Source organism: Ruminococcus gauvreauii (assembly GCF_025151995.1).
GTDB lineage: Bacteria > Bacillota > Clostridia > Lachnospirales > Lachnospiraceae > Ruminococcus_G > Ruminococcus_G gauvreauii.
This window is the reverse complement of record NZ_CP102290.1, coordinates 3690373-3748043: the sequence shown is the minus strand read 5'-3', so window position 1 is coordinate 3748043 and position 57671 is coordinate 3690373. Positions and strand designations below refer to the sequence as shown.

Here is a 57671-nt window from a genome sequence, read left to right as displayed (position 1 = left end):
CGGTATCATTTCATCATATTTATCGTCTGACAGATATGAAAATCAAACGATAAATTCAAATTTTCATCAGGATGGTACGCTCATGTCACTGAATTTCCGAAATACATTTGACTTATCTCCAAAAACAAAATACAATAATCTTAAAATGATTGAAAGTGGGGTTCAGTCATGAATCATGCATGTAAGCGGAGCTTAATAATCATCACGATACAGTTTATGATATGCCTCTGCCTGACACCTGCGGTAGTTGCGGCAGAGCAGAAAACAAAGACCGTCAAAGTCGGATATTATGAGGACGGAGATTATATGTCCCGGAATCAGCAGGGGGAATATGCCGGGTATAATATTGAATATATTCAGGAACTTGCCAAGAATTCAGATCTGCAGTTTGAAATAGTGGATACCGGAAGCTGGAGCGAAGCTTATGATAAACTTGTGAAGGGAGAGATTGATCTTCTCCCTTCCGTTTACTATACGGAGGAACGGGCGGAAGAGATACTGTTTGTCACTCAGCCGATGTGTTCCATCTATACCACACTCAATGTCAGGATGGATGATGAACGCTATGCCTATGAGGATTTTACTGCCTTTGAGGGCATGAAGGTCGGTATCATCCGGGGCGGTGTGGATGGCGAAAGATTTAAGGAATTCTGTAAAAATAACGGAGTCTCTCTGGATATCACAGAGTACGATGAGACTGACAGATTACTGGGTGCGCTGGAAAATGGATATCTGGACGGTGTGGCTATCACGCATCTGGGCAAAAACAGCTCTTTCCGCAGTGTTGCACAGTTTTCTCCCAGTCCGCTTTATCTGACTGTGACTGCAAAAAAGCCCGGGCTGCTTGATGACTTAAACCGTGCCATGGATCATATACTTTTGAGTAATCCAAGCTATGGTTCTGATCTCTATGACAAATATCTGGCGCCCAGTTCCAATCAGAAGCCTGTATTTACAAAGGATGAGCGCCAGTTTATTACACAGTCAGATCCTGTGGTTGTTTCTTATGATCCATCCTTTGCCCCATTGACGTATCAGGATGAAAAGACCGGAGAATTCCGCGGTGTAACGGCCGATATCTTCCAGTATATTGCAGACAGCAGCGGATTAAAGTTTCGTTTCGAAGCACATACCCAGTCAGACTCACTAAATCTTTTGCAGCAGGGCAAAATTGACGCACTCTGTTTATCGGACGGCGATTACCTCTGGGACGGAAGAAATAATATTAATTCAACGCTTTACTACCTGAGCACCCCGACCTCCATGATCACCCGCTACGACACACGTGAGCAACGGGTTGTGGCACTGGTAAAGGGCTATCAGCTTTCAGAAGTCATCAGCAGCGACAATCCTCACAGTACGGTACAATACTGTTCCACTGCCGTGGAGTGCCTGGAGGCAGTGCGGACGGGTGATGCCGATGCTGCTTACATTAATACACAGGTTGCCGGATTTTATCTGAACAGCACGCGTTACAGCGGGTTGCAGGAAGCAGCCCTGGGTCAGTATATCAATAAGATGTGTGTCGCGGTATCTTCCGATGAAGATTCCAGGCTGTATTCCGTTATCAATAAATGTATTCAGTACCTCCCCGTGGAAGAAGTGGATACCTTTCTGGTTAACAACTCCATAAACGCAAGAGAAATCAGTCTGGCAGAATTTGTACAGGAACATATGTGGGCCGTAGTCTGCGGCGTCAGCCTGATCCTTGTCATCATTATCCTTCTTGTCAGCTATAATCTCAGAAATGCCCTGCGCAGCAACCGCCGGATCCAGGAACTGCTCTACCAGGATGAACTGACTGGTCTTGACAGCATCAATGGGTTTTATCATAAATGGACGCAGTCTATGACTGATGAGAGAAATCGGGACCTGGCACTTCTCTACAGTGACATCTGCCAGTTTAAACTAATAAACGACAACTTTGGCTTCGCAACCGGTGATGCCGTGCTGCGCGCCTGCAGCCGTATGTTCCAGGATGAACTTGAAAGCAGCGAATACTGTGTACGTGTTTCGGCTGACAACTTCGTTCTTCTGGTGCAGTATACGGACTGGGATCTGTTAGTCGGACGTCTTGAGTCATGTGTAGAAAGATTAAACAGGTGGAGAACCCAAAACACGGAAATTCCCTATCGGATAGAGCTTATCTTCGGTGTTTATCCTGTAACCCCTTCCGATAAAACCGATATAAAACAAATGCTTGATTTTGCGAATTATGCACGGCGCCATGCAAAAACCACACCCGGCAGTTTCGCTGTACTGTACGATGAACAGATGCGCCGACAGGCACTTCTGGCCCGTCGGCTGGAGGGAGATCTGGATGCCGCATTATCTGCGGACGAGTTCGAAGTTTATTATCAGCCCAAAGTATCCATGGCAGACGGACGGATCATCGGAAGCGAAGCGCTGATCAGGTGGAACCATCCTAAAATGGGATTTTTGATGCCTGGAACGTTTATTCCACTGTTTGAAAAGAACGGGATGGTTAAAAAGGTGGATTTCTGGCTGTTCGAAAGCGTCTGCCGCACGATGCATGGCTGGAAGGAACAGGGACGAACACTTCTGCCGGTTTCATGTAACTTCTCCAGACTGCATTTCGAACATCAGGATTTCCCGGAACGTATCTGTGAAATAGCCGACAAATGGAAGATCCCCCATCAACTGCTGGAGATTGAAATCACAGAAAGTGCTCTGATCGATGACTCCGGTACAATCGAGCAAATGCTGCCCCGTCTGAAAGCACTCTGGTTTAAAATCGCGATTGACGATTTTGGATCAGGATACTCTTCACTCGGACAGCTCAGGCAATTACCTGCTGATGTGTTAAAACTGGACCGCAGCTTCGTATGCCACGGAGTTGCCGGGAAGAGGGAACAGATTGTTGTAGAAAATGTCATCCGCATGGCAGGTGAACTGGGCATCACCGTGATCTGTGAGGGTGTGGAAGATCAGATACAGTCCGAGATACTTCAGGAAATAGGATGCCGCCTGGCTCAGGGATTTTATTTCTACCGCCCAATGGATCTGGTAAGCTATGAAAAACTGATACCGTGAACAGAATATATTGAAAAGGCTCGGAAATCAAGTATGTTTTTCCGAGCCTTCCTTTCAACAGAATAATCCCTTGATTTTATCCCAGATGCTCTTTTTTTCCACATTATTTTCAGCTGTTTCTTTTTCTAAAACACGTATGTTTTCCGTCTTCATAATAAACTGAACCGAATCAACATTTACATTTTTTCCGGAAGCAAATGAAACCGGTCTGTAATTTCCACCCGTCATGTTTTCCAGTTCTTTTTCAATGCCTTCCATAATCTGCGTATCGATATCCGATGTCTCGTCTTTAAACTCCTGCGTACCCCCTTTCATCTCTAAAGCCCCGTCCTTTAGCTGATTCATCCCATCAGTGATTCCAGTCATCTTGGACTGCAGTTCGCTGATTCCGCTTTCCACATCGTTCATATTAACGCTTATCTGCGCCATACCATTCGTATAAGAAGCTATACCGGTAAATAAATCCTCTGCCCCGTCTGAAATTGATACTGCTCCCCCATTCAGGCTGTTTGCTCCGTTTCGAAGAGTGCTGTTTTGTGCTGTCAGTTTACTCAGTCCAGACTGCAGATTCCCAATGCCGGAAGTCAGCTGCGCTCCGATACCCGGCAGACCCGCCGTCTCGTCCTGCAGCTCTGTGAGTCCTTCGCTTATACCCTTAAGCGCAGAATTAATGCTTATATGCTCCGGAGTATCTTCATTGAGCGAAGTTCTGAGTAAATCCACACCGGTCTGCAGTTCTTTTACGCCGGACAGCATGCCGCCTTCACCGGATATTCCGATTTGAAGCTGTTGTAATCCCGGTTTTAAACCAGGTATCCTGTCATTTCCTGTATACAGCGCCCCGTATATCTGCTCTGTTCCGTTTCTTAATTCGGCAACAGACGCGTTGAGTCCCGGACTTTCTACGGTGCCATCTCCATACAGTATCCGGCACAGGGCATCCCTCGTACCGCTCATATTCTGGTGCAGACTGTTAAGCGCTGCCGACAGCTCATTAAGACCTGATACATCCCCTGATACCGTCTGTGTTGTCTTCGTATCATTTGTTATGGTGGTGGTATCCGTCTTAGTCATGTATACAGTATTGTTTATGACCGTTACTTTATTTCCCTCCTCATCCACGGTTTCTTCTGTTGTGCTTTCCGTATGATCCTCTGTGTATTCGCCCTCCATTGTCTCAGTATTGGTTGTCATTTCCGGTTCACCCTCATATACGGCTGTTTCTGAATCCATTACAGGTAACAGATCCATAATATTTTCCAGTGCAGCCACCTGTTGTCCATACCCTGCATAAATCTGCTCCAGTCCTGCCAGATATCCTGCATCCATACCATCCAGTCCATTTATCAGCCGTAACAGCTTCGGTTCCAGCTCCTCCAAACCGCCTGCCATGGCTGAAAGACTTGAATCCATTGCTGTAAGCCCGGATTCCATCCCCGTAAGGCCTGCACTGATCTGGTCCAGCGCGGCATTGATCTGTGCCACTGCACCGCTGTCCGCATCTGCAAGCTGTTCTCCTGCCTGCTGCAGTTTGCCAAGAGCATCGCTGAGAGTACTCATAAGACCCGGCAGATCCTTCGTCTTTTCTGCCAGTATGTCCGCCCCCTCTGATGCTTCGGATGTTCCGCTCGTATAGGCAGAAATTCCGTTATCCAGGTCTTCTGTGGCGTCCAGGAGACTGTACGTTCCTTCCGTCAGCATCATGACACCGGTATTCAGGGGTGCTGAATGTTGGTCCAGCTCACGGACACCTGCCGTCAGTGCTGCCGTCCCGCCTTGCAGCAGATCAATGCCTGCTGCATACTGTTCCGCACCGTTCATCAGATTTTCAGTTCCATTTACCAGTGTGTCTGCCCCCTCATCCAGATCTCTCACTGCACCGGTGATATCTGATGTCTTATTTGTCAATTCGCTCGTATCAAAATTATCAGCATTGACATCAAACGACATCGGGACTCCTGAAAAACTTATGGCATCCATCTCGAAATCCTTTACCTGTGCTGTGATCTCCACTGTTTTTTCCTGTCCCGCCATAATATTGTACACGATCTGTTTTTTATTTCCCACATTTGCCAATGTTGCACCTTCCGCCTCAATGTTCGTGCACATATCCGTATTCAGTGTAACGGTTGCCTGCAGCAGGTAATTGTCAAAAAAGCCCTGCTCCACATTCTGATTTTTGGCTGTCATAATCGTGATCTTTATTGCCCCGCTTTTACCCGCGAGTGCATCCGCAGATATTTTTTTTCCGTTCAATTCATAATCGATACCGATAAGCCACGGCAGATCATTATGGGCAAGATTACCCTGATAATAGAATTTCCCCTGATCGGCGGACGTTTCTATCCGTCCGTCCTGATTCCTGATTTCGCTCGAAGATGTCAGATTTCGTACGGCTGTATAATCTCCATAGTCAACGATATCTGTCTTCCGGCTCAGTTCATACCCATTGACAACATAGATCCCCTCGACTTCTCCGTCTTTTGACAGATTCGCGTATATATTCTCCTCTTTTCTGGTTTCCGGCACTTCTGCTGCAGCCGGCAGCACATACGTACTGACCATTGCTGCGGACAGCATGAGAGCGGCCGCCTGTCTGCAAATGAATTTTTTATTTTTCATAATACCTCCACTCCTTATAGAAATTAGCCTTCCACGTTGTTTTTTCAATCAGTTTATCCAGAACCATCAGCAGGTTGGGCAGTACAAATATGACAAGAATAAATGAAATGACTGCCCCTCTCCCGAGTAAGGTTCCCAGCTGACTCAACACGTTATTGGTAGAAATTGTCCCCATCAGGAAACCGGCCAGCGTCAGAATGACCGCCGATGTAAAGATTGAAACGGTACACTGCCTGACCGAAAAGAGCATCGCCTCCTTTTTGGGCATCCTTTTTCTGTTCTCCATGTAACGGTCCGTCAGCAGGATGCCGTAGTCGATGGTCGCTCCGAGCTGTACTGAGCTGATGATCAGATATCCGATATAGAACAGATTGATACTCTGGAAATAGGGTATGGTCAGATTGATCCATATCGAAGTCTCAATGACCAGTGTCAGGATGACCGGCAGCGAAATTGATTTAAAATTATACAGAAGGATCAGAAACACAAAACCGATCGCAAGCGCATTTACCCGGGCAGTGTCTTTTACGATCGTCGTTTTTAAGTCCTCTGTACTTGCCAGATCTCCCGCAAATAATGCCTTATCACCGTAATATTTTCTGCCCGCATCCCGCAGCCGGGCGACAGCATCCTGCCACCCGCCATAGGCCTCTGCTGTTTCGACCGACACGATGAACCTGCTGTAATGTTCGGAATACAGCCGGGATATCTCATCTTCCGGAACAAAATCCGCAGGGATCATGGCCCCAACAGAATTTACATACGAGATAACAGACGTCACGCCCTCTGATTTCTTCAGTTCTTCGTTTAATGCGATCTCTTTTTCCATCTCTCCTTTCGGTACCATGAGTACGACGGAATTGCTGATTCCATATTTTTCTTCGATTGCAAGCATGTCACGCCCAATCTGATTATTCTCATTTTGATATACCTGACTGCCTCCGTATAAAAATGAATTCTTCTGCTGTCCCAGCATGCATGGCACCATCAGTACTGCAAACAGCGTAAGCATCGGTATTCTCATCTTCAGCACTGCCCTGGAGAATCCATCCAGTGAAGGCACGAATGACCGGTGCTGAGTCCTGTCAATCAGCCGGTAACAGCTGACCGTAAGCGCGGGCAGAAGGCTGAGTACACAGATCAGGCTCAGTACAATGGCTTTTGCCATGACCCAGCCCATATCCGGTCCTATTTTAAACTGCATCAGCACCAGAGCCATAAATCCGCTGACCGTTGTCAGACCGGACGACAGCACTGAACCAACCGACTGTTTCACCGCACCTGCCATGGCTCGCTGAACATCCTGCCCCTTCCTCCTGTTTTCCGCGAACCGGTGCAGCAAGAAAATCGAATAGTCCATAGACACTGCAAGCTGCAGAATACTGCCGGCTGCATTCGTCACGAAAGAAATCGTCCCAAACATCAGGTTTGTTCCCCGGTTCAGAAGAATAGCAACACCAATCGCAGCCATAAACAACACCGGTTCGAACCAGGATGTTGTGGTGAGAAAAAGAATCACAAAAATCAATGGGATTACATATAAGATAATCTGCCCGACTTCTTTTGAAGTGTTGACGGGAGCAAGCGCATTTGATACCGCAGTACCATCCATGCAATTGTCTGCACCGATGATATCCCGTACGCTGGCGATAACCTGCGCCCCATCTGTTTCATCGATTGTTATCTGATATAACGCATCCTCATCTCTGTACCAGGTGTCTAAGATATCTGCATCGGCACTTTCCAGCGGTTCATAGATATTCACCGCATCATCCAGCCAGTTGATCTCCTCAACTCCCGGCACTTCTGCAAGCTTTTGCTTATATTCCAGTGCCTCTGCGATCGACACGTCATAGATGAGCACCCTCAGATTCGGAATCGCCTGGTCATATTCTTCATACATCACGTCCAGTGCATGTGTCGACTTTGCATCATCCGGCAGGTAGTCTTCGAATTTATAATTTACTTCTACGAATATTGACAGCACTGCACAGACCGCCGCACAGATGATAAAGAAGGCAATCACTGTTCTTCGATGCTTTAGTATGAATTTCGTATACCTCTCCACTTGTTCAGCTCCAATCTTAACAAACTCATGTTGTTTAATTAACACTTGTTGTTTATCTTTGTATGTATTATAATATTCTTAACATCTACATTGCAATAATCAATCTTAATTGAAAACGGATGATATACAACATACCGGCAATCCGGTGTTAATTAATGGGGGATTTTTCTTATGGAAAACAAAAAAACAGACCGCAGAGTCCGCAGAACCAAGCGCATGCTGCTGGAAGGACTGATGACCTTATTGCTGGAAAAGGATATTAAGGATATCTCTGTAAAAGAGCTAACCGACTACGCTGATATCAACCGCTGTACCTTTTATCTGCATTACAAAGATGTTTTTCACATGCTGGATACCATAGAAGAAGAGTTGTTCACGGAATTCAACCGGATACTGGACGAGAATTTCACTCAGTCGGAGTGTCCTACCCCGCTTCCGATACTGCAGGACATTTTCCATTACCTTCTGGATAACAAAAAAACCGTATCTGCCCTGCTGGGCATCCACGGTGATTTTGCATTCGTCGCACGTATTAAAAAGTTATTAAAAGAACGTATCAAATATGCATGGTCATTAGAATCATATAAAGAAGAAAACTTCGAATACTATTTTTCCTTTATCATCTCCGGATGTCTCGGACTGATCGAAACCTGGGTACAGAATGACTTTTCACGCAGCCCCGAAACAATGGCACTTCTCTCAAATGAGATGATCTTAAGCGGGATAAAAGCCTTTTCTTAATCTGCCTTATGCTTAAATGCTCCGCATATGGCGCGCACCGCTACGTATAAAACAGCCGCGCAGGGCCAGATGATCCATGTCCTGCCCCAGTCGTTTGTGTACAGGCTGACTCCCAGGTACGCCGCGACAATGATGCACCAGTAGATACGGCCCACACGCTCGGTCTTTTTCTCTTCCATTTTTTTCTCCGGGCTGTGATCCCCTTCCTGGAGCAGCACCTCATAACAGTCCTTTTTCTCTCCCGCCAATACAAACAGAAAAACAGCGCAGGCTATCATGATCAGCAAAATTTCAATACAGATCATGTACACGAAATCCGGGCTGTCGGCTGCTGCCGCTACCATAAGCGGTATGGCGCAGATGATACAGAGGAAGACTCCCGCCATAATACAGATACGATAAGTTCCCTCGTATTCCGTCATCCTCTTCCTGACGATTCCTTCCACTCCGTACTCCAGCCGAAAACATTCCTTCTCCAGATGTTCATACGGTTCCAGTTTCATTCCGTGCATCACAAAATACGCCGTGGCAATCCCCACGATCAGAAGCAGTACGACTACTCCCGCACCGCCCGCCATGTTTTCACTGATCACATGCTGTCTGTATTCAGACAGGCCTGCCAGAAAAAGGAATGCAACCGGAGACAGTACATAGGATGCTGTCGCAATCGCCGTCTTTTTTGCCGACCGTATGTTGAGGTCCATATACTCGTTTGCCTCATCCAACGTGACCGTTTTCATCAGTTCTTCTGTTCCGGAATCTGCAGCAGCAGTAATCGGCTCCTCCTCTATTTCTTCTTTTAATAAATAGTCCGTGCTGACTCCGAATATCTGGCTGAGTTTTAAAATGCGTTCCAGGTCAGGGATGGAAGTTCCCGATTCCCACTTTGATACAGACTGTCTGGACACTCCCATCTGATGTGCAAGTTCCTCCTGGGACCATCCGTTCTTCCTGCGCAGTGCAGCGATTTTTTCTGCTAAGATCATATTATCATCCTCTTTCAATATTAGATTTGTTGTCTGTATCATAAGATTTTATACGGTTGCCAACCACCAAGCGCGCTGTATAATCTGTCAACCGGCAGTTGCACTCACATGTTTCCGTCCGAATCTGTGAGTTTTCCGGCATCTGCACGTGATTACGCCAGTGCTTCTTTCATCCTGTCCAGTGCCTGTTTTAATAAGCTTCTCGGGCATGCCACATTGATCCTCTGGAATCCGCTTCCGCTTTCCCCGAATATTTCTCCACTGTCTAACCAGAGCCTTGCCCTGTGAACGATCAAATGTTCCAGCTCATCCGCATTTAATCCCAGTCCTCTGAAATCCAGCCATACCAGATAGGTCCCCTCGTGCTCAATCATCCTGACACCCCGCAGATTCTCTGTCACATATGTTCTGGTAAATTCGATATTTTCAGCCACATAGGAATGCATTGCCTCATACCATTCATCGCCCTTGCTGTATGCAGCCCCACATCCCACAAGCGCCATCGCACCCAGCTGACTTATCCCCGCCGCGTTTACTTCTTTTCTGAATTTGCGCCTCAGCTTTTGGTTCGGTATAAATATGTTCGAGATGACAAGCCCTGCAAGGTTGAACGTTTTGCTGGGAGAGGTGCAGGTAATACTGATATCCGCATATTCTTTTTTCAGGCTGGAAAACACCAGGTGCCTGCCCTTAAATACAAAATCCTCATGGATTTCATCGCTGACGACGATCACATTGTGTTTCACACAGATGTCTCCCAGCCTCAACAGCTCGTCTTCTGACCACACCCTGCCAACAGGATTGTGCGGGCTGCACAGGAAAAACAGTTTAATCTTTTCATCGACAATTTTCTTTTCAAAATCTTCGAAGTCGATATGATACCGGTTGTCGTCTCCAGGATATAACGTATTGCTCACGGCTTTTCTTCCGTTATCCACGATCACCTCAGAAAATGGATAATATACCGGCAGCTGCAGTAAAACACTGTCGCCCGGCTCCGTGTATGCCTTTACTGCCGTCGCCAGCGCAAATACGATACCCGGTGTTTTAATCATCCACTCTTCCCTGACATCCCAGTCGTGGCGGCGCTTCATCCAGTCCCTTACAATCTCAAAGTATGGCGTCTGTACTTCACTGTAACCAAAAATACCATGTTTTACTCTCTCGGTCAGCGCATCGACGACGTAGGAAGACGTCTCAAAATCCATATCCGCTACCCACAAAGGCAATACATCCTCCGGCATGCCATATTTATTCCCAAAATCATATTTCAAACAATCTGTATCTTTTCTGTTTATGATTTTATCAAAATTCAGATTTCTCTCAGCCATATACTTCTCCTTTTTGTCTCAGCAAATTGTATCATCTTATACTATAACAAATTTTTCTGATTTTGGATCATTGAATTTATCCTCTGATTTCTTTTATAATCTATGTCACACAGTCATATTTACGATGTCTAATTAAATAAGGAGGTTACATTACATGAATAAAAAAACGAACGAAGAATTATCGATACTGATTGAACAGGCAACCGCCGGAGACAAAAAATCTCTGGAAACCGTCATCCTCAGCGTCCGGGACCTGATTTTCAACCTTTCTCTGCGAATGCTTGGCACTTTCGCAGACGCGGAGGACGCCACCCAGGATATCATACTCAAGATCCTTACACACCTGTCCACATTTAAGAGAGAAAGCTCCTTTTCCACCTGGGTGTTCAGCATTGCTGCAAATCATCTGAAAAACTATAAAAAACATATGTTTGCGCATTATCCGCTGAGTTTTGAGTACTACGGAGATGATATTGAAAACGGACAGATACTGGATGTACCGGATCTGACGCAGGACGTCGAGAAAGCGATTCTGGAAGAGGAACTGAAGATGTCCTGTACCAATGTGATGCTGCAATGCCTCGATACCGAAAGCCGCTGTATCTTCATCCTCGGGACGATGTTTAAGCTGGACAGCAGGATTGCAGGCGAAATACTGGGGCTGACACCTGAGGCGTACCGCCAGCGTCTCTCCAGAATCCGAAAAAAAGTAGGAGATTTCCTGGAATCATACTGCGGTGAGTACGGAAGCGGCAAGTGCAGGTGCAGGGACCGTATCAATTATGCCATACAGAACCACCGGCTGAATCCGGGGAGTCTGGATTATACCGGTGCTGTCGAGATCCCGGAAGAAACCAGAGTGAGTTTTAAGAATGCAATGGAAGACATTGACGATCTGTCTTTGAAGTTTGCTTTCTGCAAGACGTATGAGTCACCGGAAAGAACCAAACAGTTTGTCATGGACTTTTTAGACTCGGCATCACTTTCCACCATAAAAAATTCGTAAGGAGAACGATTATGAATACAGCAATCATATTAGATTACTTATCTGAACTTTGCAGGAACAATAACCGTGAATGGTATCATGCTCATAAGGCAGAGCAAAGAGAGGCGTCTGCACAGTTCGAGATCCTGCTGCAGGAGCTGATTCTTCGAATCGGCGAGACAGATACCGGCATTCTTCATAATGTGCCGAAAGACCTGACCTTCAAGCTTGTGCGGGATACCCGTTTCAGCCATGACAAATCCCCGTACAACCCGGCATTCCGTGCCCACATCGGGGCAAAGGGAAAGCTCCCGGTTCCGGTTGGTTATTACATCATGATCAAGCCGGACAACCAGTCGTTTCTGGGCGGCGGATTGTTTGCCGACATGTTCAAAGACGCGACGGCCATGGTGCGGGATCACATCTCCTCGCATCCGGACGAATGGGCACAGATCACAGGCGCCGAAGATTTCCGGTCACTCTTCTCCGTGAAGGGGACCTCCCTGAAGAATGTCCCCGCCGGATACGACAGGAATCATCCTCAGGCAGAATATCTGAAATATAAGAGCTGGTATGTGGAACATGTTATCCCGGATGAAGAACTGCTGCGTGAAGATCTGTTCATCGAACATGCCGCCGATATTTTTCGGAGAATGCAGCCGTTTAACGATTATCTGAACAGGGCACTTTCCGGTTTCCAGATGCCTTCCAGATAAAATGCACCCGGGACCGGGGTCCTGAGTGCATGATAAGTAATACATTTTCCGGAATATTGTATCTAGACTGTGGCTTTTTCTTCTTCCCTTCCCGGCTTTTCCAGGAGTTTTTTGATTCCCTGTATTGCCACAAGAATCCCGAGAATCAGAAGAAGGACTGCAAAAACCAGCTGCAGCGTATTTCCAAGGCTGAGTCCGGTCGTCACCAGTGCTTTCCCGAGCTTTGTGATCGTCATCGCCAGCGCGGTAAAGGTAACTGCCATCATAAAGACCATCGGCCCCCAGAGCATGAACCCCTGGCGTTTCGTCTTCTTCAGGAACACCGCACACGCGACAAGGGCCAGTACCGAGAGCAGCTGATTCGCAGATCCGAACAGCGGCCAGATTTCCGCATAGCCGACTTTGGTGAGCAGATATGCCAGTACCAGGGTCAATACCGTCGCGAAGTATTTGTTGGTCACGATCTTCAGAACTGGACTCATACGTTCCATGTCCACATCGTCATCCAGGAAGAATTCCTGGAAGGAAAGACGTCCCACCCTGGCCACAGAGTCCAGTGAGGTCAGCGCAAACGCGGACACAGCCAGATTGATCAGTGTAAATACCAGTGAATGCGGAAGTCCCAAAGCGGACAGGAAATTGGCGATCGCACCGGCAAAGATCTGCGGCTGCGTCGTCAGTCCCTGTGCCGCGGCTTCCCCCTGAGCAAAGGATGCTACCGCGATCAGTGCGATCACCGCAAGCATACTTTCCATGAGCATCGCCCCGAAGGAAACAGGAAGCATGCTCTTTTCACTTTTAATCTGTTTGGAAGCTGTTCCCGACGACACCAGAGAATGAAATCCTGATACCGCTCCGCACGCAATCGTCACGAACAGGATCGGAAACAGGAACTGTCCGTCCACATTGAAGCTCGTAAATGCCTCCAGATTGCAAGACGGATTTGCCGCGAATACGCCGACGACAGCCCCCACGATCATGAAGATCAGCAGATAACTGTTCAGATAGTCCCTGGGCTGAAGCAGTGACCAGACAGGCGCCACACACGCAATCAGGATATAGGCAAAAATGATCACATGCCAGGTATTGAGTCCCAGGTACATCGGAAATTTCAGGCCAAGCGCAACTGCTGCCACCAGCATGAGGATCGCAACCGCCGTGTTCGCCCATTTATTAAGTTTGCCGTATTTTAACAGCATCCCGAGGATGACCGCCTCCAGAATAAATAACACGGAAGTTGTTGCAACCGCACCGTTAGCTGCCACCCTGGAAACCTCCCCGGCCTCGCTGACCGCGAAGCCGTTGAAGGTCCCGGCAACGACGTCGGCAAATGCTGCAACAACCAGAATACAGAACAGCCAGCAGAACAGCAGGAAAAGTTTTTTGCCCAGCTTTCCGATATAGGTTTCAATAATGTGACCGATCGTACGTCCCTTATTCTTAACGGATGCGTACATAGCCGCAAAATCCTGTACTGCACCGAAGAATACGCCTCCTATCAGGATCCAGAGAAGCACCGGAAGCCAGCCGAAGATTGCCGCCTGTATCGGCCCGTTGATCGGTCCTGCACCGGCTATCGATGCAAACTGATGTCCGAATACAACGTTCGTATCCGCAGGAACGTAATCTACTCCGTCCTCCATTTCATACGCGGGTGTCTTAGCATCGGGGTCAATTCCCCATTTTTTCTGGAGATAGCGTCCGTACAGCAGGTATGCCCCGCCGAGTACCACTATCGCAATCACCATCATCAAGATTCCACTCATTCTTATCCCTCTTTCTCTTTAAGTATTTATCAAACATAATTGTTTTACCACGATTTCGGCATAAGTTCAAGTTTTTTCCTGATCGTGTCAGCAACCGGCACGCTGCAGACCGGACTTCACCTTACAAAAGTGTCAGGAAATGCGGAAGATCTTCTTCATCAAATGGCAGCTGAACCACCACGGCGTATATGCTTTGATACGCCTGTAAAAAAAACCTTTCGAAAAGCTCAGGAAGAACTGATTCCTCATTTTTTCTCAGCGCTGTTAAGATTTCACTTACCGTCTCCGCTATCTTCTTCCAGTCACCGGAATATAATTCCACCTCAACTGACATCAGATAATTCCCCCACAGCAGCATTTCATTCAGCTGCCGGTAAATATTCTGCAGTGAATTGCAGGGCGCTGAATAGATCAGATAATTCATCAGGACCTGTATCGACTGAGAACCGATTTGATTTTCTTCGATCATATAGGGATTTTTCACCAGCCTGCCGACCCATTCTTCAGGAACAGCGGGAAGCACGGCTGTACATTCACGTGTGGTCAGCGCCAGTATCTGAAGTGCCTCCATAAAAAGTGTGAGCCGTTCCCTGATCACAGCATCACTAAAGTCAACGTGTCCCCTGACACTTCGGAAATCTTTCGAGGTGATCACAGTTCCTTTTTTATCGATTGTCTGGGTAAATCCAAGAGTATTCAGCAAATTGAGCGCACGGCTGGCGGTATCTTTCATCACTCCGTATTCTTCCATCAGCCTGGGAATTGAAGGCAGATATTTCTGTCCGTCAAATTCACCGTTTAGAATACGCCGTACAATTGTCATTGCCAGGCGTGAATACAATTCAGAATGCCTCTTCGTCCGAAACCAGGGGATATCTTTTTTCGATAATGGCATCTCCTCAGCATGTCTGCCAAGAAGACTGAGATACTGGTCCACTTTCTGATAAGTGTCATTGTATATACGCAGAACACTTTCATAAAAATCATCAAACCGTTTTTCTTTAATCATCTTATGTGCTGTCTGCAGCCGATTTTTAACACGGCGCGGTGACTGATAAAAAGGATCCTGCGCATAATCAACCGGAATATAGGGAATATGCAGATAATTCTCCGCATCAATTTCCAGGTCAATGATCAATCCATTGCGAAATGGCTCAAGTAGTTTTGTAAAAAAGGCATTTGCCTGACGATACAGCGCTGAAAGTTCCATATCGTCGTAAATCTCCTCAGCTGTCTTCTGCAACATCTCCAGTTCAGCATCGCCGCAGAGTTTTGCGCCCTCACGGTATAACGCAGGCAGCAGCATCCTCATTCCCTGATAACAGTCTGATATAGCATTTCTGCGGCTCACAAGCGAAGATATGAGAAGTTTCCTCGACGCCTGATAAGCCACAGTCGCCGGCTGGCCGGACGCCGTCCGGATATATCCCTGTTGCGAAAGCATTTTCATCACTTTTCGTACCGTGGTGATTCCCACGTTATACTGTCTGCAGATCTGCTTCTGTGTGAGAAACGTCTGACCTGCCAAAAAAGCGCCGCACTCAAATTGTAATACCAGTGACTGGTACAGATATTCATATTCATGTGGCTCCTGATACAACAGAATCACCCCCTTTCAAAGCCGAAAACTAATAGTTTTAGTATATCAATTCAAAACTTGACATTCAACTTGCTTTTTCAGGTTAATTGATATACGATATACCTATAGCTAATATAGGAAAGATTCTTTTGTTTGTCTGACAGACTGTTGAAAATGGAGGGAACACATGGAGATACAAGGCGAAAACCACGGGCAGACCGGATATGAATATGATACATTAATGAATCTTCTGCAGGTCAGTGTCAGCAAACATTTAATTGACGATCATTTTACGCTGGTCTGGGCAAATGATTTCTATTATGATTTAATTGGATATTCCCGTGAGGAGTACGAAGCCATCTATCATAATATGTGCGACAGCTATTATATAAACGAGGAACTCGGAATCCATGATGAAGCCATATGGAAACAATTAGGCGATGAAGTCATCAAGACATTGAACGCGGGTGGAGATGGTTATACAATCGTCACGCGCATGCGCCGCAAAAGCGGTGAATATCTCTGGGTACGTATGACAGCCAGATTTACAGATGAATATATTGGCGGTTACCAGGTTTCCTACACAGCCATCACTGATGTCAGCAACGTCATGCAGATGCAGCTGGAACAGTCCGTTACATATGATAACCTTCCGGGCTTCGTTGCGAAATACCGCGTCAGTAAAAACCTGGAATTTATACTGTTGGATGGTAATGACCGGTTCTTTGAGTTCTTTGGCAAAGAAAGCTGGAAGAACATGGATTATCCCTTATTCCGCAGCAATGTCATGCGGAATCAGGAAGTTTTTCAGGCTCACAGAGAGGAACTTCTGGCTGGAAAACCCGTTCATTTTACCGTACAGATGAATGACTTGTACGGAAACAATGCATGGCTGCAGATTAACGCTTCCTGCATCGCCTGTCAGGATTCAGACCCGATATACCTGGTCATTTATATTGATATCACCAATGAGACTGAGCTTCGTCAGATGCAGTGCAGACTGAAGGAGCAGGCGAAACAGCTGAGTTTTGCGCTGGACGAGGCAAAAAAAGCCAATCGGGCGAAGTCTGACTTTCTTTCCCGCATGAGCCATGACATCAGAACCCCTCTAAACGCCATCATAGGTATGAAAGATATCGCATCTGCTCATCTTGATGACCCTGCAAAAATGAAGGACTGTCTGAAAAAAATCGGTCTTTCCAGCCAGCATTTGCTCGGGCTTATCAATGATGTCCTGGATATGTCCAAGATAGAGAACGGTGAAATGGTACTGCGGGAGGATGTGACTTTCCTGCCCGAGCTGCTGGAAAACATCGTGAGTATTATGCAGCCGCAGTTTAAAGAGAAAGGACAAATGTTTTCAATCAGGTTGAAATGTGTGATCCACGAACATTTTATGAGTGATTCTCTGCGTCTGAGACAGATCTTCCTGAACATTCTCTCCAATGCCTGCAAATTCACCCCGGAGGGCGGACATATCACAATGGATGTACAGGAAGTTTCGGCAGATCATAACATAGCCCGGTTTCTCTTTAAAATTACTGATAATGGTATCGGAATTCAGCCTGATTTTCTCCCCCATCTGTTCACGGCGTTCACCAGGGAACGTGACAGCCGTGTTGATAAGACGGAGGGCACCGGACTTGGCATGGCCATCACGAAAAAGATTGTAGAATTGCTGAACGGCGAGATTAATGTGGAAAGCTGCCCCGGAACAGGCACCACCTTCTTCGTCTCAATACCGCTGAAGACAGAAGAGGCTCCTCCGCTGAACAGTACTTTCCCCGATCTGAAAATCATCGTTGCGGATGACGACGCCATTATGTGTGAGCATACTGTCGAGATGCTTCAAAGTATAGGTATCTACACTGATTGGGTTAACAGCGGAAAGCAGGCCGTCGAAAAAATAGAAGAAGCACACCAAAGAGGTGACACGTATGATGCGGTACTGCTCGACTGGAAAATGCCGGAGCAGGATGGCCTGTGGACTACCCGCCGTATCCGTGAGCTCCTCGGCGACAAACTGCCTGTTCTGATCATCTCTGCCTACGACTGGAATGATATCGAACAGGAAGCACGGCGGGCAGGCGTCAATGGATTTATTCAAAAGCCCATTTTCATTTCCACACTGATTCATGGACTGCAGCATTACGTATTAGGCGAGCAGACCCCAGTCCACGAACAAAACTCTAATCAAAAAAGCACCTTTGATAAACGGCATTTTCTGCTGGTAGAAGACAATACACTCAACCAGGAAGTTGCTGTGGAACTCCTTGCAGATATGGGGGCAGAAATCGATATCGCCTGTAACGGAGAACAAGGTGTCAATTTATTCAGAGAATCCTCTGAGAACTATTACGATATTATCCTTATGGATATACAGATGCCCATTATGGATGGATATACGGCGACAAGAAAAATCCGTTCTATGCACCGCAAAGACGCCTCTGGCGTACCGATTCTCGCGATGACCGCCGATGCTTTTGCAGAAGACATCCGGTTTGCAAAAGAAGCAGGTATGACTGGTCACCTGGCTAAGCCCCTGGACGCCGCCGCTTTAAAGCGCGAGATCAGCAGATATTTATAGTTACACAGTAAACCCGCAGACTGCTCATCTGCGGGTAACTTTTGTTTTTCGTTTTGCCGGCATATATCATACCGAAAACTTCTTATACAATGCGACGTGATCGTCAATGCACGCCCAGACACCGGCGGCATTTGCCGTCACACAGATATATTCCTTTCCGTCACTTCCCACGCCATAGCTGGCGGAACAGTTACCGGACTGCTCCACGTATCCGGTCTTGGCACACATCACCCTGGCACCTGTGTCCTTGTCCTCGATACGTCGCAAAAACCAGTTAGAGAGCGGAATTCCTTCCGGATGGAGCTCAGAAGCGGGGATCTGCCAGGTACGGGCTGACAGCACTTCCCTGCACAGATCATTTGCGACAGCTGCCTGCAGGATCACAGCCATATCATTGACCGTACAGTAATGATCCTCATCGTACAGTCCCGCACTGTTGGTAAAATGAGCTGTCTCTGACAGCCCCAGATCTTTCAGTTTCCCGTTCATCATATTGACAAATTCTTCCAGGGAACCCGCTGCATATATGGCGAGGGCTGTCGCCGCATCGCCCCCGGACGGCAGTATCGTCCCGTAGAATAGATCGCGCACAGTCACTGTATCGTTCGCCGCAAATCCGGCGCTGCTGCACTCATTGAGATAACTGTAGTCTATGATCTCCTGAGTAATCGTAAACGTATCATCCAGGTTATCAACATGTTCAGCCGCCACCAGGATCGTGAGTATCTTCGTCATGGATGCAGGGCTGATTCTGGCATCTGCATCTCTTTGCGCGACAATCTTTTCCGCACTAAGATCAACAAAGACTGCGTAGCTGCTTGTAATCTCATCTGTCAGCTCCACCGTTTCGCCCGTTGCCGCCGCCTTCTTCTCTTTCGGTTCCGGTTCCCGTTCTGAACCTGCTTCGGACCCTGTCTCCTGTCCTTTCGCATCATCAGAATCCGATGAATTGTGATCCCCCTGCGAATCAGCGGCATCCGGTCCGATGCCTGTCTCTCCCGACTCTGCCCTCACGTTATGTGTGCGTTTACTCAGATCTCCCGATATCCAAAATGATGCCAGAACAAATCCGATGCATGCGAAAAACAGCAGAAATCTGATGAACGGGCTGCTTTTCTTTTTCCTGTTTTTTCTTTGGTTATTCATTTGCTTTATCTCCTGGGCTTCATGCATACAATCATAATCACATCAGCCTGCTTCCACAACCCCATTCTCTTTGATCGTGACGGTCATATCATCTTTCATATATTCCAGAAACTCATCACCCAGAGAATCCACCACCGGCATGGTGACGTCATCGAGCCACACGTCTGCCAGAATTGCCCCGGCCGCTGCGAGGGAATCGATCGGTTCCGAAAACAGCAGACAGGCTGGCTGGCGTTTCATGGAACAGGCGCAGTACAGCACAAGCCCGCCCGTAGTGGAACCAATCGTCCTCGGGAGGCAGAGCGCTTTCCCTGCCATCTGTTTGCCATATAAATCCGCGTTATTCTGATCCCCGCAGGTTGCCTTCTTATCCCCGAACTGCAGCGCTTTCTGGAACGATGCCAGTGTATTCAGACCCTCACGAGAGACAAGTGCCGGTGCAGTCACAGTTCCCGGAGTGACCACTCTTCCCTGAAAACTCTTCATCACATATCCCCTCCCTTTGTAATCTGTTTCAGAATCTCATCATCCTTATAATACCTCGCACTGGTATAAGTGCGCAGCTTGTTGCTGGATGTGATGACTGGCATACTGGTACTCAGCGGGTTGTTCATGTACATCAGCGGACAGATATAAGACAGGATCACCCCCGTTTTCTCCAGTCTGGCGGCATACGGTGTCTGCCCGAATTTCTTCAGCACAGCCGGAGCTGCAGTAAATACCGTGGGTATCACAACCTTCTCATGCCCGGCTTCCTTTAATCCCTGTTCCACTTTTTTCGTCCAGCTGATCAGCTGATTCAGGCTCATGTGCGGGCATCCCATAAAGCATAATTTCGGCCTGGCATTCTTATTTTTCCAGATAACCGGATAGCCGTCATAGACACGCTGCAGTTCTGCGTCGTCGATGACATATACGTTTGGATTTTCCTTCAAAAGGCCTTTTCCCTGCTGTACTGCCTCCGGTGTGATTCCCTCCACATGGTACAGTCCGACTGCGCCGTTCGAGGCTGTCGCCGCTCCGAAATCCTTCAGATACGTCCGGGCGTCATCATCCAATGTGCCCAGCCACTTATCCAGTCCGACAATGTACGGTACATCCTCCATCACTTTCATGCCGACGGCAGATCCCAGAAGCTGCGCTTCCGGTTTCCTGGTAGTCCTGATCTCGACGATCCAGTCAGCCCTGCGTCCCTCATCACTCAGCAGTCCGAAATGCGGCACACAGCCCACGACAGAACCCATCAGATCGATGATTCCCGAGTTCCGGTTGCATCTGGCGCCCAGCACCGAGTTGGCATATACGACCGCTGAAGATTCTGACCAGGAAAGAATCTCTCCCTGGCCGGGCGTATTTCCGACTTCGTCCATATAGCAGGTACACGTGAAGGCGTCCTTCCCGAGCAGTCCCAGTTTATCCAGCTGACTCTCGTAATAATCCTGCCTGCTGTACATAAAATGCCGAAATACAATATTCTGTATGAAAGAACTCGGTACCATTTTGTCCAGAGGACGGGGATCGGCAGTAAATTTCTGTGTCGATGTGCATCCCGCACCGATCAGTTTCTCCATCAGGTCATAGACGGGTCCCAGCGCCTTCAGACCGAAAGAAGTGACCAGATGGTTATATTTGCTCGAAATCGGTACCATGCTGTCCGCACCGAACAGTTCACCGTAGCGGATCATGGTCTCCATCACCTTTGCCATCACATCGCCTTTGCTGCCGTTTAAGACCGCTTTCTGCTCATCCGACAGCTTCATCTTATAATCTGTCATTTCATCCCGCCTCCCATCAGATTTTCATAGCCGTCTCGTATGCACTCCAGACAACGGACCTGAGGTTGCCAACCTTCAGACAGTCACCCACAAGGTATGTTCTTTTTCCTTTTCCCGTGAGCGGACTGGAGACATACCCGGCGGAGCTGATCACCGAATCACAGGCGATCTCGACCTTCCCGCTGTCCTTTGTGCAGACGATCGAGCCTTCCCTTACCTCTCTTAGCATAGTCTCCAGATAGACGGGAATCCTGTGCAGTGCAAACCATTCGCGCAGATATGAACTGTTGGCGAGACAAACGCCCTTCTGGGAAACCAGGTCGTCCTTCATCTCGACTATGATTGGTTTCTTTCCTTTTAATGCCAGCTCATACGCAATCTCACATCCCGTCAGGCCTCCTCCTATCACAGCCACCGTATCTCCCACTCCGGCGCCGTTCAGGTATTCGCACGCCTCGATCATCCGTTCATAGCCGGGCACATTTTTCAATGTCCGCGGAACGGCTCCGGTGGCAATGATGACCGCTTCGTTTCCGAACTTCGCCGTGTCCCGAACTTCCTCGTTCAGATGAACTTCTATGTCAAGCACGTCCATCTGACGTCTGTACCAGGTGAGCAGGTTCCTGAGTTTATCTTTATAAGACTCCGCACTTGCCGGAATAAAGGTACCGCCGAGGCGGTCGCTTTTTTCATGAATGACCGGATTATGCCCACGTAATTTCAGCACTCTGGCTGCTTCCATACCGCCGATGCCTCCGCCGATGATATGAACTCTCTCAGGCGACGATGTTTTCCTGATATGATGCTTATCCCACTGCATGGTCTCAGCATTCACTGCACACCGCGCGAGATGCAGGCTGTCCGAAAGCTCCTGATCATTTGGAACCCCCTTATAGTGGCACATATTGAAGCATCCGTTGTGGCATAAGATGCAGGGACGTATATCCTCTTCTCTTCCTTCCATCATCTTAGTCACCCATTCCTGGTCAGCCAGAAACTGACGGGCAAAGCCCGCTCCGTCTATTTTCCCTGCCGCAATGGACTCGGCTGCCGTGTGCGGATCCATTCGACCTGCACACACGACGGGAATATCCGTGAACTTCCGAATGTGTTCCACATCCTCCAGATTGCAGTTCTTGGGCATATAGATCGGCGGGTGCGCCCAGTACCACGCATCGTAGGTACCATTATCACAGTTCAGCATATCATAGCCGGCATCCTGGAGGTATCTCACAGCCTTTTCTGACTCCTCCATATCTCTTCCCGCCTCTGTGAAATCTTCTCCGGGCAGCGCGCCTTTCCGATATCCCTTCGTCATGGAACGGACACTGTACCTTAAGGACACGGGGAAATCTTTCCCGCACACCCTCTTGATCGCCTGCACGATCTCTACGGCAAAACGATATCGGTTTTCAAAAGACCCCCCATACTGATCTGTACGGCGGTTCACGTACTTCAGAGTAAACTGGTCAAGCAGATAGCCCTCATGCACCGCATGGATCTCAACGCCGTCCACTCCCGCGTCCTGAAGCAGTTTCGCACATTTTGCAAACGCCTCCACGAACTCATGGATCTCTTCCACCGTCATCTCTCTGGACGGAACTTTATCAGACCAGCGGTTGGGCGAAGGGCTCGCCGAAGCCGTGATCTTATCCAGATCCATAAACGGTTTGGAAACCACCCTCAGAAATTTGTTTGTGTAAAGTGTCTCCATCAGCTCGCTGACCGTGAAAGACCGTCCAAACCCGGCGGTCAGCTGAACGAATAATTTTGCTCCCGTCTCGTGGAACTTTGGCATCCAGGCTTTCAAGTCCTCATACATCTTTTTATTCTTATAAAGCCACTGTCCGAACATCGGGTTATAGACGGGTTGACATCCAGGCAGCACCAGCCCCGCATGGTTTTTCGCCACCTCCATGATAAACTTTGCACCATCCTTGTCAAAATGGTTCTTCTCCATCCATCCCAGAAGATTCGTACCTCCCATTGAGGTTAAAACAATCCGGTTCTTAATATCACAGTTACCGATTTTCCACGGTGTAAATAACGGTTCTAACTTTGCATCCATCCTCATTCCCCCCTGGCACAGTAGTGTATTGGTGAAGTGTCTCCTGCTTTGTTCTATCTATATTCTATCATATCCGGCACTGAGACGCCATTCCTTACTGCAAAAGACCGTTCGTATTTACCCGCTGCTTCCGAACCACCGATTTGTCCTCAATAAGTATGGTTATGCGTTATGAAAGATCATCAGGTGATCCATCAGTTTCTCAATATCTCCAAGAGAAAACAAGTGATCCCTGTACTTATAGAATGCCTTTCCTGTCCAGGTGTCCGTCCCCGTTTCTTCGTGTCCCGGCATATCAATCCAGGTCATGTCCTCTGCCTGTACCATATACGGGTCTCTGAAAAGCAATATTCCGAGCTGATATTTCTGATATTCCAGAACCAGAATCACTGACCTGGTCTTATCTTTCCCGGTTTCCGCTTCTTCCTCCAGCCTGATAACCGGTATAATTGCCCCCTGATAATGGAAGACACCCGCAAAATGCTCTGGGAGACACGGGACTTTAGACACCCGCATATTCGGGCAGATTTCTTTGATATATGTAAACTCCACGGCATAGTTCTTTGTCCTGCCGGGAATGCATAGAATCTCTTTGTTAATGTCCAATTCTGTATCCTCCTTCGCTCACGTACAGATTCACAAGTATTTCCACATCCAGTGCCGAACAGATTCTGCCATTTCCCATCATACTGAGCCCGCTGATTCCCGTAAAACGGCGGAATCCAGTGCCAAATAGAGGCGGCAGTGGTTTCACCACAATACGCTTCTGTTCATACATGGAATCCGCTATGATACAGTACTCCTTATCGTTTTTTTTCAGGCATATGATGATCGCAGTATCTTCGGTTTTCCCCTGCAGATGATAGAAGCGGTGAAGGTCTATCAGCGGTACCATTTTTTCCGACATCATGATGTAGGAAGTTCCGCCTTTCAGCTCCTGTATCAGACCCGTTTTTTCCCTGTACTCCATAAAACCAGACACATAACGCGCCGGCAGCGAAAATCTGCATTCCCCCACCCGGAAGCGCACACATTCAATCGTAGAGAGCGTCAGCGGAAGCATAATTGTAAACTTACTCCCTTTTCCTGCCTCGCTGTCTATATAAAGATGTCCGCCTGCCTCCTCCATGATATTTTTAACAACATCAAGCCCCACTCCGCGTCCTGAATAGTCTGTAACCTTCTCCTGGGTTGTAAAACCGGGCGAGAGAATCAGTTCCCACAGTTCCTGTGTATCATACGCATCTTCCGGTTTTTCCAAAAGCCCTTTTTTCTTTGCAGATGCTTTGATCTTCTCTGCATCAATTCCCCGTCCGTCATCCTGAATCGAAAGGATCAGTTCACCGACAGTACTCTCCGCGGTAAAGACAATCTTTCCGGTTTTTTCCTTACCGGAAGCCGCACGTTCTGCCGGCGTCTCAATTCCGTGGTCTACCGCATTGCGAATGATGTGCATCAGCGCTTCAAAGACATATTCCACGACACTTTTGTCCGCCTCAATATCCCCGCAGCTGGCAACAAATTCTACGTCCTTTTTCTGAACACGGCAGATGTCACGAAAAATCCTGCGAAGTTTTGGAACAAGACTGTTGACAGGAACCATCCGCATCTCCATCACTGTTTTTTCCACATCACCGATGAGACGATTCAGCTGATATGCAGTCCCCTCTCTGATCTCCTCCAGTCCCGCCCGGCGCAGCGCATCGTCCAGTGTCAGCATCTGTATCATCATCTCTCCGGCCAGATTCTGCAGGCGATCCAGACGGTCTGTCCTGACATTCAGAAATTCCGCCTCTTTCTTTTCCGCTGATTCCCTGTCATCTTTCGTCGTATGTTCTGTTGGCAGAACCGCTCTTATCGTCCGGTCTTCTACGATCTCGCAGGATGCCACAAACAAACCTCCCCGAAGAATATCGAGCACCTTATTCTTTTCCTGGCTCTCAAACCGGAGCAGCACTCCGTGTCTGCTGATGTATTCTGCCTCTGACTGTGCCTTGTCAAGATGCTCCGGAAATGATTCCACGCAGCTGCAATGTCCCTCGATCTGCCGGACAAGCATAAACGCACGAATATGTTCCAGCCTGCATCCCTCCTCCAGTTTAATTCTGACGATCACGCCTCCTTTGCCGTCAAAGTTCTCCGGTATCCGCTCCGGTTCCTCTGCATTTTCCCCGCGGGTTTCCTGTATTTCCTCCGTTTGTTTTCCCCCGTCCTCTCGTCTTCCCTGTTTTGCCGCGCGAAGATATTCTTCAGCCCGGATCTCTATATCACTGGCCGGGTGAGGCTGATAAGAGTCCAGTGACATGCCTTCCAGCTCTTTGGCAATATAATCGGATACCGTAAATAACAAATCAAACAGCTCAGGTTCCGGATCTTTTATGACGCCATATGTTTCCCTGTAGTATGCAAAAAGATCCTCCAGCTTATGTGCTGTCCGTGATAAATCACTAAGCCTCATCATTGCCGAGGATCCTTTGATCGTATGCATGATCCGGAAAACCGCATGGATCTCACTCTCTGTAAATGCATGGTTCTTTTCTGCTTCCAGCAGAAACCCGTCCAGCTGCTCCAGCAGCTGCCGGGTTTCCAGCATATATACTTCCAGCATTTCTTTTTCATCTGAATCAAAATATCCCATAGTTATCTCCGTCTACTCTATCTCCTCATACCAGACACTGCAGTTCTTCCCGTGACGTTTTCCATAATAGAGCGCCTGATCCGCATATTTGATGTTCAGCTCGATTCCTTCCTCCTCACTGTAACAGTGCAGCCCCAGCGTAATGGTGCAGGAAAATTCCACGGAGTCATGAAAGAACGTATATTGCTCCACTTTCCTGCGGATCGTTTCGCTCAGCTCAAAGGCCTCTTCCTCTGTAACATTCATGAGTGCGATCAGAAACTCTTCCCCGCCCCAGCGGACCACTTTAAATTTCTGGCATACTTCTCCCATGATGCCTGCGATACATACCAGTGCCACATCACCCGCATCATGTCCATATGTATCATTTACTTTCTTAAAATCATCAATATCTGCAAGAATCAGGACATTTTTCTTTTCATTATGAATCTGGATATCTTCTGCCAGATCTCCTACGACATAACGGCGGTTATACAGACCCGTCAGCCCGTCCCTGAATGCCATGTTGTTCAGTTTCTGCATGTTGCTGCGCAGTTCTTCATTCACTTTATTCAGTTCATCCTTCTGCTTCTTCATCTGGAGATGTATCTGTACCCGTGATTTTAGCTCACCATGCGCAAACGGTTTCTTGATATAATCGCAGGCACCCATCGTCAGCCCCCTGACCACATCCTCATCATTATCTCTGGACGTCAGAAAAATAATGGACGCATGATTCTGATCAACGCTCCTCAGTTTTTCAAACAGGTCATACCCGTCCGCATCGGGAAGAACTACATCCAGCAGTATCAGATCCGGCTGATACAGTTTTACCAGTTCAACTGCTTCTTCCCCGCTGTGTGCCTCACAGAGAAATACTCCTTCCGCCCCGTCAAGAGCTGTTTTTATCTGCTGGCAGATCAGCAGACTGTCATCGACTGCCAATACTATCTGTCTGTCACTTGCATTCATAGCTTACCTCCATCTGTTCGTCAAATCACTCTCGTTGCACGCCTGACCGTGCTGATTTCCAGACTGCCGTCCTTTCCCGAGAAAAGAATGGTCCTTCCGTAATTGTCTCCGGTGTCCTCTGCGATAACAGGAATCCCGGCTTTTCTTAAAGCCTGCTTCACAGCATCGACATTCTGTTTTCCAATTTCCCATTTACCGCCTGCATTCTGAAACATATCAGCGCCTCCTGCGATCTTGGCGGTCATCCGTATCCGCTTGGCCCCAAGCGCCTCCATTTCCCGGATCAGCGTCTGCACTCCTGATGCAGCATATTTGTATGGATTCCTTTGATCGGTACTATGCCCGGCATCAGGGAGAACAACATGCGCCATCCCTGCCACTTTTTCCCGCATATCATACAAACAGATTCCCACACAGGAGCCAAGTGCGTACGATATGAGGGTCTGACCGGCATGCACTGCTCTGCCCTCCGCGATCCCTACAATGACTTTTTCCATATCGCTACATTTCCTCCAGCCACTCGGAGATTTTGCGCATCGATTCCATCTCCGGGAAGAACAAAATCTGTCCGCACAACGTTTCGCTGTCCAGGCGGATCTCGTTGTCAATCATCAGAAGCATATCGCTCGCTTTCATCAGATGCGAGACAACCGTGCTGAAAATCGCGCCCCCCATATCCGTACTGAGGTGTGGCACCGTGACCTCGATCCTTTTGTTCAGCAGCTGTGCCAACGCATTGACGTAAGCACCGCACATTACATTTCCCAGTTCACAGAAGACTGACCGCTCCATATCATCCATCCGGGCCAGATCTCTTTCCTTTTTTTCCAGCAGCCAGTCAAGCGCACGCACTGCGAATTCCATGTCAAGCAGAAATAAAAATATTCCCTCTATTTCACCGCACGCTTCCAGCATAATTCCAATCTTCTCTTTCTCCGAGCTGCCAGGGTCTTCATACATCTCCTGATAGCTTACCAGCTTCAGCCTCGTGGAGTGGACCTCCAGCGGGCGCGCCAGCATTGCGGAGAGGGCTGTCACCGCATTGCCTGTGCCGATATTTCCGAGTTCTTTCAGCATATCCTGTTCATTCTCATTCAGTTCCCCGCTCTTATCCATCTTCGATCTCCCCTGTTCTATGCAAGCTCAAATTGTTCTACCAGTTCTTTTAATATCTGGGCCTGAGCTGACAGCTCTTCACTCGCCGCTGCACTCTCTTCGGTCGTAGCAGAATTCCTCTGTACAATCTCCGAAATCAACTCTACACTCTTTCGAATCTGTGTAATGGCAATCGCCTGCTGTGATGATTCCGCAGAGATCTTATCCACCATCCGGTTAACCTCCTGGGCGCCTTCTACCGAGATTTTCAAGGCTTCAGCCGCAGAATCGACGGCTTCCATACCTGCCTGTACGGCCTCTGTATTCTTCTCAATTAATTCGGCTGTGAGCTTTGATGCTCCCGTCGTCTTGGATGCAAGTCTTCTCACTTCTCCTGCCACGACAGAGAACCCCTTCCCTGCATCGCCTGCTCTGGCCGCCTCCACTGCAGCATTCAGCGCAAGAATGTTTGTCTGGAATGCAATATCCTCTATCTCTTTTACAATCCCTGTGATCTCTTTTGAATTCTTTTGAACTTCCCTGATGCTCTTCAACAGTATTTCCATCTGGTCATTGCTCGTTACCAGTCTTGTTCCCACCTTGTCTGCCAACAGACTCGACTTGTGTGCATTTTCTGCATTTTCCTTTACACTGTCGGTGATCTCATTGATGCTGACCGCCAGTTCTTCGATAGAGCCCGCCTGCTCCGATGCTCCCTGTGCCAGAACCTGCGCACCGCTTGAAACCTGTTCCGCGCCGCCGGACACCTGATCTGCACTGCCGCTGATCTGCTGCATGGACTCTCTGAGCAGATGCGTAATCTCCTCCATCGACTCCCCAAGGGCAATAAAATCCCCCTTGAATTCGACATTTGGACGATAACTGAGGCATCCGCTGCCAAGTGACGACAAACCGGCTTTTATCTCTCTGACATAGCTGCTCAGAGCTTCGGCAGTGCTTCGGATATCGTCTGCCAGCTGTCCCAGTTCATTTCTGGACGTATAAGTAATCTCCAGATCCAGGTCGCCGTTTGCGATCTGATTGGCTGCTCTTTTAACCGTATTAATCGGAACAATGATGCTCCTTGTGATCACATACCATAAAATTCCCGTGAACAGTATGATCACTCCCGCCAGGATCCAGATCAGAACCACGATTCTGCTGTTCATAGCCTGTCCTTCATTCAGACTGTTCTGTGCATCTGCCGAGGCGGCATCCACCAGCTGCGAAAGCGTTTCTCTGACCTGTGTCGCTATCGAATCATACTCGTCGAAGTAGATATTCAGAGCCTGCTCATTATCCCCCGCCTCCAGCAAAGTCATCATCTTGTCTCTCGGAACCACCATACCGGCAAACTTTTCTTCCAGTTCAGCGGCTATCTCTCCTCCGCTGATATATCCTGTTGTCAGTTCCTCCACATACGTTCCCGCATTGTCTATCAGTTTCTTTGTGTCGGTAAGATATGCCTCCCGGTCCTTTATCCCGTCTGTCGCTGCCAGAAGAATCATATTTCGCTGTACATTATTAATATTTCCGAGCAGTTTCTGTGACGTTTCCACATTGGCAAACGCACCGTTATACAGCTGTTCCATCCGATCCGACATATTCCTGATATTGACCACGGCAGTAAGTACGGTCACCACATACATCACCAGAATCAGGGCAAATGTAAGAATCAGTTTTTTTCCTATTCTCATATTTTCAAATTTTTTTCTCATATCGTGTTCTCCTCCGCGATGCAGTTATTGATGATTTTGATAAATTCATCATTTTTAAACGGCTTTACAATGAAATCAGCGGCCCCTTTCGAGAGCGCATCCAGAATCATTGTCTCCTGACCAACGGCAGAGCACATGATAACTTTTGCCCAGGGAGCCTTCGGCATGATTTCTTCCAATACCTTCATCCCCGTCATCCCCGTCATTGTGATATCGAGAATCATCAGATCCGGTTTTTCCTTCCAGAACAGCTCCAGTGCAGATTCCCCGTCCGATGCCTCTATGATATCGCGATATCCTTCTGCTTCCAGATTTCTCCGGATCAGTTTTCTCATAAACATTGCATCATCTACGATCATAATTTTCTTTTCCATATATTCTCCTTTGCCGCCTGGTCATTTTCTTTCACACTCTTTTTATAGACTGCCGGATACACCAGCTGCAGATTCGTCTCATCTCCAGGCAATAGTTCTGCATGTCCGATCATAAGATATCCTCCCGGATTCAGACTGTTTTCCAGCTGCCTGACAAGCTTTCTCCTGGATTCCCTGTCGAAATAGATCATCACATTCCGGCACAGAATCAGATCGTACTTTTCCGATACCGGTTTCATCAGGTTCTGTTTTATAAAACGTATATTGCACCTCAGGTCCCTGTCGACCGAAAACTGATGTTTATTCTCCATATGGCAGTATTTCTCCCTCCACTCGATGGGAAGCTGCTCCAATTCCCTCGCCGGATACACTGCCTCTTCGGCCTTCCTCAATACTTCCTCTGAGATGTCGGACGCCGTAATTCTGATATTCGGCATCTTCGCCACCGCGTCTCTGTAATCCCTCAGCAACATGGCCAGCGTGTAGCATTCCTCCCCTGTGGAGCACCCTGCACACCATATGTTGTAAAATGCTGTATAACTTTTCTGAAACATTTCGGGGAGAATTTTTTCATTTAACAGCCTGAAGTGTTCCGGTTCCCTCATAAAATATGTATAGTTGGTAGTCAGTCTCTCAACAAGTTCTTCTACCATCCTTCCATCCGGATCTTTTTTCATTTTATCAAAATATGAGCCAAAGGAATTGAAACCCCCGCGTTCCAGTTCTCTGGCCATTCTGCATTCGATCAATATTTGTTTCTTTTCCAGATTAATTCCATATGTCTCACGCATATACCGGACAATATCTGCAAATTCTTTTTCATTCAGCCTAATCATCGTCACCCGTCCGCCTTATTCAGAATTGATAACGGCAAGATCCGCAAGAATTTCCATACACAGAACGAAAGCAAGACCTTTTCCATGTTCCTTTCGGATCACCGCTGCACTGATAAACCGGTTCTTTTCATTTTTCACCGGCCTTTTCAGCTCCATGATACAATCCGGAGCCACTTCCCTGACTCCTGTCACTTTCTCCGCCGCAATCCCCAGACGCTTTCCCTCATGTTCGAGCAGAATGCCGTATCTGGGACAATCTCCCTCTGCCCGGCATCCGACGGTTTTCTCCCAGTCAAGAATCGCCACATCTTCTTCCCATAATCCGTTTTCCCTGATTTCTTTCACCCACGGCAGCGCGGCGAGAAAACAGAAACCGACTGCTGTAAATTCCAGATACTTATTTTCCAGGCCTTCCATAACCATCCGCCTTTCCCTGTCCCCTCTGCCGCGTCTTGTCATTCCGGGCGGACCTGCCTCATCATACATGATTCAACCTGCAGGCCGTCTAGCTTGTTCACATTATATCATACTCCACAGGCAATATCCACGAAAACCAAAACATAAAAAACCCCTGCACACGGTATATTTCCGTCAGCTGCAAGGGTTTAGGATGCTGTCAATCAGCCTGGATGCCTCATTTTTCGTCAGTGTCTCCATGTTCAGATCCTGCATGATTCCTTTCTGTTTCGTCAGACGTTTCAGCAGGCTCAGCTGCTTGGGCGTCGCAGGAGGACATTCCCCGGATGTGCATACCAGAGGTTTCGCCGCAAATAATCCCGGATGTTTCTCCTCAAAATAGTGGGACATGGTCTGATACAGCTTTGCGGTCGCCAGGGCGTCATGGTAAGCTCTGTGGGCCGCTTGGTTTTGTATGCGGTAATGTTCACACAGCGCTCCCAGACTCTTTGACGGCAGCTCCCGGTGCACTGACCTGGCGATACTCAAGGTGTCGATACCGACTCGGTCAAACACATAACCAAGTGATCTGGCGCTATTATGAATGAAACTGTAATCAAAGATCAGATTATGTCCGATCAGAATATCTTCCTCACAAAACTCCAGAAACTCAGGGATTACCTGTTCCCTGCTCCTGGCACCGGCAACCATATCATTGCTGATGCCGGTAATCCTGGTGATATTTTCCTGTATTGGCAGTCTGGGCTTTATAAATGTGATAAAACGTTCCTGGACCTTTCCTTCACGGACTTTTAAAGCCCCGATCTCAATAATCTCATGCTCTGCGGGGCTCAGTCCGGTCGTCTCAACGTCAAAAGCTATGTATGAGTTCAGCATATCGCCTGTGTCATCCTCACTTTCTCTTTTGTAATGTGCCTGCATATACTCTTACAGTTTGCTTTCATTATATACGGAATATGATACGCATTCAAGCCGAAACTTTAAACTTTTCTTTTTGATTGTCAATGTTATTGTATTACTGTATAATTTTACTATAATTATGAATTTATGTGAGGTGAGAATATGGAGAACAAAGGTATTCGTTATGAGTTTACAGCAAAACCTTATATATACTCATCGTCAGCAGACATGATTGGATGGACATTTGTTTCACTTCCTAATGATCTGTCATTGGAAATAAGAAACAATTTTAAGTGGCTAGAACAGGGCTGGGGTCGAATGAAAGTAACAGTGAAAATTGGCAGCACAGAATGGCAAACCTCTATCTGGTTTGACACCAAACAAGACACTTACTTGCTTCCACTCAAAGCAATAGTGCGGAAAAAAGAAAAGGTCGTACACAATAAGGATGTTAATATTATTATACTTGTCTAATTATCTTACAGTTCCAGCGGCAGAAAAATTTGCGACAATGAACCATTAGTGGTTGGGGAATATGCAACATAAAAACTGATTGATTTTGTTGTTGCAAATCGTGAAAACGATTATTTACTCTAATAAAAAACAGTGAATTTTGCAGTTTATAAACAGGAAGAAAGGATTTGATTGGATGGCAAAATTAACTTCTATGCGTAATATTGGAAAAGAAATGGAAAAGAAACTTAAATCAATTGGTATTTGTTCTGCAGAAGAACTATTGCAAGCAGGCAGTGAAGAAGCCTTTATTCGTTTAAAGATGCGTTATCCTAATGTTTGTCTGGTGCATTTATATACGCTCCAAGGTGCAATCGATGATATTGAATACAATCAGTTGTCCGATAAAGTTAAGGGCAAATTAAAAAGTTTTAGTGATAGCTTTAAATGAAACTTTTGATTGAACTGGCAAAGTGATAAATCAGAATTTATGAAGAGATGGATTTGGGTGATAAAAGCATTGTTTCATTTGTGACAGGCAGTAACTGAGTACATAGATTACTATAATGGCTTACGATATCAAAAACGGCTCAACTGCATGACGCCATACAGGCACTACCTGCAAACCAAAGCTGCATAAAAATATCTCCAACCGTACAACTACGGCTGGAGATAGAAAAATTTATTTTTTGCCTGTCTATTTGACAGGGAGCAGTTCAGTTCACAACTTAGTGCGACAGCCCCTTCTTTTTGTATTTATTAATGCGCAAACCTCTAAATTTCAGTTACATTATTTTAGCCCGCATAAATACTGGATTTATCAGCCCCATCAGGGATGCTTTCAAAAATCTAGTTGCCGCCCATCTGCTTTGCAACTTCAGCCGCAAAATCTTCTTCCTTCTTCTCGATTCCTTCGCCGGTCTCGAAACGAACAAAGCCTTTGATGGTGATGTTGGCACCGTTAGCTTTTGCAACTTCCTCAACATATTTGCCTACGGACTGTTTTCCGTCCTCAGCTTTTACATATACCTGATCAAGCAGGCAGATTTCTTTCATTTCTTTGTTGATACGTCCGTTTACCATTCCCTGGATCACTTTTTCAGGTTTCTGGGACTCTTTCGGATCGTTCATGATCTGAGCGAGCAGGATTTCTTTCTCGTGAGCAATGTATTCTTCACTGATCTCAGCACTGTTTGTGTACTGAGGTTTCAGAGCTGCAACCTGCATGGCAATGTTTTTTGCCATCTCTTTCACTGCATCATTCACAACATCTGTCACAACATCAACCAAAACACCGATTTTTCCGCCCATATGTGTGTAAGCGGAAACCATACCGTTTTCCTCGGTAACCTGTGCGAAACGGCGGATGTTCATGTTTTCACCGATTGTTGCGATCTGATGTGCAAGTGCTTCTGAAACAGTCTGAGATGTCTCGAATTTCCATGGCTCTGCCAGGAATGCTTCGATATCTGCTGCCGTTGTGTCCATAGCCTGCTCAGCAACCTGAGCTACGTATGCCTGGAATTTCTCGTTCTTTGCAACGAAGTCTGTCTCTGCATTTACTTCTACAGCAACTGCTTTCTTGCTGTCATCAGAAACTTTTAACATAACGATACCTTCTGCTGCAATTCTTCCTGCTTTTTTCTGAGCCGTAGCAAGTCCTTTTTCTCTTAAGAACTCCATTGCTTTATCCATGTCGCCTTCTGTTTCTGTAAGAGCTTTCTTACAGTCCATCATACCAGCGCCGCTGATCTCTCTTAATTCTTTAACCATTGCTGCTGTAATAGCCATTATGATTTCCCTCCTGATTGACTTGTCGTATTTATTACTCTGCTGCTGCTTCCGTTTCTTCTGCGAATTCTTCCTCGCTGGCTTCACCCTGTTTTGCTTCGATAACAGCGTCTGCCATTTTTGCAACAATCAGTTTTACTGCACGGATTGCATCGTCGTTGCCTGGAATTACGTAGTCCAGTTCTTCCGGATCACAGTTCGTATCACAGATACCGATCAGCGGAATACCGAGTGTATGTGCTTCCTGAACGCAGATTCTCTCTTTTTTCGGATCTACGATGAAGATTGCATCCGGAACCTTTTTCATTTCCTTGATTCCGCCCAGGTTCTTCTGAAGCTTGGACAGTTCTTTTTTCAGTTCGATGACTTCTTTCTTAGGAAGAACATCGAATGTTCCGTCTTCCTGCATTGCTTCGATTTCTTTCAGTCTTCTGATTCTGCTCTGAATTGTCTTGAAGTTGGTCAGCATACCGCCCAGCCATCTCTCATTTACATAGAACATTCCGCAACGCTCTGCTTCTGCTTTGATTGCATCCTGCGCCTGTTTTTTCGTTCCAACGAACAGGATTGTTCCGCCGTCTGCAGCGATATCAGAAACTGCTTTATATGCATCGTCAACCATTCCGACAGATTTCTGAAGGTCGATGATATAGATACCGTTTCTCTCTGTGTAGATGTACTCCGCCATTTTCGGGTTCCATCTTCTTGTCTGATGTCCGAAATGAACACCTGCTTCCAAAAGTTGTTTCATTGAAATTACGCCCATGATATTATCTCCTTTTTCTGGTTTTTCTTCCGCATGCTTCGACGTTTCCTTGAGACCCGAGGGCTTCGGGCACCTTCAAGATACCCACATGCGTGTTTTTTGCGACCTTTGCATTATAGCACGGATAAACCGGGTTTTTCAAGCACTAAATGCTTAAAATTCCCGTAAATTTACAATTTTTCAGGGGTTTTCGGCAGGCGTAAGCACAACTTCCTGGCTTCCGGCAGCATACGGTCCCAGCCAGTAGAGCTGGGCGCGCAGTACAACGCCCTCCGCTGTCCGGTAATAACCGATCTCACGGAAGTCATCCGAGACCTGGCACTGTGTCCCTTCGAAATAAAGTTCAGGGTGAATCTTCATATCTTCATTGAACGCACTGTTCACCATGCTGACTGCAGAAGCGTGGTCCGTATTCAGAAGCTCTTCCAGTGTGTATATATGATCGCCAGCAAGATCGACTGTCATTCCGTACTCATAATACATGCCGTGCGCGCCCCCTGAATAATACCAGTCCGTAAAATGCATGGAAATATACGCGCCGTCCTGGAACGTGACTTCCACATCGCGGGAGACGCCGGCATTTTCAATTCCCTCCTCCTGCATGTCTTTCAGATATGACAGTAATTCCGACGCACTGTTCTGAAAATACGCATTCCATGCATCTGTCGTCGGAGAGGACGGTGAAAATACCGGATACCAGATATCCAGGCTGCCGTCAAGTACTTTCATCTGCATGGAATATGCCTGCTCGCTGTCTGATCCCTGCTTTCTTAAAAAGTCCGTAAACTTCACTGTGGCGCCGCTTATTTTTTCGCCGGTCTGTGCCGAATACAGGGCTCCTGCCTGCTCACTCGTGATGCCGGAGGTCTTGTCCGTTCTCAATATCTTTCTCAGAGTGATATCCTGATCCATCGCCGGATACTGGTATCCGATGCCGTCTAAATCAAGACCGAGTTCGTCCACCCGGGCGATAAAATCCAGCACAAACTGCCGGTTTTCTTCGGGACCGCTATAGTTTTCGTCCAGGCGTAGGCAGGCATCCGCCACATCATCCGATCCGGCCATATCCAGGCTCTCGCCGGCCGGCAGAAAAGCCTGATCACGATACTGAACTCTGCCCATAGTCCAGAATGCACCATCCGCAAAATACGTCGCTCTCCCGCCGCACTCATAGAAGATCACCGTATCCTTCCCGTACTCTTTAGAAAAAAAGTCGATGCGCATCGGAAAGCTGATACCGTCCAGCGCGTGATATCCCATATCAATCAAATACTCCGCCGCTTTTATCCAGCTTCCGTCCGATTCTCGCTCCAGCATATAAAACCAGTATCCCTGCTCGGAAAACTGTGAGGAATTTGTTCCTATAATAATTGCCAGAATTTCCTCCTGTCCATCCCCATCATAGTCGAACAGATCCGCACTCAGAATCCCCGTGTCTGCAATGCTGGAACATTTAATTCCCTGATCTGTTCTTTCATACCACATGTCATACGTACAGTCTGCCAGGTAAGGAAGCCCCAGAACCTGCCGTGCTGTTGCCGCAGCATCTGCAGCGGCGTCTGTTCCGCTATCCTTCTGCCCCATGTCCGCACTTTTCCCAAAATCATGTGTGATATATGTTTCTTCTATTATAGTCAGCTGTTCCTGAAGAACCTGTACATTTCCTTCTTTTACTGCCTCAATCCCCTGATTCAGAACTTCCACCGCCTGACTGTACTCTTCCGTCTCTGTATAGACGGCAGCGAGCTGAATGTATGGTCTGGGAAGACCGGGACTGACCGTAATCGCCTTTCGGTAACTGCTTTCAGCCTTCTCGTAATTCTTCTCTTCCAGATACTGATCCCCCATCGTGATCAGCTCCCGATACTCCTTCTTTTCAGAGATATGTGCCCAGAAAACCACGCCCAGAATCATGATCAGCAAAAGGATCCCTGTGATAATGAGTATGAGCAGCCTGTTGCTGTTGCTGCCGCGCTCAGGGGGCGCTGCCGCATGCCCAACCGTTTCTCCCGCAAGCCTGTTGCCGCAGTTTTCACAGTACGCATGGCTGTCGTCGTTATATACACCGCATCTTCCACAATACATTGCTCGCCCTCCCGCTCAGACCTTAACTGTAGCCTTTCGAAGCCTCATAATCTGAAATCAGCTTCGCATTTTTCAACTCTGTTTTGCTCAAATATGTATTGTCGTCAAAATTTTCAGCCGGTATACTCGGCACATACCAGCTTTTGCCCCGAAAATAAGAATCCAGAGCGGAATCATTGAACATCCTTCCGTGTCTTGCATATATTTCATTTCTGGCAACTCTCAGTTCCCACTCACTCAGTCCTGACAGATCGGAACTGTCAAGCTGTCGGCTGCTGCTGTCCGGGATCACATAATCCCCGCCGGCTGAATCATCCGGTTCCTGCGCCGGCAACGGTGCAGGAGTCACCGTCGGTGCCGGCTCCGGGGTTACGACCGGTTCCTGCACGGCTTCCGGCTCCTCTGCCGGAACCGGCGTCACTGTGACAGCCGGTACTTCGGCGGGTTCCACTGTATCATCCTTATCGTCCGCCTCAGGAGTATGCTCCTGTTCTGTTTTTGAAGACTCTGCGTACTGCTCCTCTTCTCTGTTGAGACTGACCAGCGTCGCAACGCCCCATATGATACCGATGACCAGAAGTACTGCGACAACTCCGAGCAATGCATAGAGTGCTTTTTCCTTTCCGTCCGTCTCTGGCTTTTTGCGCGGCGGCTGATACTGCTGCGTGTTATGACCTGTCAGTTTTCTTCCGCATCCCGGGCAGTACAGATCTCCCGATTCCAGCTTACTTCCACATTTTTCACAAAACATTGCTTCTCCCTCCTCATGTGTTATCACCAGTCGAACGCTTCAATTTTCTGCCTCAGCTTCTCCCTGACAGTGTCTGAAGCAAACGCATAGGCAGCGCTGTTCAGCAGCAGCTGTTTTTCTTCTGCCCCCGATAACCCGAAATATTCCCTCATAAGCTGCATTTCTTTCCCCAGCGTTGTGTCACTCACCGTTCGGTTGTCGGTGTTTACGGTCAAAACAACGCCCGAATTCAGAAGCGTACGAAATGGATACTGTTCGATACTCTCCGCCGCTTTTGTCTGGAGGTTGCTGGTGGGACAGAGCTCCAGACAAACCTTTTTATTTGCACACTCCTGCATCGCCCTCGCGTCTTTCGCGGCCGCAATCCCATGACCGATGCGCATCGCCCCCATGGCCAGCGCATCCAGTACATTCATCACGCTCCCGCACTCACCGGCATGAATTGTAAACGGTATGCCATGTCTTCCCGCTTCATAATAGAAGCGGCTGTGTGCGCCGACCGGATACTGCTTCTCATCGCCCGCAATATCGAATCCGGCGAGACCCATCCCGTAGAATTCGAGAAGATCGTGAAGCATCTGTATGTTGTCCTCCACGTTGTGGTGTCTCATCGCGCAAACGATAATCCCCGCCTCGGTCCCCGTCTCACGCCTTGCATCGTTCATACCCGAGATCACAGCATCCACCACCTGCCTGCTGTTCAGGCCCTGGCGGGTGTGCAGGAGCGGTGCAAAACGGATCTCCATGTAGATAACATTTTCCTTTGCAGCCTCGCAGATTGTATCATAGGCGGCCTCCCGCAGATTTTCCTGTGTCTGCAAACAGGCGACCGGCAGATCAAAATACGTCAGATACTCCGCCAGATCCTGGCATCTGGCGGGTGCCCGCAGCACCTCTTTTAAGTCATTCTTTCTTTTAGGTATTTTTAATCCGCTGCGGTTTGCCAGTTTTTGTACCGTCAGAAGCGGAAGAGATCCATCCAGATGGCAGTGCAGATCGATCTTCGGTGTCATACTATCCCTCCCTCAAAGTTAAACTTTCACGGGTTTATTATATCATTTCCGGAAGCCAAAAACAACGCCGTGCAGGCCCAATACAGAGCCTGCGGCGTTGTTTTTCTACTGAACGGAAAGATTCGTATAGCCCATCAGGCTCTCATCCACTTCCCTTGCGGCTTCTCTTCCTTCCCGGATCGCCCAGACGACCAGGGACTGGCCTCTGTGCATATCTCCTGCCGCAAATACGTTCGGCACATTTGTTGCGTACCCGTTTTCCTCCGTTGCAACATTGGTCCGTCCGTTGACTGCTACTTTAAATGCGTCTGTCACGTATTTCTGTGATCCCAAAAATCCCGCGGCGATCAGTACGACGTCCGCATCGATCGCCTGCTCTGTCCCTTCAACCGGAACCATCATCATACGTCCTGTTTTCTCATCCTTCTGACCCTCCAGTCTTACGATTTTGACCTGGCACAGTTCCCCTTTCTTATTTTTGATAAACTCAGTCACCGTCGTCTGATAGACACGGGGATCCCTGCCAAACACTGCGACAGCCTCCTCCTGACCGTAATCAGTCTTACAGATTCTCGGCCACTCGGGCCATGGATTATGCTCCGCCCTCTGATCCGGAGCCTTCGGCATCATTTCAATCTGTACTACACTGGACGCTCCCAGGCGTATCGATGTTCCGGTACAGTCATTTCCGGTGTCCCCGCCTCCGATGACCACGACTTTCTTCCCTTTTACATCGATATACTGTTTATCCCGAAATTCCGAATCCAGAAGACTCTTTGTTACAGAGGTCAGAAAATCCACCGCGAAATAAATTCCTTTGGCATCTCTGCCCGGAGCGCTGATGTCACGCGGATTTGACGCGCCGCAGCAGAGCACGGCGCGGTCAAATTCCCTCAGCAGCTTCTCCGCCCTGTAATTCTTCCCGACATCCGTATTCGTGACAAATGTGACGCCTTCCTCCTCCATGATTTTGATCTTCCGGTCGATCACATGTTTTTCCAGCTTCATATTCGGGATTCCGTAGCGAAGAAGTCCGCCGATGCGGTCATTCCTCTCAAATACAGTCACTGAGTGTCCTCTCTTGTTCAGCTGGTCAGCTGCTGCGAGACCGGAAGGACCGCTGCCTATCACCGCTACCTTTTTTCCGGTACGTGCGCGGGGCGGTTCCGCCTTCGCATACCCCATCTCATAAGCATGCTCAATGATGGCAAACTCATTTTCCTTTGTGGATACCGGTTCTCCGATCAGATTGCATGTGCAGGCCGCCTCACAGAGTGCCGGGCATACCCGTGATGTAAATTCCGGAAAGCTGCTCGTCTTTCTCAGGCGTCTGTACGCCTCTTCCCAGTTTCCGAGATATACAAGATCGTTCCATTCGGGGATCAGATTGTGCAGCGGACAGCCTGACACCATGTTGCCGAGCATCATACCGGACTGACAGAACGGCACACCGCAGGACATGCATCTCGCCCCCTGCAGCTGCTGTTCTTGCAGAGGAAGATGGATTTTAAACTCGCGGAAATGTCTGATCCTGGACTTTGGTTTTTCAGAAACACTGACTTTTCTCTCATATTCTAAAAATCCTGTTGCTTTTCCCATAGTTCTCCCTCCTATCCTCTCGTAGTCGCATAAAATGCCTCGATCTGTGCCTGGTTTGAGCTCAAACCTTTTTCCTCCATCTGTACCACTGCATTTTGCATCTTCTGATAATCATGCGGAATGATTTTCTTGAACTTCGGAAGATAATCTTTAAAGTTCTCCAGAACCTGTTTCCCTTTGACGGAGTTTGTACATGCCACATGTTCCTGAATCATCTCTTTGAGTTCCTGTACATCGTACTTGGAACTGATCCGTTCGATGGACACCATGGACTTGTTGATCTTAGTATAAAGATCATTATGATCATCGAGAACATACGCCACGCCTCCGCTCATGCCGGCTGCAAAGTTCTTGCCGATCTGTCCCAGGACAACTGCACGGCCGCCTGTCATATACTCGCATCCATGATCGCCGACGCCTTCCACTACCGCGACGGCCCCTGAATTTCGGACGCAGAAGCGTTCCCCGGCCACACCGTTGATAAATGCCTTTCCGCTGGTTGCCCCGTAGAGTGCCACGTTTCCGATGATGATATTTTCATCCTGTTTAAAGTTTACTCCCGTCGGAGGATAGACGATCAGTTTTCCTCCGGACAGCCCTTTTCCAAAATAATCGTTGCTGTCCCCGACAAGCTCCAGCGTCAGCCCCCTCGGAATGAATGCTCCGAAGCTCTGTCCTCCCGCACCGCTGCATTTTACAGTATACGTATCATCCTTCAGGCCCTCCCCGAACCTTCTGGTGATCTCAGAGCCCAGGATCGTCCCGAATGTACGGTTTGTGTTAGCGACATCCACTTCGATGCTTCCCGGCTGTCCGCTCTCGATCGCCGATCCGAGCTTTTTCAGCAGGATCCTCTCATCAGCCGTTTTCTCCAGTTCAAAGTCGTAGACTTGTTTCGGGTCAAACGTCACTTTATCCCCCGCCTTTGCAAACGGATTGTTCAGTATCCCAGACAGGTCCACTTTGGATGCCTTGATTCCGTCAAATTCCTTTTTCATGCGAAGGAAATCACTTCTTCCAACCAGCTCATCTACAGTTCTGACCCCGAGTTTTGCCATATATTCCCTCAGTTCCTCGGCGATGAAGCGCATGAAATTAATCACATATTCCGGTTTTCCCCTGAATCGCTTCCGAAGTTCCGGGTTCTGTGTCGCCACACCCACCGGACAGGTGTCCAGATTACAGACACGCATCATGACACATCCCATGGTCACAAGCGGCGCAGTCGCGAAGCCAAATTCTTCGGCGCCCAGCATTGCTGCGATTGCAACGTCACGGCCGCTCATCAGTTTACCGTCCGTCTCAATGCGCACTTTATTGCGCAGACCATTCATGATCAGCGTCTGGTGTGTTTCCGAAAGGCCCAGCTCCCATGGAAGTCCCGCATTTTGAATGGAACTTCGGGGGGCTGCACCCGTTCCGCCGTCGTACCCCGAGATCAGGATGACCTGTGCGCCGGCTTTTGCCACACCGGCAGCAACGGTTCCCACTCCCGCTTCTGATACCAGCTTCACAGAGATCCGGGCATTTTTATTTGCATTTTTACAGTCATAAATCAGCTGTGCAAGGTCCTCGATCGAATAGATATCGTGGTGCGGCGGAGGAGAGATCAGACTGACGCCCGGTGTCGAATGCCTCGTCTTTGCAATCCAGGGATATACTTTTCCTCCCGGCAGGTGTCCGCCTTCTCCGGGTTTCGCACCCTGTGCCATCTTTATCTGGATCTCCTGCGCACTTACCAGATATCTGGAGGTAACTCCGAACCGTCCGGATGCCACCTGTTTGATCGCTGAGCACTTATTCAGTCCGTCCCTGCCGACAGTCAGACGTTCATAGTCCTCTCCGCCCTCCCCGCTGTTAGATTTTCCGTGCAGTGTATTCATGGCGACTGCCAGCGTCTCGTGCGCCTCCCTGGAAATGGAGCCGTAAGACATTGCCCCCGTTTTAAACCGTGTCACGATCGAATCCACGCTTTCGACTTCCTCGATCGAAACTCCCTGTTTTGGAAAATGAAATGTCAGCAGATCTCTCAGTGTCCCTTCCCGGTGCTCCGAATTTACCAATGCAGTATATTCTTTAAACATCCCGTAGTCGCCGCGTTTTGTAGACTCCTGCAGCAGATGAATCGTCTGCGGATTGTACAGATGTTTTTCACCGCCGCTTCTCATCTTGTGGCGTCCGACGCTGTTCAGAGTCAGATCCGTCTCCAGCCCCAGCGGGTCGAATGCTGCAGAATGCAGTTCATCATTTTCCCTCGCAATGTCCTCCAGCGTGATACCGCCGATACGGCTGACAGTATTCGTAAAGTATTCATCGATCACACTTTTATCGATACCGATCGCCTCGAAGATCTGTGCTCCCTGGTACGACTGAATCGTTGAAATCCCCATCTTGGACGCGATCTTGACGATCCCGTGAAGAACCGCATCGTTGTAATCACTGACAGCCGCATAGTAGTCTTTATCCAGCATACCGCTGTCAATGAGCTGTCCGATCGTATCCTGTGCCAGATAAGGGTTGACCGCGCATGCGCCGTATCCGAGCAGTGTCGCAAAATGATGCACTTCACGGGGCTCTCCGGATTCCAGTATCATTGCCAGTGATGTTCTTTTCTTTGTTTTTACGAGATGCTGATGTACCGAAGATACCGCGAGCAGCGAGGGGATAGCCACATGGTTTTCATCCACCCCGCGGTCAGACAGGATCAGGATATTCGCGCCGTCCCGGTGAGCACGGTCAACCTCCACGAACAGCCGGTCCAGCGCCTTCTTCAGATCGGTGTTTTTGTAGTAGAGGATCGATACGATCTGAACCTTGAAATTCCCGGCATTCATGTTCTTGATCTTCATCAGGTCCGTATTCGTAAGGATCGGATTGTTCACCTGAAGCACTCTGCAGTTATCCGGTTTTTCCTCCAGAAGATTTCCGTCCTCTCCGACATATACCGTCGTTGAGGTCACGATTTCTTCCCGGATCGCGTCGATTGGAGGATTTGTCACCTGCGCAAACATCTGTTTAAAATAGTTGAACAGCGGCTGATGACCCTGATCCAGAACCGGAATCGGGGAATCAATGCCCATGGCGCCGATGCCCTCACTCGCATTTTGGGCCATATTTAAAATCGATGTCCGGTACTCTTCATACGTGTACCCGAAAGCTTTCAGAAGCCGTGCCCGTTCCTCCTCCGTGTAGCTTTCCACCCGCTGATTTGGTATCTTCAGCTCCTTTAAAGTGATCAGGCTGCTGTCCAGCCACTCTCCGTACGGCTGCCTGGAAGCATAGTATTCTTTCAGTTCATCATCGGAGACGACTTTCCCGTTTACCGTATCTACCATCAGCATTTTACCGGGATGCAGACGCTCTTTCTGTACGATTTTGGATGCGGGAATATCCAGGACCCCGACCTCGGAAGACAGGATCATATATCCGTCATCTGTGATATAATATCTGGACGGGCGCAGACCATTGCGGTCGAGCACCGCCCCCATGATATCACCGTCCGTAAACAGGATCGATGCAGGACCGTCCCACGGCTCCATCATGGTCGCGTAGTAATGATAGAAATCCTTTTTGTCCTGGGTCATCGTCCGGTTATTCTGCCATGGCTCCGGTATCAGGACCATCACTGCCAGCGGAAGCGGCATACCGCTCATAACCAGAAATTCCAGCGTATTGTCCAGCATTGCGGAGTCAGAGCCTTCCGAATTGATCACCGGAAGCACTTTGTGAAGTTCGTGCTGCAGAGCCCCGTTATCCATTGTCTCCTCCCGGGCAAGCATCTTGTCTGCGTTTCCGCGGATGGTATTGATTTCTCCGTTATGTACGATGATCCGGTAGGGATGCGCCCGTTCCCAGCTTGGATTCGTATTCGTGCTGAAACGGGAATGTACCATGGCAATCGCCGATTCATAAGCCGGGTTCTGCAGGTCTTCGAAGAACGTCCTCAGCTGTCCGACAAGAAACATCCCCTTGTATGCGATTGTGCGGCTCGACAGAGACGATACGTAAGTATTATCGTTGCTCTGTTCAAAAATCCGCCGTACGATATACAATTTGCGGTCGAACTCCAGACCTTTCGCCACATGTTCCGGGCGCTCCACAAATCCCTGCATCATGCACGGCATGCACTCCAGCGCTTTATGCCCCAGAACTTTCGGCACCGTCGGTACCATTCTCCAGCCGAGAAATTTCATCCCCTCTTTTTCCACGATGATCTCAAACATCTTTTTTGCCTGGTTTCGTTTCAGTTCATCCTGCGGGAAGAAAAACATACCGATTCCATAATCTCTTTCTTCACGTAAAAAGATGCCGATGGAATTACAGGCTTTCGAGAAGAATTTGTGCGATATCTGCAGCAGAATTCCTACTCCGTCTCCTGTTTTTCCTTCGGCATCTTTGCCCGCTCTGTGTTCCAGATTTTCAACAATTTTTAATGCATTCTCCACGGTTTCGTGTGTTTTCACTCCGTGAATGTTCACCACCGCTCCGATTCCACAGTTGTCATGCTCAAACCTGGCATCATACAAACCATGGCCGGACTGATTTCTCATCGTCCCTTGCATAGCCATCTCTCCTTTTCCTGTTTATTTCATGGAGTTCATACTAATGGTGTATTTGGTTTTTCACTGTAAGTAATATACTACATTTTTTTTCTCCTGTAAATAAAAACTTTCTGCAAATATTCAGATTACTTGTGAATTCTTTGTTTTTCCAATGTTTTTCTGTTATTTCACTTCAGTAACATGGTATTTCATTCCATGTAAAAACAAATGAAGCTCAGATCCCGGAGGTGCATGGGGTTTGAGCTTCATTTTATCGCCGTCAGGCCTCTTTTTTCTTATTCCTGCTGCTTTTTCCGCCCATCAGATAGACGCCCGAAAACAGTGCGAGGATTACAAATATTCCCAGCAGAATGCTGTATGCCATCACATGAGTTGCCGCCAGCGCGTTCACCAGACTCTTTCCGAGCAGTGACCAAAGATTCGCCGCCGCATGTGCGGTTATCACGACTTTCAGAGAATCCGTCCTGCACATCAGCATCGCAAACGCAAATCCCAGCAGACCCGCATAGACAAACTGTATCATATTCTCATGATAGATGCCGAACAGCAGCCCTGATATCAGTACCGCCCATCCGTTCCCCGTGTAGTCCTGCAGCCGCTTGAACACAAGTCCGCGGAACAGTATCTCCTCCGCTATGGGTGCCAGTATGCCGACGGTTATGCAGAGCACGATGATGCTCTGGCCGTCAAAGATCGCCGACTGCAGTTCAGGGTATGCCGGAAACAGATCTGCAAGCCCGCTGTAATTGATCAGATCATTTAAGACCTGGCTTGCAGTGACCGCAAACAGGACCGTCATTGCATACGTACCGCCGTGAACCCGCCTGCGGGTTTTCGCTTTCCTGCCTGATATTCCCCGTGTCCTGACTCTTTGGTCTCTCTGATACAGCAGCGTCATCGGAATAATCGCCAGAAATGCCGCAATTCCATTTAACCAGATGGTATGCTGCATGAGGAGCGCCTGCATTTCGCCGACAGACGAGGCGGCATTTTTCATCGTATACCAGCTGTAAAGGATGACAGCACCCGCCTGGGCGACAACGAACGTGATCAGATAGTACAGTCCCATGGGATACACAACCTGCCATATCTTTTTCAGCAGACTGTCGCTGCTCCCCATTGCCGGATATTCGTATGGTTCCTCCTGCTCATCGGGTGCCGCCTCCTCTTTCCCTGCATTCCGGTACCGGTCAGACAGTATCTTTAAGTCCTCCACTGTCTCCGCCACGTATACCGCTCCTGCGAGCTCCAGCTCATGCGGACTTCCGTATCCGTATCCGGCTCCGATACACTGCACGCCGCATTTGAGCGCTCCTTCTACGTCGTAAAAACGGTCGCCCACCATCAGCACGTCCTCCCGCTTGTCGGTCATGCCCAGTCTCAGCAGCGCCTCCTCGATCACCTCGTCTTTTTCCGTCCTGGTGCCGTCCATATTGGCACCCGTTACCACTTCAAAATACGTGTCAATGTGGAAATGTTCCAATATCTTTTTCACATAGATCTCTGGTTTTGAGGATGCCACACCCAATATCTTTTTCTCTTCCTGAAGCATCTTCAGGACTTCCTCGATCCCGTCATACGGCCTGTTTTCATACATACCGATCCTGGCATACCGTTCCCGGTAGACTGCCACCGCGACTTCCGCCTGCCGCTCCGGCATATGATACGTTTTCATAAACTGTTCCCGAAGCGGGGGACCCACAAAATGTTTCAGTTTTTCCAGATCCGGTTCATCGATCCCGAAGTGCTTAAGGGCATACTGCACGCACTTCGTGATACCCTCCGCCGAGTCTGTCAAAGTACCATCCAGGTCAAACAATATTATCTGTGACATACACTAACCTTCCTTTACTCCTACGAAAAATAACGGTCAATACCGTTCGCCATTCCCCTCACCATCTTATCCTGATAAGAGCTCTTGGCCATATTCAGGTCCTCGGTCCGATTGCTCATGAACCCCATCTCTACGATAGTGACCGGAATCGTACTCCAGTTGATACCGCTCATATTATCAACATACAGGATGCCTCTGTTCTTTGCACCTGTCTCTTCACAGAAACTGTCAATAATCTTCTGGGAAAGCTTCTGCGAAGCCTTGATATTGCCGGCTGTCAGGTAACGGTTCGAACCGGAGGGCGCCATCGTCAGGGCACCGTATACGCTGCTGTTCTCGTCACCGTTTGCATGGACTCTCACAAGAATATCCGCTCCGGCATTCGCCGCCATCTTCGCCCGTTCGGAATTGCTGATGTTGACATCATGCGTTGTTCTCACCATATAAACATCATACCCGCGTTTTTCCAGTTCAGCCTGCAGTTTTTTTGACACCGTCAGATTCAGCTCATATTCATTCAGTCCCGACCATTTGCCGTATGTACCCGATGAAACTTTCGCCTTCCTCTCAGAGGCTCCCGGTCCGATCGGCTCTGTCTCCGAATTGCCTCTTCTCTGGTGTCCGGCATCAATCGCCACCCGGAACCGCTTCATGTCAGGAAGATATTCCCCGCTCTGACTAAAATAGCAATCGTTCCCGTCGATCTCATGCCATCCTGTCAGCATCTCACCTTTAACTCCATAATCTCCTGTACGCCTTAGAAAATACCGTTTGCCTCCAATCGTCTGCCAGCCCGTATACAGCTTTCCCTTCTCTCCGGCTCCTCCGCCTGTCTGGAAATAATACCATTTACCATTCATCTGACTCCAGCCTGTAGTAAGCTTTCCGATGTTTCCGTCGCCATTCCCCTTCTGGAAATAATAGACTTTATCGTTCAGCGTCCTCCAGCCCGTATACAGCTGACCTTTTTGACCGGTTTCCCCGCCCATTTGAAAATAATAGGTGTTTTTTCCGAGCGTCCTCCAGCCCGTATACAGCTTTCCCCGCTCTCCGGCCCCTCCGCCTATCTGGAAGTAATATCGTTTACCGTTGAGCAGCCTCCAGCCCGTATTCAGCTTTCCGATGTTTCCGTCACCATTTCCCATCTGAAAGTAATAGACTTTTCCGTTCATCGTCCTCCAGCCGGTGTACAGCTGACCTTTTTGACCGGCTTGTCCGCCCATTTGGAAATAACAGGTTTTTTCCCCGAGTGTCCTCCAGCCCGTATACAGCTTCCCCCGCTCTCCGGCCCCTCCGCCTATCTGGAAATAATATCGTTTACCATTGAGCAGCCTCCAGCCCGTATTCAGCTTTCCGATGTTTCCGTCACCATTTCCCATCTGGAAATAGTATACTCTGTTATTCATCGTGCGCCAGCCTGTATACAGTCTGCCGCGCTCTCCGAGGTTTCCTCCCATCTGAAAATAATAGGTATTCTTACCAATTGTCTGCCAGCCAGTCATCAGCTTTCCGATATCAGATCCTGACTCTTTAAAATAAAATCTCCTGTAGGAAGTATTCATCCAGCCCGTATGCATTTTACCTTCAGCTGGTCCTGACTCATCAAAATAATATACGGTCCCGGCTATATTCTGCCATCCTGTCAGCATCGCTCCTATCGCACCCGGCTCCCCCGACTCCGTCAGGTAATAGGTACCGCTCGTGAGTGTGATCCATCCTGTTTCAAGCCAGCCGTCTTCATCAAAGTAATACCAGTATGCACCGATTTTTTTCCATCCATCTGGGTAACTCCCATCTGCATTCTGGTATCTGATCTTCCCGTCAGTATCTTTTTCCCAACCTGCTTTCGTCTTTGAAGACATGAATTCTTCCGGCTCCGGAGTTATCTCTGCATTTTCTTCGGGCCTGGTCTCTTCATATCCGGAAGTTTCTTCTCTCTCTGCCGGTTCCGCTGCTGCTTCCCCCGGCAGTGATTCACTGGCCTCCTCTGTCTTCGGGAGCTCTGCTTCTTCCTGTACCTGTTCGTCACCATCCTCCGGTTCCCACATTGTCTGAGTATCATCCTGTGCGCCGTATACCTGCACCGAATTGATAATAAATGCCATACACAAAACTAAGAAAGCTGCCAGAAATCGTTTCATAATCCTCTCCTTTGTTTATATCTTTCTACATGTCAAATACTTTTTTAATCTGAATTTTCAACAAATTTTAATATAATTATACAGTCATTACTAATCTTTTACAATATCACTTTTCAGTATTTTGAAAGATAACTCTGGAACAATACATTTCAGAACCATTCATAAACCTGTATAGCACCGTGCAATTATAGTCCTGCCGACAATACCAGTTTCAATATGTGCCGCAGTATATCTAACACTTCTCTGAACCATCTTATCCTTCTGCTGCCTGTTTTCTGCGGCAATTTTGACTCTTTGCTGTCTGTATCGCCTGCACGAACATAAAACTCCCATGGTTCCATGGAGCTGACATTTCCTGCCCCGTCTTTCGTCTCCAGTGTAACCGTATTTTTCCCCGGCATAACCTCATCCCGGTCTATCCTGAGCAATTCCCCGTCCCAGGAATAGTTTACTTCCCTCCCATTCAGCATACAGGAGACAATGCGGATGTGATCTGGATTCGTCATCCTGACAGCCGGTATAAAACCGGCAGTCTTTGTCTCATTTTCATCACCGCATACGGCAAACGCGGTTCCTTCTTTATTGACCGTAAATGTACATTTTTTCTCAGTCATAACACCGTATTCGTTTTCCCCCCTCACAAGCAGCGTATACCTTCCGTCCCGGCTGATTGTATTCATTCTGCAAACCAGACCGCTGCCTTCCTGTGTCAGATCCATCCCGGCTGCCAGCGTCCTGCCGTTTTCATCCGTCAGCAGTACCTGTACTTTCCCCTGTGTCAGTGCCATGTCCGTGATCATGATCTCCGGAGACAGTGTCATTCTGCTCGCCGTAGCCGGCCCCAGATTCAGAAACCGGATCTTCGGTGTCTTCAAAATGACCTCTGGCGGATCGATCTCAGGTATCACTTCCTCAGGCTTCAGCACATTCGTTTCCGTATGTTCCGCCTGTTCAGGCTGCCATCCTTCTTCCAGCTCCATGTATTCCTTCGCAGTCGATTCCTCATCCTGCCGGATGTGTTTTTCCGTTGTCTGAGCCTTTTCCGGCGGCACCGCAATGTCCGGCACAGTTTCAATCACCTGTTCAGACTCTGGCTCCTCCTGCTCATCTGGCGGCAGTTCCAGATCCGGCTCCTCCGGCTTATCCGGCGGCAGTTTCGGCTTCGACCCATCCGGCTCCTTCGTTTTCTGCTCCTGCTCATCCGGCGGCAGTTCCGGATCCGGCTCCTCCCGCTCCTCCGGCATCTGCTCAGGTTTTGGCTCCTCCGGCTGTTCCGTTTCATCCGCACCACCGAGTTCACTCTGCTCTGAACATATCTGTATCTGCCGCTCTTCTGTTTGATCCTGTTCCTCTGTTTCGGCATATGCAGTCATCGGGGCGGATGTTATCTGAAGACAGCACATCGCTGTCACCGCTAACCATAATTCTCTTTTTCTCATTGCGTACCCTCCAGTCTCTCTTTTAATATCTGATAATTTCTATGTTGCTCAGCCCCCGGCAGCTCACTAACTTCGCGGTACAGTTCCCGGGCTCTCTGAACATTCTGCCGCTCCAGCAGTTCCATCAGCGCATATTCGCAGTAATACCCTGTACTATCGGGATAATGATCGATCAGCCGGCGGTAATGATCGGCTGCATCGTCATATGCATGCAGCTCTTCATATACGTACGCCGCACGCAGCCAGTTTTCCCGGCGCAGCTTTTCCGGCAGCAAATGTTCCGGCAGTTCCTGATACAGTCCCGTCCATTTATTCAGCGATGCGACGTCACCGTTCAGCATCCCGTCCAGATAATATACCTGTATCAGCGCAGACTGTATCCCCACATAAGCTTCTCTTTCATACACCCCCACTGAAAGTCTCATCGCTTCCTCCAGAAGAAGCGATGCTCTGTCAAATGGCTCTGCACCGGTCTTCTGCAGATAACTGCGATTTGTCATCCAGACAGAAGCAAGCAGTTCCAGCTGACGGATCCGCCTCGCACCGGCAAGATCAGCCGTCTGCCGTTCCATGGTATCAAGCGCCAACACTGCCCGTTCCCAGTCCACGTTTTCCCTGGACTCCTGAATCACAGTCAAAAGTTCTGTCCCGCTTGCTGCCTCCGGAAAGCGGTCGGGCGGCAGCTGTGACAAATATTCAGAGGCTTTCCTGTAATCCGCAGCAAATTCAGCATCCAGCGGATTTCCCAGGAACCAGATCATGCCCATCTCAAGCAGTATGTGCTGATGCGATGCGGTCTCTTCCGGGTAAAGCGAGCGAAGCGCATCCACCTGCTCCAGTGCACGCAGTGTTCTCCCGCTGCTTACCCCCTCGCTTAATATTTTTTCGTATACTTCCTCCCTCTCAGGATAAAGCTCCGCAGCTGTCCCGTATTCACCCTTCTGTAGTTTCTCACGGTACACAGTCTCGCTGCCCAGGCGGACCACATGCTGCAGCAGTGTGAGACTTACCAGAACAATTGCCGCTGCCGCCCAGAGCCTGCGCACTGTGGAACGCGGCGTGCCGGATGCCCGCAGCCGCTCCAGCCGCTTTCTGACTGCAGACGCGCTCCGATAACGTCTGCCTGGCTTCTCAGCCCTGCATTTACGCAGTATTGCCCGCAATCTGAAATTCTTCCCCCGGTACAGTAAATCAAATGTCACGCCCAGCGCATACAGGTCTGTGCGCATGTCGCTCTTTCCTCCAAACTGTTCCGGAGCTGCGTACCCTTTTGTCCCTGCCTGTACCAAATCTCTGCCCCCCTCGGCATCGAACATACAGGCACATCCAAAGTCAACCAGATTCAACATCCCGTTTTTTTGCAGCAGCAGATTGTGCGGCTTCAGATCCCGGTAGATCACGGGGGGCTGCCGGGTGTGAAGATATTCCAGGACTTCGCAGACCTCGATGGCAAAACGCAGCACCTCGTCCTTTGAAAATACGCGGCCATTCCGCAGCAGCACAGCCAGGTCTGCACCTTCCAGATAATCCATAACCAGACAAATGTTCCCTTTTTCTTCTATATACTCCACGATACGTGGAATCATGGGATGTTCGAGTTCCCTGAGTATTTGAATCTCCTGTCTGTGCAGCCCGATATCGGTAAATACCTTGATCGCCCAGCGTTTTTTCAACACGGCGTCCACTGCGAGATAAACATGGCCTCCGCTTCCGCAGCCAACCTCCTCCAGAAGACAGTACTTCCCGCGCAGCACAGTGCCTTTTTTAATGATACGGATCACCCCGCTTTTAATATAGTATTGAGAAATTTGGGCGAACTGCCCGGATATGCCGTATGGCACAGGAATCTGATTTCAGAATATCACACCACGTCAAATGCTGCAAGTGCAATTTTTTTCTTTGCACCAGGCATAAAGAATGAGCCCGGATGATCTCCGGGCTCAAAGACTATACATCCATTATTTTTTCACATTCTCTCCGGGGCTTCAAAACCCAGCATATCAATGTTGGCCTCCAGCACATCCCGTGTCAGTTTCAGCAGCTGTATCCAGGATGCCTTCTGCTCAGCATTTTCTTCTGTCAGAATTTTTGTCTCGTGATAAAAACGGTTAAAGTCATTTGCCAGTTCATAGATATACGCACACAGTTTATGTGGTGCTTTCTCGTCAAATGCATTTTCCACAACACCGTTGAACCGCGCCAGCTGCAGCATCAGTTCTTTTTCACTGTCACTTTTGGCCTCGAGGATCGCACCCTGATCCAGGGAACCGCCTCCTTCCTGAAAACGTGTCAGGATCGACTTGATCCGAACCGTTGTATATAAGATATACGGTCCGGTATCCCCCTCAAAAGAAGTAAACCGTTCGACATCAAAGATATAATCTTTCGATGCCTGATTAGAAAGGTCTCCATATTTTACAGCAGAGAGTCCCACGGTTTCAGCAGTTTTTCTTGCATCCTCTTCTTTCACGTTTCGGTTTTCAGAAATCTTCTGATACATTTCGTCGGTGATTTCCCGCAGCAGTGTTTCCAAACGCATGACGCCGCCCTCTCTCGTCTTGAAAGGCTTTCCGTCTTTTCCGTTCATCGTTCCGAACCCCAGGAAAAACAGTCCCGTGTCTTCCTTCACCAGCCTGGTTTTCCTTGCACAGCGAAATACCTGTGTGAAATACAGTTCCTGACGTTTATCCACAATGTAAATAATCTCATCCGGATCAAACAGTTTCATACGCTCAACGATCGTGGCGAGATCAGTCGTATTATAGAGTGATGCCCCGTCTGATTTGAGAATCATGCACGGAGGTATCTCTTTCGTGTCACTCTCCTCTTTTACATCTACCACAAGCGCGCCGTCATCCAGGTGCGCATACCCTTCGCGTTTCATGTAGTCAACCATTTCCGGGATATACGGCTGTGCATCCGACTCTTTTTTCCACAGATCGAATGTAACGTTTAACTTCTCATAATTTTTTTTCAGGTCATTGACAGAAACCTGCATGATGTGGTTCCAGAGCGCATGGTAACCGGGATTCCCCCGCTGCAGAAGGTGTGTTGCCTCCATCGCACGTTCCTTATACTCCGGATCCTCTTTGGATCTTGCGCTGGCCGCAGGATAGATCTCCTCCAGTTCCCCGATTGTAAACGGAGCCTCGTCAGGATATTTTCCCGTATAATCTTCCTGAAAATACACGAGATCCGGTTTCCGCTCTTTCAGTTCCGTGATGATCAGACCCATCTGGAGCCCCCAGTCACCCAGATGTACATCCCCTATCATGTTATGTCCCACAAAACGTCCCATACGTTTAATGCTCTCGCCTATGATGGCAGAACGCAGATGACCGACATGCAGCGGTTTCGCGACATTTGGTCCGCCGTAATCCAGAATGATCGTCTTAGGCTCTTTGACCTTCTCCACGGACAGATGGCTGTCAGCCTGCATACGGCGCAGATAACCGGCCAGAAATTCCTGCCTTATCCTGAGATTGATAAATCCCGGCTTTACAGCTTCCGCCATACCGAATACAGCGCTGTCCTGGATCTGTGCGACAACGTCTTCTGCGATCACCAGAGGAGCCTTTTTATAGGCTTTGGCAGCCGCCATCGCTCCGTTGCACTGATATTCACACAGGTCGGGACGATTGGAGATCGTCACCCGCGCGTATGTCTCATCGTATCCCGCATTTTTAAAGGCGGAAATCATTTCATCCGTGATCAAATCAATAATCTTATTCATTTTTCCTCCTGTGCCGGTTTAAAATCCCAGCTCTTCTCCCACTAATATAATTTTTATACGTCCCCTCTCTCTGGAGACACGTGTGATAACTTCCTGACAGCAAATACATTCCCTGCCCGTACAGTCTGCACAGACTCCTGTTTTGGAACACGGTGTGCTCACACCCACACGAATCGCATTGGGAGGCGTCGCCATTGTTCTGACGCGGTCTATCCCCTCCTGCACATTTTTTACAAGTTTGTTCATGCCAGTCACGACAATTACCTGGCGCGGTCCGGTGATGAGACACGCCACCCGGTTGCCGTTTCCGTCGATATTGATCAGTTCACCGTCCAGTGTAAAGGCATTGGTGCTCATTAAAAATGTATCGGAACAGACAATCTCTCCGTACAGTCTGCGGGCCTCTTCCGGTGTCCCCGCAGATTTTCTGTCGATGGCTTTATATGGACCGTTCTTGACGGCATCGATGATCCCTGTTTCTTCGAGTGTCACGGAACCTCCCCAGGTTACGCTGCTGTTTTCCTCCAGGAGGCTGAGAACCTGATCTCTTGCCGATGTTTTGTCCGTACAGTAGAAGGCTGTCATGCCGCGCTGTTCGAATTTTTTTATGATGGTCCTGGCTGTGTTTTCATAGCTTTGTGATTTATAATTCATATGTGTTCCCTCCATTTTGAGTTGGGGCCCCTGCAGGCGCTTCGCTGGCAGGGGGAAGTTTGTTGATGTCGGTATGGGCTTCCCGCAGACGCTTCGCTCGCGGGATGGGGGTTTGGGGGCGGTTGGGACCCCTGCGGGCGCTTCGCTGGCAGGGGGAAGTTTGTTGGTGTCGGTATGGGCTTCCCGCAGACGCTTCGCTCGCGGGATGGGGTTGAGGGCGGTTGGGGCCCCTGCGGGCGCTTCGCTGGCAGGGGGAAGTTTGTTTGTTTCTATACGGTATCCCGCCGTGCTGAACTCGCTGGCGCTCGTTCGCGGGCTTCGCCCTATAAAATACTGCCTCACCGCAGTGGGATGTGCAAGCACAGCCCACTGTGCTTCGTTGTATTTTGCACGGCTCATTGGGGTCGCGTACATTATACCACACCATTGTGTGGATATGGTTATTACGTAAGAAAAAATTAATAAATTTTTGGCGCGCTTTTCCACACTTTTTCATGCAAATAGTATATAATAGAGACAACGTTACTATAAGGAGTATACATAATGAATATTTTATTTTTTCTAACACCCAAAAGTGAAGTGGAATATATTTATGATGATTTTTCACTCAGACAGACTCTTGAAAAAATGGAACACCATAAATATACCGCAATCCCCATCCTGAACCGGAGCGGCGCATATATTGGGACGATTACGGAAGGTGACCTCCTTCGTGTTATCAAAAATAAATACTCACTGACATTGCATGAGGCAGAGGATCTGCCTATTCGTCAGGTATCACGGCGATGGCATAATAATCCTGTCAATATCAACTGTAATATTGAGGACCTCGTGATGACTGCCATGCGGCAGAACTTCGTACCTGTTGTGGATGATGAAGGTAAATTTATCGGCATCATCACCCGTAAAGATATTCTGGAATATTGTTTCGAGAAGCTGAAAGGACCCGGACAGGGCGGCGGCGAAGGTGGTACGTCATGAGCAGGACTTCTCACCCCATACGTTGTCTGACCCTGTGTGCAACAGTCGTTTTGTCTGCCTGGCTCCTGACCGGATGCGTCTCTGAAGAGCAGAAAGCAGTCACAGACTGCATCCATAGTGAACTCGATCTGCTGAAGACTGACGACCGGGAAGGTATCGCAGAACATCTTTCCAACTCCAGTCTTTTTGACGATATGTCCGCCGAGAAGCTTCCTGCAGAGGTCATTGATGTCTTTTCCCTGTTTTTCAAAAACTTTGATTACGACATCAAGAATATCCAGATCGACGAGGACTCACAGAAAGCCTCTGCAACTCTGAAGCTGAAGACAATCGACGCCCGAAAGCTCGCTAAGGATTATACTTCACAGTCTATCGTCAAACAGCTGCAGAACCTTGCAAATCCCAGCCGTGTCGAATACTCTCTGGAAGATTATTACCTGACGCTGCACGATCTTCTGGCTTCCAATGATTATGAGACTGTAACGAGTGATTATCCCGTCACACTCACCCGCACGGGTGAAGCATGGAAACTGGAGCGGGATTCCGATCTGGAAAATGCCCTGGTTGGCGGTTTTGTCACCTATGCGGCCGATCCGGAGCTCTTCACACCCGAAGAGATTGTGGCTCTGCACTTTGACACAATCAAGAATTTTGACACCGAGCAGATGAACCAGTTTCTGTCGCTGGACGAGCTGTTCTCTGCAGATGACGAATACAAACGCACGATCGCCAAAGCACTCGCTGCTCAGATCCTGCAATATCTCGACTACGAGATCACAGATTCCGAAAATGACGGCATCACGGCAAATGTTACCATGAATATCACAAGCTGTGACAGCCACAGCATCATCAGTGAATATCAGAAGAGTGTGGCCGCCTACACCAATACCGCGCAGGCATTAGCCGACGGCTTTTCCGTCCGGCTTTCCAAAGCCAACCAGATCCTGCTGGACAGTATCACTCACAACACATCGTCGTCGTCGACTTCCATCACTCTGGTCCTTGTCAATGACGGAACCAACTGGAAGCTGAAGATGGACGATGCCGTCGCGGAGGCCATCCTCGGCAATATCGATGAGGCAGTCGCCGGCATATCAACCGACCCCGATGAGGGCGGCAGCACTGAATCCGCTGACAACACCACATCAGACGAATGACCGTAAACAAAAAGGACACTTACCGGTGTCCTTTTTGTTTATTTACAGAAACGTTCCTTCCAGATGCATGCAGTACCTGTCATTCCCTGCGCGTTTCTTTCTCCGGGAGCTCCACTTTCAGGCACAGTTCCTCCAGCTGTTTTTCCTCCACCATTCCCGGCGCTTCTGACATCAGGCAGGAAGCATCTTTGACTTTCGGGAATGCGATGACATCGCGGATACTGTCCTCTTTTGCCATCAGCATCACGAGACGATCCAGTCCGTATGCGAGTCCTGCATGAGGCGGCACACCGTATTTAAACGCTGTCAGCAAAAAGCCGAAGCGTTCAGCCGCTTCCTCTTTCGTGAATCCCAGCATC

43 protein-coding genes and 1 pseudogene (1 of these 44 running past the window's edge) are annotated in these 57671 nt (G+C 48.5%); 10 read left to right on the top strand and 34 right to left on the bottom strand.

Features of this window, described 5'->3' with window-relative positions:
• The first annotated feature begins 168 nt into the window (after positions 1 to 168).
• Positions 169 to 3054, top strand: coding sequence for an EAL domain-containing protein (locus NQ502_RS17565; RefSeq protein WP_028528746.1), 2886 nt, complete (start codon positions 169 to 171; stop codon positions 3052 to 3054).
• A gap of 54 nt (positions 3055 to 3108) precedes the next feature.
• Here NQ502_RS17565 and NQ502_RS17560 read toward each other — a convergent pair whose 3' ends face one another.
• A complete protein-coding gene (locus NQ502_RS17560; RefSeq protein WP_028528745.1) occupies positions 3109 to 5676 on the bottom strand; it encodes a hypothetical protein in 2568 nt (855 codons plus the stop codon).
• Positions 5666 to 7744 carry an efflux RND transporter permease subunit gene (locus NQ502_RS17555; RefSeq protein WP_028528744.1) on the bottom strand — a complete coding sequence of 693 codons (2079 nt, stop codon included), beginning with the start codon at positions 7742 to 7744 and terminating at the stop codon, positions 5666 to 5668. Before NQ502_RS17555 ends, NQ502_RS17560 begins: the two co-directional genes overlap by 11 nt.
• A gap of 171 nt (positions 7745 to 7915) precedes the next feature.
• Here NQ502_RS17555 and NQ502_RS17550 point away from each other — a divergent pair, with 171 nt between their 5' ends.
• A complete protein-coding gene (locus tag NQ502_RS17550) occupies positions 7916 to 8485 on the top strand; it encodes a TetR-like C-terminal domain-containing protein (RefSeq protein ID WP_028528743.1) in 570 nt (189 codons plus the stop codon).
• On the opposite strand, the gene NQ502_RS17545 is transcribed toward NQ502_RS17550, so the two are convergent.
• Complete coding sequence (locus tag NQ502_RS17545) at positions 8482 to 9471, bottom strand: helix-turn-helix domain-containing protein (protein WP_028528742.1); 990 nt, start codon at positions 9469 to 9471, stop codon at positions 8482 to 8484. The two genes, NQ502_RS17550 and NQ502_RS17545, sit on opposite strands and share 4 nt — an antisense overlap.
• 152 nt (positions 9472 to 9623) lie before the next feature.
• Positions 9624 to 10802 carry a MalY/PatB family protein gene (locus NQ502_RS17540; RefSeq protein ID WP_028528741.1) on the bottom strand — a complete coding sequence of 393 codons (1179 nt, stop codon included), beginning with the start codon at positions 10800 to 10802 and terminating at the stop codon, positions 9624 to 9626.
• A 154-nt stretch (positions 10803 to 10956) separates the two neighbouring features.
• Here NQ502_RS17540 and NQ502_RS17535 point away from each other — a divergent pair, with 154 nt between their 5' ends.
• Together NQ502_RS17535 and NQ502_RS17530 are read left to right on the top strand one after the other, a co-directional pair.
• Positions 10957 to 11808, top strand: coding sequence for an RNA polymerase sigma factor (locus NQ502_RS17535; RefSeq protein ID WP_028528740.1), 852 nt, complete (start codon positions 10957 to 10959; stop codon positions 11806 to 11808).
• A gap of 11 nt (positions 11809 to 11819) precedes the next feature.
• The gene (locus NQ502_RS17530) at positions 11820 to 12503 is read left to right on the top strand and encodes a DUF2461 domain-containing protein (RefSeq protein ID WP_028528739.1); all 684 of its coding nucleotides are present in this window, start codon (positions 11820 to 11822) and stop codon (positions 12501 to 12503) included.
• 62 nt (positions 12504 to 12565) lie between these two features.
• Here the strand turns inward: NQ502_RS17530 and NQ502_RS17525 are convergent, their stop codons facing one another.
• Together NQ502_RS17525 and NQ502_RS17520 are read right to left on the bottom strand one after the other, a co-directional pair.
• Positions 12566 to 14269: a carbon starvation CstA family protein gene (locus tag NQ502_RS17525; protein WP_028528738.1), complete on the bottom strand. Its 1704-nt coding sequence runs from the start codon at positions 14267 to 14269 to the stop codon at positions 12566 to 12568.
• A 121-nt stretch (positions 14270 to 14390) separates the two neighbouring features.
• Complete coding sequence (locus NQ502_RS17520; protein ID WP_044983268.1) at positions 14391 to 15869, bottom strand: GntR family transcriptional regulator; 1479 nt, start codon at positions 15867 to 15869, stop codon at positions 14391 to 14393.
• A 166-nt stretch (positions 15870 to 16035) separates the two neighbouring features.
• On the opposite strand from NQ502_RS17520, the gene NQ502_RS17515 reads away from it, so the two are divergent.
• Positions 16036 to 18435: a hybrid sensor histidine kinase/response regulator gene (locus tag NQ502_RS17515; RefSeq protein WP_044983267.1), complete on the top strand. Its 2400-nt coding sequence runs from the start codon at positions 16036 to 16038 to the stop codon at positions 18433 to 18435.
• A 66-nt stretch (positions 18436 to 18501) separates the two neighbouring features.
• Here NQ502_RS17515 and NQ502_RS17510 read toward each other — a convergent pair whose 3' ends face one another.
• From NQ502_RS17510 to NQ502_RS17445, 14 genes are all read right to left on the bottom strand, one after another.
• Positions 18502 to 19581, bottom strand: a complete 1080-nt coding sequence (locus NQ502_RS17510; protein ID WP_049898152.1) for a D-alanyl-D-alanine carboxypeptidase family protein — start codon at positions 19579 to 19581, stop codon at positions 18502 to 18504.
• Between the two features lie 42 nt (positions 19582 to 19623).
• Complete coding sequence (locus NQ502_RS17505) at positions 19624 to 20067, bottom strand: aconitase X swivel domain-containing protein (RefSeq protein ID WP_028528736.1); 444 nt, start codon at positions 20065 to 20067, stop codon at positions 19624 to 19626.
• Positions 20067 to 21356, bottom strand: a complete 1290-nt coding sequence (locus tag NQ502_RS17500; RefSeq protein WP_044983266.1) for an aconitase X — start codon at positions 21354 to 21356, stop codon at positions 20067 to 20069. Before NQ502_RS17500 ends, NQ502_RS17505 begins: the two co-directional genes overlap by 1 nt.
• A 16-nt stretch (positions 21357 to 21372) precedes the next feature.
• A complete protein-coding gene (locus NQ502_RS17495) occupies positions 21373 to 23424 on the bottom strand; it encodes an oxidoreductase (protein WP_028528734.1) in 2052 nt (683 codons plus the stop codon).
• A gap of 162 nt (positions 23425 to 23586) precedes the next feature.
• Positions 23587 to 24030 (bottom strand): chemotaxis protein CheW, encoded by a 444-nt coding sequence (locus NQ502_RS17490; protein WP_028528733.1) that lies wholly within the window; start codon positions 24028 to 24030, stop codon positions 23587 to 23589.
• Positions 24020 to 26062 carry a chemotaxis protein CheA gene (locus NQ502_RS17485; protein ID WP_028528732.1) on the bottom strand — a complete coding sequence of 681 codons (2043 nt, stop codon included), beginning with the start codon at positions 26060 to 26062 and terminating at the stop codon, positions 24020 to 24022. The genes NQ502_RS17490 and NQ502_RS17485 overlap by 11 nt, the downstream gene beginning before the upstream one ends.
• A gap of 12 nt (positions 26063 to 26074) precedes the next feature.
• Entirely contained in the window at positions 26075 to 27013 is a 939-nt protein-coding gene (locus tag NQ502_RS17480; RefSeq protein WP_028528731.1) for a GGDEF domain-containing response regulator, read from the bottom strand.
• Positions 27014 to 27033: 20 nt separating this feature from the next.
• Positions 27034 to 27510, bottom strand: coding sequence for a chemotaxis protein CheD (locus tag NQ502_RS17475; protein WP_028528730.1), 477 nt, complete (start codon positions 27508 to 27510; stop codon positions 27034 to 27036).
• 4 nt (positions 27511 to 27514) lie between these two features.
• Positions 27515 to 28129: a chemotaxis protein CheC gene (locus NQ502_RS17470; protein ID WP_028528729.1), complete on the bottom strand. Its 615-nt coding sequence runs from the start codon at positions 28127 to 28129 to the stop codon at positions 27515 to 27517.
• A 17-nt stretch (positions 28130 to 28146) separates the two neighbouring features.
• Complete coding sequence (locus tag NQ502_RS17465; RefSeq protein WP_028528728.1) at positions 28147 to 29826, bottom strand: methyl-accepting chemotaxis protein; 1680 nt, start codon at positions 29824 to 29826, stop codon at positions 28147 to 28149.
• On the bottom strand, positions 29823 to 30200 hold the full coding sequence (locus NQ502_RS17460) for a response regulator (protein WP_028528727.1): 378 nt from the start codon (positions 30198 to 30200) through the stop codon (positions 29823 to 29825). Before NQ502_RS17460 ends, NQ502_RS17465 begins: the two co-directional genes overlap by 4 nt.
• On the bottom strand, positions 30182 to 31036 hold the full coding sequence (locus NQ502_RS17455) for a CheR family methyltransferase (protein ID WP_044983265.1): 855 nt from the start codon (positions 31034 to 31036) through the stop codon (positions 30182 to 30184). Before NQ502_RS17455 ends, NQ502_RS17460 begins: the two co-directional genes overlap by 19 nt.
• 15 nt (positions 31037 to 31051) lie before the next feature.
• Positions 31052 to 31522 (bottom strand): hypothetical protein, encoded by a 471-nt coding sequence (locus NQ502_RS17450; RefSeq protein ID WP_028528726.1) that lies wholly within the window; start codon positions 31520 to 31522, stop codon positions 31052 to 31054.
• A gap of 105 nt (positions 31523 to 31627) precedes the next feature.
• On the bottom strand, positions 31628 to 32329 hold the full coding sequence (locus NQ502_RS17445; RefSeq protein WP_028528725.1) for a 3'-5' exonuclease: 702 nt from the start codon (positions 32327 to 32329) through the stop codon (positions 31628 to 31630).
• 186 nt (positions 32330 to 32515) lie between these two features.
• On the opposite strand from NQ502_RS17445, the gene NQ502_RS17440 reads away from it, so the two are divergent.
• The 3 genes and pseudogenes from NQ502_RS17440 to NQ502_RS19545 all read left to right on the top strand — a co-directional run.
• On the top strand, positions 32516 to 32827 hold the full coding sequence (locus NQ502_RS17440; RefSeq protein WP_049898150.1) for a DUF1905 domain-containing protein: 312 nt from the start codon (positions 32516 to 32518) through the stop codon (positions 32825 to 32827).
• A 175-nt stretch (positions 32828 to 33002) separates the two neighbouring features.
• Positions 33003 to 33257 (top strand): TfoX/Sxy family DNA transformation protein, encoded by a 255-nt coding sequence (locus tag NQ502_RS17435; protein WP_028528723.1) that lies wholly within the window; start codon positions 33003 to 33005, stop codon positions 33255 to 33257.
• 96 nt (positions 33258 to 33353) lie between these two features.
• Positions 33354 to 33446, top strand: a pseudogene (locus tag NQ502_RS19545) (hypothetical protein); the annotation flags it as partial.
• 209 nt (positions 33447 to 33655) lie between these two features.
• Here NQ502_RS19545 and tsf read toward each other — a convergent pair.
• The 13 genes from tsf to NQ502_RS17365 form a co-directional block, all read right to left on the bottom strand.
• A complete protein-coding gene (tsf, locus tag NQ502_RS17430) occupies positions 33656 to 34597 on the bottom strand; it encodes a translation elongation factor Ts (RefSeq protein ID WP_028528722.1) in 942 nt (313 codons plus the stop codon).
• A 34-nt stretch (positions 34598 to 34631) separates the two neighbouring features.
• Positions 34632 to 35363, bottom strand: a complete 732-nt coding sequence (rpsB, locus tag NQ502_RS17425) for a 30S ribosomal protein S2 (protein ID WP_028528721.1) — start codon at positions 35361 to 35363, stop codon at positions 34632 to 34634.
• A gap of 180 nt (positions 35364 to 35543) precedes the next feature.
• Positions 35544 to 37448, bottom strand: coding sequence for a PdaC/SigV domain-containing protein (locus tag NQ502_RS17420; RefSeq protein WP_028528720.1), 1905 nt, complete (start codon positions 37446 to 37448; stop codon positions 35544 to 35546).
• A 22-nt stretch (positions 37449 to 37470) separates the two neighbouring features.
• Complete coding sequence (locus tag NQ502_RS17415; protein ID WP_028528719.1) at positions 37471 to 38199, bottom strand: YARHG domain-containing protein; 729 nt, start codon at positions 38197 to 38199, stop codon at positions 37471 to 37473.
• Positions 38200 to 38222: 23 nt separating this feature from the next.
• Positions 38223 to 39212 (bottom strand): adenosine deaminase, encoded by a 990-nt coding sequence (gene add, locus NQ502_RS17410; RefSeq protein WP_028528718.1) that lies wholly within the window; start codon positions 39210 to 39212, stop codon positions 38223 to 38225.
• Positions 39213 to 39317: 105 nt separating this feature from the next.
• A complete protein-coding gene (locus tag NQ502_RS17405) occupies positions 39318 to 40811 on the bottom strand; it encodes a glutamate synthase subunit beta (protein WP_028528717.1) in 1494 nt (497 codons plus the stop codon).
• Positions 40812 to 40822: 11 nt separating this feature from the next.
• The gene (gltB, locus tag NQ502_RS17400; protein WP_341349410.1) at positions 40823 to 45373 is read right to left on the bottom strand and encodes a glutamate synthase large subunit; all 4551 of its coding nucleotides are present in this window, start codon (positions 45371 to 45373) and stop codon (positions 40823 to 40825) included.
• Positions 45374 to 45632: 259 nt separating this feature from the next.
• Entirely contained in the window at positions 45633 to 47207 is a 1575-nt protein-coding gene (locus NQ502_RS19435) for an HAD hydrolase-like protein (protein WP_083963292.1), read from the bottom strand.
• Positions 47208 to 47227: 20 nt separating this feature from the next.
• Positions 47228 to 49348: an N-acetylmuramoyl-L-alanine amidase gene (locus NQ502_RS17385; RefSeq protein WP_049898148.1), complete on the bottom strand. Its 2121-nt coding sequence runs from the start codon at positions 49346 to 49348 to the stop codon at positions 47228 to 47230.
• A gap of 185 nt (positions 49349 to 49533) precedes the next feature.
• Positions 49534 to 50787 carry an ICP22 family protein gene (locus NQ502_RS17380; protein WP_028528715.1) on the bottom strand — a complete coding sequence of 418 codons (1254 nt, stop codon included), beginning with the start codon at positions 50785 to 50787 and terminating at the stop codon, positions 49534 to 49536.
• The gene (locus NQ502_RS17375; protein ID WP_028528714.1) at positions 50784 to 52568 is read right to left on the bottom strand and encodes a protein kinase domain-containing protein; all 1785 of its coding nucleotides are present in this window, start codon (positions 52566 to 52568) and stop codon (positions 50784 to 50786) included. Before NQ502_RS17375 ends, NQ502_RS17380 begins: the two co-directional genes overlap by 4 nt.
• Positions 52569 to 52753: 185 nt before the next feature.
• Positions 52754 to 54520 carry an arginine--tRNA ligase gene (argS, locus tag NQ502_RS17370; protein WP_028528713.1) on the bottom strand — a complete coding sequence of 589 codons (1767 nt, stop codon included), beginning with the start codon at positions 54518 to 54520 and terminating at the stop codon, positions 52754 to 52756.
• A gap of 18 nt (positions 54521 to 54538) precedes the next feature.
• Positions 54539 to 55174 carry a lactate utilization protein gene (locus NQ502_RS17365; RefSeq protein ID WP_028528712.1) on the bottom strand — a complete coding sequence of 212 codons (636 nt, stop codon included), beginning with the start codon at positions 55172 to 55174 and terminating at the stop codon, positions 54539 to 54541.
• A gap of 543 nt (positions 55175 to 55717) precedes the next feature.
• On the opposite strand from NQ502_RS17365, the gene NQ502_RS17360 reads away from it, so the two are divergent.
• Positions 55718 to 56155, top strand: a complete 438-nt coding sequence (locus tag NQ502_RS17360; RefSeq protein ID WP_044983264.1) for a CBS domain-containing protein — start codon at positions 55718 to 55720, stop codon at positions 56153 to 56155.
• On the top strand, positions 56152 to 57312 hold the full coding sequence (locus NQ502_RS17355; RefSeq protein ID WP_028528710.1) for a hypothetical protein: 1161 nt from the start codon (positions 56152 to 56154) through the stop codon (positions 57310 to 57312). The genes NQ502_RS17360 and NQ502_RS17355 overlap by 4 nt, the downstream gene beginning before the upstream one ends.
• Positions 57313 to 57391: 79 nt before the next feature.
• On the opposite strand, the gene aspS is transcribed toward NQ502_RS17355, so the two are convergent.
• On the bottom strand, positions 57392 to 57671 hold the final stretch of the coding sequence (aspS, locus tag NQ502_RS17350) for an aspartate--tRNA ligase (RefSeq protein WP_028528709.1). Its footprint extends 1526 nt past the window's final position; the window shows 280 of its 1806 coding nt (coding positions 1527–1806); its start codon lies off the right edge, out of view; it ends in the stop codon at positions 57392 to 57394.

Excerpts from the sequence above, each read along its gene's own strand:
- NQ502_RS17455 (WP_044983265.1), bottom strand. The coding sequence starts at position 31,036 with ATGATTAGGCTGAATGAAAAAGAATTTGCAGATATTGTCCGGTATATG.
- NQ502_RS17475 (WP_028528730.1), bottom strand. The coding sequence starts at position 27,510 with ATGGAAAAAGTCATTGTAGGGATCGCGGAGGGCAGAGCAGTGCATGCC.
- NQ502_RS17435 (WP_028528723.1), top strand. The coding sequence starts at position 33,003 with ATGGCAAAATTAACTTCTATGCGTAATATTGGAAAAGAAATGGAAAAG.
- NQ502_RS17525 (WP_028528738.1), bottom strand. The coding sequence starts at position 14,269 with ATGAGTGGAATCTTGATGATGGTGATTGCGATAGTGGTACTCGGCGGG.
- NQ502_RS17405 (WP_028528717.1), bottom strand. The coding sequence starts at position 40,811 with ATGGGAAAAGCAACAGGATTTTTAGAATATGAGAGAAAAGTCAGTGTT.
- NQ502_RS17380 (WP_028528715.1), bottom strand. The coding sequence starts at position 50,787 with ATGAGAAAAAGAGAATTATGGTTAGCGGTGACAGCGATGTGCTGTCTT.
- NQ502_RS17565 (WP_028528746.1), top strand. The coding sequence starts at position 169 with ATGAATCATGCATGTAAGCGGAGCTTAATAATCATCACGATACAGTTT.
- argS (WP_028528713.1), bottom strand. The coding sequence starts at position 54,520 with ATGAATAAGATTATTGATTTGATCACGGATGAAATGATTTCCGCCTTT.
- NQ502_RS17545 (WP_028528742.1), bottom strand. The coding sequence starts at position 9,471 with ATGATCTTAGCAGAAAAAATCGCTGCACTGCGCAGGAAGAACGGATGG.
- NQ502_RS17355 (WP_028528710.1), top strand. The coding sequence starts at position 56,152 with ATGAGCAGGACTTCTCACCCCATACGTTGTCTGACCCTGTGTGCAACA.
- NQ502_RS17360 (WP_044983264.1), top strand. The coding sequence starts at position 55,718 with ATGAATATTTTATTTTTTCTAACACCCAAAAGTGAAGTGGAATATATT.
- tsf (WP_028528722.1), bottom strand. The coding sequence starts at position 34,597 with ATGGCTATTACAGCAGCAATGGTTAAAGAATTAAGAGAGATCAGCGGC.
- NQ502_RS17560 (WP_028528745.1), bottom strand. The coding sequence starts at position 5,676 with ATGAAAAATAAAAAATTCATTTGCAGACAGGCGGCCGCTCTCATGCTG.
- NQ502_RS17365 (WP_028528712.1), bottom strand. The coding sequence starts at position 55,174 with ATGAATTATAAATCACAAAGCTATGAAAACACAGCCAGGACCATCATA.
- add (WP_028528718.1), bottom strand. The coding sequence starts at position 39,212 with ATGACACCGAAGATCGATCTGCACTGCCATCTGGATGGATCTCTTCCG.
- NQ502_RS17480 (WP_028528731.1), bottom strand. The coding sequence starts at position 27,013 with ATGAATGCAAGTGACAGACAGATAGTATTGGCAGTCGATGACAGTCTG.
- NQ502_RS17500 (WP_044983266.1), bottom strand. The coding sequence starts at position 21,356 with ATGACAGATTATAAGATGAAGCTGTCGGATGAGCAGAAAGCGGTCTTA.
- NQ502_RS17460 (WP_028528727.1), bottom strand. The coding sequence starts at position 30,200 with ATGGAAAAGAAAATTATGATCGTAGATGATGCAATGTTTATGAGAAAA.
- NQ502_RS17385 (WP_049898148.1), bottom strand. The coding sequence starts at position 49,348 with ATGAAACGATTTCTGGCAGCTTTCTTAGTTTTGTGTATGGCATTTATT.
- NQ502_RS17420 (WP_028528720.1), bottom strand. The coding sequence starts at position 37,448 with ATGTATTGTGGAAGATGCGGTGTATATAACGACGACAGCCATGCGTAC.
- NQ502_RS17540 (WP_028528741.1), bottom strand. The coding sequence starts at position 10,802 with ATGGCTGAGAGAAATCTGAATTTTGATAAAATCATAAACAGAAAAGAT.
- NQ502_RS19435 (WP_083963292.1), bottom strand. The coding sequence starts at position 47,207 with ATGTCACAGATAATATTGTTTGACCTGGATGGTACTTTGACAGACTCG.
- NQ502_RS17530 (WP_028528739.1), top strand. The coding sequence starts at position 11,820 with ATGAATACAGCAATCATATTAGATTACTTATCTGAACTTTGCAGGAAC.
- NQ502_RS17445 (WP_028528725.1), bottom strand. The coding sequence starts at position 32,329 with ATGCTGAACTCATACATAGCTTTTGACGTTGAGACGACCGGACTGAGC.
- NQ502_RS17465 (WP_028528728.1), bottom strand. The coding sequence starts at position 29,826 with ATGAGAAAAAAATTTGAAAATATGAGAATAGGAAAAAAACTGATTCTT.
- gltB (WP_341349410.1), bottom strand. The coding sequence starts at position 45,373 with ATGCAAGGGACGATGAGAAATCAGTCCGGCCATGGTTTGTATGATGCC.
- NQ502_RS17495 (WP_028528734.1), bottom strand. The coding sequence starts at position 23,424 with ATGGATGCAAAGTTAGAACCGTTATTTACACCGTGGAAAATCGGTAAC.
- NQ502_RS17415 (WP_028528719.1), bottom strand. The coding sequence starts at position 38,199 with ATGTTTTGTGAAAAATGTGGAAGTAAGCTGGAATCGGGAGATCTGTAC.
- NQ502_RS17440 (WP_049898150.1), top strand. The coding sequence starts at position 32,516 with ATGGAGAACAAAGGTATTCGTTATGAGTTTACAGCAAAACCTTATATA.
- NQ502_RS17505 (WP_028528736.1), bottom strand. The coding sequence starts at position 20,067 with ATGAAGAGTTTTCAGGGAAGAGTGGTCACTCCGGGAACTGTGACTGCA.
- NQ502_RS17450 (WP_028528726.1), bottom strand. The coding sequence starts at position 31,522 with ATGTATGATGAGGCAGGTCCGCCCGGAATGACAAGACGCGGCAGAGGG.
- rpsB (WP_028528721.1), bottom strand. The coding sequence starts at position 35,363 with ATGGGCGTAATTTCAATGAAACAACTTTTGGAAGCAGGTGTTCATTTC.
- NQ502_RS17470 (WP_028528729.1), bottom strand. The coding sequence starts at position 28,129 with ATGGATAAGAGCGGGGAACTGAATGAGAATGAACAGGATATGCTGAAA.
- NQ502_RS17485 (WP_028528732.1), bottom strand. The coding sequence starts at position 26,062 with ATGGGATATTTTGATTCAGATGAAAAAGAAATGCTGGAAGTATATATG.
- NQ502_RS17510 (WP_049898152.1), bottom strand. The coding sequence starts at position 19,581 with ATGAATAACCAAAGAAAAAACAGGAAAAAGAAAAGCAGCCCGTTCATC.
- NQ502_RS17515 (WP_044983267.1), top strand. The coding sequence starts at position 16,036 with ATGGAGATACAAGGCGAAAACCACGGGCAGACCGGATATGAATATGAT.
- NQ502_RS17535 (WP_028528740.1), top strand. The coding sequence starts at position 10,957 with ATGAATAAAAAAACGAACGAAGAATTATCGATACTGATTGAACAGGCA.
- NQ502_RS17550 (WP_028528743.1), top strand. The coding sequence starts at position 7,916 with ATGGAAAACAAAAAAACAGACCGCAGAGTCCGCAGAACCAAGCGCATG.